The 57103-nt window shown below is 69.0% G+C and carries 51 protein-coding genes (2 of these 51 running past the window's edge); 35 read left to right on the forward strand and 16 right to left on the reverse strand.

Annotated features, from left to right (window positions below):
- A protein-coding gene (locus ACMW4R_RS04620; protein ID WP_058595205.1) for a carbohydrate ABC transporter permease crosses the window boundary here: on the forward strand, positions 1-619 show its 3' portion. 296 nt of this gene lie to the left of the window's left edge; the window shows 619 of its 915 coding nt (coding positions 297-915); its start codon lies off the left edge, out of view; it ends in the stop codon at positions 617-619.
- Between the two features lie 29 nt (positions 620-648).
- The gene (locus ACMW4R_RS04625) at positions 649-2112 is read left to right on the forward strand and encodes a GH1 family beta-glucosidase (protein WP_058595206.1); all 1464 of its coding nucleotides are present in this window, start codon (positions 649-651) and stop codon (positions 2110-2112) included.
- Positions 2113-2276: 164 nt separating this feature from the next.
- Here ACMW4R_RS04625 and ACMW4R_RS04630 read toward each other — a convergent pair whose 3' ends face one another.
- The gene (locus ACMW4R_RS04630) at positions 2277-3188 is read right to left on the reverse strand and encodes a hypothetical protein (RefSeq protein ID WP_418299291.1); all 912 of its coding nucleotides are present in this window, start codon (positions 3186-3188) and stop codon (positions 2277-2279) included.
- Between the two features lie 229 nt (positions 3189-3417).
- On the opposite strand from ACMW4R_RS04630, the gene ACMW4R_RS04635 reads away from it, so the two are divergent.
- The 3 genes from ACMW4R_RS04635 (at position 3418) to ACMW4R_RS04645 (ending at position 5499) form a co-directional block, all read left to right on the forward strand.
- Positions 3418-4005: a hypothetical protein gene (locus ACMW4R_RS04635; protein ID WP_418299292.1), complete on the forward strand. Its 588-nt coding sequence runs from the start codon at positions 3418-3420 to the stop codon at positions 4003-4005.
- Positions 4006-4105: 100 nt separating this feature from the next.
- Positions 4106-4339 carry a helix-turn-helix domain-containing protein gene (locus tag ACMW4R_RS04640; RefSeq protein WP_418299293.1) on the forward strand — a complete coding sequence of 78 codons (234 nt, stop codon included), beginning with the start codon at positions 4106-4108 and terminating at the stop codon, positions 4337-4339.
- 146 nt (positions 4340-4485) lie between these two features.
- Positions 4486-5499: a LacI family DNA-binding transcriptional regulator gene (locus ACMW4R_RS04645; protein WP_058627795.1), complete on the forward strand. Its 1014-nt coding sequence runs from the start codon at positions 4486-4488 to the stop codon at positions 5497-5499.
- Here ACMW4R_RS04645 and ACMW4R_RS04650 read toward each other — a convergent pair whose 3' ends face one another.
- Complete coding sequence (locus tag ACMW4R_RS04650; RefSeq protein ID WP_418299294.1) at positions 5500-6291, reverse strand: MerR family transcriptional regulator; 792 nt, start codon at positions 6289-6291, stop codon at positions 5500-5502. It lies immediately after the preceding gene.
- On the reverse strand, positions 6284-6796 hold the full coding sequence (locus ACMW4R_RS04655; protein ID WP_418299295.1) for a VOC family protein: 513 nt from the start codon (positions 6794-6796) through the stop codon (positions 6284-6286). The genes ACMW4R_RS04650 and ACMW4R_RS04655 overlap by 8 nt, the downstream gene beginning before the upstream one ends.
- A 127-nt stretch (positions 6797-6923) precedes the next feature.
- Between ACMW4R_RS04655 and ACMW4R_RS04660 the strand changes: the two genes are divergently transcribed.
- From ACMW4R_RS04660 to ACMW4R_RS04705, 10 genes are all read left to right on the forward strand, one after another.
- Positions 6924-7508 (forward strand): hypothetical protein, encoded by a 585-nt coding sequence (locus ACMW4R_RS04660; protein ID WP_058597549.1) that lies wholly within the window; start codon positions 6924-6926, stop codon positions 7506-7508.
- Between the two features lie 46 nt (positions 7509-7554).
- The gene (locus tag ACMW4R_RS04665; RefSeq protein WP_153003380.1) at positions 7555-8187 is read left to right on the forward strand and encodes a hypothetical protein; all 633 of its coding nucleotides are present in this window, start codon (positions 7555-7557) and stop codon (positions 8185-8187) included.
- Positions 8184-8486, forward strand: coding sequence for a hypothetical protein (locus ACMW4R_RS04670; RefSeq protein ID WP_058597547.1), 303 nt, complete (start codon positions 8184-8186; stop codon positions 8484-8486). The genes ACMW4R_RS04665 and ACMW4R_RS04670 overlap by 4 nt, the downstream gene beginning before the upstream one ends.
- A 58-nt stretch (positions 8487-8544) precedes the next feature.
- A complete protein-coding gene (locus tag ACMW4R_RS04675) occupies positions 8545-9099 on the forward strand; it encodes an NUDIX domain-containing protein (RefSeq protein WP_058597546.1) in 555 nt (184 codons plus the stop codon).
- A gap of 176 nt (positions 9100-9275) precedes the next feature.
- Entirely contained in the window at positions 9276-10307 is a 1032-nt protein-coding gene (locus ACMW4R_RS04680) for a LacI family DNA-binding transcriptional regulator (RefSeq protein WP_418299296.1), read from the forward strand.
- A gap of 93 nt (positions 10308-10400) precedes the next feature.
- Positions 10401-11693 (forward strand): ABC transporter substrate-binding protein, encoded by a 1293-nt coding sequence (locus tag ACMW4R_RS04685; protein ID WP_241492260.1) that lies wholly within the window; start codon positions 10401-10403, stop codon positions 11691-11693.
- A 68-nt stretch (positions 11694-11761) separates the two neighbouring features.
- The gene (locus ACMW4R_RS04690; RefSeq protein ID WP_058597544.1) at positions 11762-12646 is read left to right on the forward strand and encodes a carbohydrate ABC transporter permease; all 885 of its coding nucleotides are present in this window, start codon (positions 11762-11764) and stop codon (positions 12644-12646) included.
- Between the two features lie 4 nt (positions 12647-12650).
- On the forward strand, positions 12651-13547 hold the full coding sequence (locus tag ACMW4R_RS04695) for a carbohydrate ABC transporter permease (RefSeq protein ID WP_058597543.1): 897 nt from the start codon (positions 12651-12653) through the stop codon (positions 13545-13547).
- A gap of 68 nt (positions 13548-13615) precedes the next feature.
- Positions 13616-14584 carry an NAD(P)-dependent alcohol dehydrogenase gene (locus tag ACMW4R_RS04700; RefSeq protein ID WP_241492259.1) on the forward strand — a complete coding sequence of 323 codons (969 nt, stop codon included), beginning with the start codon at positions 13616-13618 and terminating at the stop codon, positions 14582-14584.
- 326 nt (positions 14585-14910) lie between these two features.
- Entirely contained in the window at positions 14911-17163 is a 2253-nt protein-coding gene (locus ACMW4R_RS04705) for a family 78 glycoside hydrolase catalytic domain (RefSeq protein WP_418299297.1), read from the forward strand.
- A gap of 4 nt (positions 17164-17167) precedes the next feature.
- On the opposite strand, the gene nhaA is transcribed toward ACMW4R_RS04705, so the two are convergent.
- The gene (gene nhaA / locus ACMW4R_RS04710) at positions 17168-18496 is read right to left on the reverse strand and encodes a Na+/H+ antiporter NhaA (RefSeq protein WP_418299298.1); all 1329 of its coding nucleotides are present in this window, start codon (positions 18494-18496) and stop codon (positions 17168-17170) included.
- A 1223-nt stretch (positions 18497-19719) separates the two neighbouring features.
- Between nhaA and ACMW4R_RS04715 the strand changes: the two genes are divergently transcribed.
- The 4 genes from ACMW4R_RS04715 to ACMW4R_RS04730 all read left to right on the forward strand — a co-directional run bounded on the left by ACMW4R_RS04715 (position 19720) and on the right by ACMW4R_RS04730 (position 25995).
- A complete protein-coding gene (locus ACMW4R_RS04715; protein ID WP_058597539.1) occupies positions 19720-20658 on the forward strand; it encodes a helix-turn-helix transcriptional regulator in 939 nt (312 codons plus the stop codon).
- A gap of 432 nt (positions 20659-21090) precedes the next feature.
- The gene (locus ACMW4R_RS04720; protein ID WP_418299299.1) at positions 21091-23481 is read left to right on the forward strand and encodes a SpaA isopeptide-forming pilin-related protein; all 2391 of its coding nucleotides are present in this window, start codon (positions 21091-21093) and stop codon (positions 23479-23481) included.
- A gap of 80 nt (positions 23482-23561) precedes the next feature.
- Positions 23562-24968, forward strand: coding sequence for a SpaH/EbpB family LPXTG-anchored major pilin (locus ACMW4R_RS04725; RefSeq protein WP_418299300.1), 1407 nt, complete (start codon positions 23562-23564; stop codon positions 24966-24968).
- A 4-nt stretch (positions 24969-24972) separates the two neighbouring features.
- Positions 24973-25995, forward strand: coding sequence for a class C sortase (locus tag ACMW4R_RS04730; protein ID WP_241492257.1), 1023 nt, complete (start codon positions 24973-24975; stop codon positions 25993-25995).
- On the opposite strand, the gene ACMW4R_RS04735 is transcribed toward ACMW4R_RS04730, so the two are convergent.
- The 9 genes from ACMW4R_RS04735 to ACMW4R_RS04775 all read right to left on the reverse strand — a co-directional run bounded on the left by ACMW4R_RS04735 (position 25970) and on the right by ACMW4R_RS04775 (position 36068).
- Positions 25970-26896, reverse strand: coding sequence for a PfkB family carbohydrate kinase (locus ACMW4R_RS04735; protein ID WP_418299301.1), 927 nt, complete (start codon positions 26894-26896; stop codon positions 25970-25972). The genes ACMW4R_RS04730 and ACMW4R_RS04735 overlap by 26 nt on opposite strands.
- Positions 26897-27148: 252 nt before the next feature.
- Complete coding sequence (locus ACMW4R_RS04740; protein ID WP_418299302.1) at positions 27149-28120, reverse strand: glycosyl hydrolase family 32; 972 nt, start codon at positions 28118-28120, stop codon at positions 27149-27151.
- Positions 28121-28308: 188 nt separating this feature from the next.
- Positions 28309-29262 carry a carbohydrate ABC transporter permease gene (locus ACMW4R_RS04745; RefSeq protein ID WP_058597534.1) on the reverse strand — a complete coding sequence of 318 codons (954 nt, stop codon included), beginning with the start codon at positions 29260-29262 and terminating at the stop codon, positions 28309-28311.
- 1 nt (position 29263) lies between these two features.
- A complete protein-coding gene (locus ACMW4R_RS04750; protein ID WP_153001385.1) occupies positions 29264-30205 on the reverse strand; it encodes a carbohydrate ABC transporter permease in 942 nt (313 codons plus the stop codon).
- 61 nt (positions 30206-30266) lie between these two features.
- Complete coding sequence (locus tag ACMW4R_RS04755; RefSeq protein WP_363338579.1) at positions 30267-31559, reverse strand: sugar ABC transporter substrate-binding protein; 1293 nt, start codon at positions 31557-31559, stop codon at positions 30267-30269.
- Between the two features lie 61 nt (positions 31560-31620).
- A complete protein-coding gene (locus ACMW4R_RS04760) occupies positions 31621-32673 on the reverse strand; it encodes a LacI family DNA-binding transcriptional regulator (RefSeq protein WP_418299303.1) in 1053 nt (350 codons plus the stop codon).
- Between the two features lie 718 nt (positions 32674-33391).
- A complete protein-coding gene (locus tag ACMW4R_RS04765; RefSeq protein ID WP_058597532.1) occupies positions 33392-33586 on the reverse strand; it encodes a hypothetical protein in 195 nt (64 codons plus the stop codon).
- A gap of 35 nt (positions 33587-33621) precedes the next feature.
- On the reverse strand, positions 33622-34959 hold the full coding sequence (locus tag ACMW4R_RS04770; RefSeq protein WP_058630325.1) for a uracil-xanthine permease family protein: 1338 nt from the start codon (positions 34957-34959) through the stop codon (positions 33622-33624).
- A 176-nt stretch (positions 34960-35135) separates the two neighbouring features.
- On the reverse strand, positions 35136-36068 hold the full coding sequence (locus tag ACMW4R_RS04775) for a phosphoribosylaminoimidazolesuccinocarboxamide synthase (RefSeq protein ID WP_418299304.1): 933 nt from the start codon (positions 36066-36068) through the stop codon (positions 35136-35138).
- 111 nt (positions 36069-36179) lie between these two features.
- On the opposite strand from ACMW4R_RS04775, the gene ACMW4R_RS04780 reads away from it, so the two are divergent.
- The 7 genes from ACMW4R_RS04780 (at position 36180) to ACMW4R_RS04810 (ending at position 45048) form a co-directional block, all read left to right on the forward strand.
- Positions 36180-37928 carry a BCCT family transporter gene (locus ACMW4R_RS04780; protein WP_058630275.1) on the forward strand — a complete coding sequence of 583 codons (1749 nt, stop codon included), beginning with the start codon at positions 36180-36182 and terminating at the stop codon, positions 37926-37928.
- Between the two features lie 241 nt (positions 37929-38169).
- The gene (locus ACMW4R_RS04785) at positions 38170-38793 is read left to right on the forward strand and encodes a PadR family transcriptional regulator (RefSeq protein ID WP_418299305.1); all 624 of its coding nucleotides are present in this window, start codon (positions 38170-38172) and stop codon (positions 38791-38793) included.
- On the forward strand, positions 38790-40343 hold the full coding sequence (locus ACMW4R_RS04790; RefSeq protein WP_418299306.1) for a DHA2 family efflux MFS transporter permease subunit: 1554 nt from the start codon (positions 38790-38792) through the stop codon (positions 40341-40343). Before ACMW4R_RS04785 ends, ACMW4R_RS04790 begins: the two co-directional genes overlap by 4 nt.
- Before the next feature lie 169 nt (positions 40344-40512).
- Positions 40513-42156: a sensor histidine kinase gene (locus ACMW4R_RS04795; RefSeq protein ID WP_418299307.1), complete on the forward strand. Its 1644-nt coding sequence runs from the start codon at positions 40513-40515 to the stop codon at positions 42154-42156.
- A gap of 293 nt (positions 42157-42449) precedes the next feature.
- The gene (locus ACMW4R_RS04800) at positions 42450-43088 is read left to right on the forward strand and encodes a hypothetical protein (RefSeq protein WP_418299308.1); all 639 of its coding nucleotides are present in this window, start codon (positions 42450-42452) and stop codon (positions 43086-43088) included.
- Positions 43089-43098: 10 nt separating this feature from the next.
- Positions 43099-43728 carry a TetR/AcrR family transcriptional regulator gene (locus ACMW4R_RS04805; RefSeq protein WP_193752691.1) on the forward strand — a complete coding sequence of 210 codons (630 nt, stop codon included), beginning with the start codon at positions 43099-43101 and terminating at the stop codon, positions 43726-43728.
- A gap of 33 nt (positions 43729-43761) precedes the next feature.
- On the forward strand, positions 43762-45048 hold the full coding sequence (locus ACMW4R_RS04810; protein ID WP_418299309.1) for a glycosyltransferase: 1287 nt from the start codon (positions 43762-43764) through the stop codon (positions 45046-45048).
- Positions 45049-45398: 350 nt separating this feature from the next.
- On the opposite strand, the gene ACMW4R_RS04815 is transcribed toward ACMW4R_RS04810, so the two are convergent.
- A complete protein-coding gene (locus tag ACMW4R_RS04815) occupies positions 45399-46361 on the reverse strand; it encodes a LacI family DNA-binding transcriptional regulator (RefSeq protein ID WP_058626434.1) in 963 nt (320 codons plus the stop codon).
- 88 nt (positions 46362-46449) lie between these two features.
- Between ACMW4R_RS04815 and ACMW4R_RS04820 the strand changes: the two genes are divergently transcribed.
- The 6 genes from ACMW4R_RS04820 to ACMW4R_RS04845 all read left to right on the forward strand — a co-directional run bounded on the left by ACMW4R_RS04820 (position 46450) and on the right by ACMW4R_RS04845 (position 53384).
- Positions 46450-47973, forward strand: coding sequence for a mannitol dehydrogenase family protein (locus tag ACMW4R_RS04820; protein WP_418299310.1), 1524 nt, complete (start codon positions 46450-46452; stop codon positions 47971-47973).
- A gap of 42 nt (positions 47974-48015) precedes the next feature.
- Complete coding sequence (locus ACMW4R_RS04825) at positions 48016-49020, forward strand: zinc-binding dehydrogenase (protein WP_418299311.1); 1005 nt, start codon at positions 48016-48018, stop codon at positions 49018-49020.
- A 48-nt stretch (positions 49021-49068) separates the two neighbouring features.
- Positions 49069-50469, forward strand: a complete 1401-nt coding sequence (locus ACMW4R_RS04830) for an MFS transporter (protein ID WP_058597519.1) — start codon at positions 49069-49071, stop codon at positions 50467-50469.
- Between the two features lie 146 nt (positions 50470-50615).
- Entirely contained in the window at positions 50616-51842 is a 1227-nt protein-coding gene (manD, locus tag ACMW4R_RS04835) for a D-mannonate dehydratase ManD (RefSeq protein WP_058614335.1), read from the forward strand.
- A complete protein-coding gene (locus tag ACMW4R_RS04840) occupies positions 51832-52455 on the forward strand; it encodes a bifunctional 4-hydroxy-2-oxoglutarate aldolase/2-dehydro-3-deoxy-phosphogluconate aldolase (RefSeq protein ID WP_058626438.1) in 624 nt (207 codons plus the stop codon). Before manD ends, ACMW4R_RS04840 begins: the two co-directional genes overlap by 11 nt.
- Positions 52452-53384 carry a sugar kinase gene (locus tag ACMW4R_RS04845; RefSeq protein WP_418299312.1) on the forward strand — a complete coding sequence of 311 codons (933 nt, stop codon included), beginning with the start codon at positions 52452-52454 and terminating at the stop codon, positions 53382-53384. The genes ACMW4R_RS04840 and ACMW4R_RS04845 overlap by 4 nt, the downstream gene beginning before the upstream one ends.
- Before the next feature lie 13 nt (positions 53385-53397).
- On the opposite strand, the gene ACMW4R_RS04850 is transcribed toward ACMW4R_RS04845, so the two are convergent.
- A complete protein-coding gene (locus ACMW4R_RS04850) occupies positions 53398-53739 on the reverse strand; it encodes a TfoX/Sxy family protein (RefSeq protein WP_418299313.1) in 342 nt (113 codons plus the stop codon).
- A gap of 22 nt (positions 53740-53761) precedes the next feature.
- Positions 53762-55033, reverse strand: a complete 1272-nt coding sequence (gene purD / locus ACMW4R_RS04855) for a phosphoribosylamine--glycine ligase (RefSeq protein ID WP_363338546.1) — start codon at positions 55031-55033, stop codon at positions 53762-53764.
- 180 nt (positions 55034-55213) lie between these two features.
- Here purD and ACMW4R_RS04860 point away from each other — a divergent pair, with 180 nt between their 5' ends.
- The 3 genes from ACMW4R_RS04860 to ACMW4R_RS04870 form a co-directional block, all read left to right on the forward strand.
- Positions 55214-55570, forward strand: a complete 357-nt coding sequence (locus ACMW4R_RS04860) for a sterol carrier family protein (RefSeq protein ID WP_058597514.1) — start codon at positions 55214-55216, stop codon at positions 55568-55570.
- Between the two features lie 344 nt (positions 55571-55914).
- Positions 55915-56889: a 3-oxoacyl-ACP synthase III family protein gene (locus ACMW4R_RS04865; RefSeq protein WP_058614331.1), complete on the forward strand. Its 975-nt coding sequence runs from the start codon at positions 55915-55917 to the stop codon at positions 56887-56889.
- A 12-nt stretch (positions 56890-56901) separates the two neighbouring features.
- Positions 56902-57103, forward strand: the beginning of a protein-coding gene (locus tag ACMW4R_RS04870; protein ID WP_058628378.1) for an ABC transporter ATP-binding protein. 497 nt of this gene lie beyond the right edge of the window; the window shows 202 of its 699 coding nt (coding positions 1-202); the start codon lies at positions 56902-56904; its stop codon lies beyond the right edge, outside the window.

Here is a 57103-nt window from a genome sequence, read left to right on the forward strand (position 1 = left end):
CCTGTGGAACTCCATCTTCAGCTCGGCCTTGATCGCGGCATCCGTCGTCTTCTTCTCGACCCTCGCGGGTTGGGCCTTCGCGAAGCTGCGCTTCCGCGGCGGTCCGTGGCTGCTGGTGTTCGTCGTCGCGACGATGGCCGTGCCCACGCAGCTCGGCGTCGTTCCGCTCTACATCCTGTTCAGCGAGATCGGGTGGACGGGGCAGATCGGCGCGATCATCGTGCCGGCGCTCACCAGCGCCTTCGGTGTCTTCTGGATGACGCAGTACCTGCGCCAGGCCGTGCCCGACGAGCTGATCGAGGCTGCCCGCGTCGACGGAGCGAGCTCGTTCCGCACGTTCCTCACCGTGGGCGTCCCGGCCGCTCGCCCCGCCGCGGCGATGCTGGGTCTGTTCACGTTCGTCACCGCGTGGAACAACTTCTTCTGGCCGTTCATCGTGCTCGACCGCCAGAACCCGACGCTGCCGGTGGCCCTGTCGCTGCTGCAGTCGAACTACTTCGTCGACTACTCGGTCGTGCTCGCGGGTGTGCTGCTTTCGACGGTTCCGCTCCTGCTGCTGTTCGTGTTCGCGGGCAAGCAACTGGTCAGTGGCATCATGCAAGGGGCGGTGAAGGGATGACCCTCGCGCCCACGGAAGGAACCCGAACCATGTCCGCAACCCGAGCCTTTCCCGAGGGCTTCCTCTTCGGAGCCGCGACCGCGGCCTACCAGATCGAAGGAGCCGCCTTCGAAGACGGTCGTACCGCCTCGATCTGGGACGCGTTCAGCCGCGTCCCGAACGCGGTGATCAACGCCGACAACGGCGACGTCGCGTGCGACCACTACCACCGCTACGCGGGCGACGTGCAGCTCATGAAGAGCCTCGGCCTGCAGACGTACCGCTTCTCGACGTCCTGGTCGCGCGTGCGCCCCGACGGCGGCGCGCTGAACCCGAAGGGCGTCGACTTCTACAAGCGCCTCGTCGACGAGCTCCTGGATGCCGGCATCCTCCCGTGGCTGACCCTGTACCACTGGGATCTTCCCCAGGCCCTGCAGGACCGCGGCGGCTGGACGGTCCGCGAGACGAGCGATCTCTTCACCGAGTACGCGCTCGACATGCACGACGCCCTGGGCGACCGGGTCAACGTGTGGACGACGCTCAACGAGCCCTGGTGCTCGTCGTTCCTCAGCTACACCGCGGGCGCGCACGCCCCCGGGCACTATTCGCAGGCCGAGGGCATGCTCGCCGCCCACCACCTGCTGCTCGGTCACGGTCAGACCGTCCGCGAGCTCCGCGCGCGCGACTCGTCGTTGAACCTCGGACTCACGCTGAACCTCACGGTGGCGGATGCCGTCGACCCGACGAACCCGAGCGACGTCGACGCCGCGCGCCGCATCGACGGTCAGTTCAACCGCTGGTTCCTCGAGCCGGTGTTCCGCGCCGAGTACCCCGCCGACATCATCAAGGACTTCCGCGACACCGACGCCGAGGCTGTGTCTCGGTGGCAGGCAGCGGTGCAGCCGGGCGACCTCGACGTCATCTCGACGCCGATCGACACCCTCGGCGTGAACTACTACCACGGCGAGTTCGTCGGGGGCACTCCTCCCGTCGTCAATCCGCCCGCGGGCGATGCTCCGACCGAGCGGCCGATCTCGTCGCCGTTCCCCGCGCACCAGAACCTCTTCTGGCACGACCGTGGACTTCCGCGCACGAACATGGGCTGGGAGGTGCAGCCCGAGGGGCTCACTCGCCTGCTGGTGCACGTCAGCGAGGAGTACAGCGCGCAGGCGGGTGTCGCCCTCTACGTCACCGAGAACGGTGCGGCCTACGACGACGAGCTCGTCGTCGAGGACGGCGAGGCGCACGTCCACGACACCGACCGCGTCGAGTTCGTCGAGGCGCACCTCGGAGCGGTTCTGGATGCCGTCGACCAGGGCGTCGACGTACGCGGCTACTTCTACTGGTCGCTGATGGACAACTTCGAGTGGGCGTGGGGCTACGAGAAGCGGTTCGGCATCATCTTCGTCGATTACGCGACGCAGGAGCGGACCGTGAAGGATTCGGGTCTGGCGTACGCGCGGGTTATTGCGGAGCGGGCGTTGGTTGCGGAGGGGGCCGTCGGGGTCGGCTGATCCACCTCGTGTTGGCGGTACTGAGCCGATGACGCACGGACCCACGCCTTCTCCTTCAGCGTGCGTCCGTGCGTCATCCTCAGGATGAGCGATCCTCGTGGTGGTTCGAGTTCATGATGTATCGATGACCACGTTGCAGGAGAGTGCCTCGTGATTGAGGTGACTTACGAGCACGAGGCCGACTTGATGAATGCGAAGCCGCTGCTGGAGGCGCAGGCGTAGAGGGATCCGTCTTTGGCGTTGCTGGCGAGGGGTGTGAGGGTGCCGCCGCTGATGCTGTAGTAGATCTTGCCGTCGCTGCCGCGGACGTAGAGGTGGGAGTTGTTCGAGGTTTCCTGGCGGGTGATCTGCGTGGCGGTGACGCCGGTGGGTAGGCCTTGGATGGGTGTGGTGATGTTCATCGGTACCCCACTGGTGGTGATGAATGCGAAGCCGCTGCTGGAGGCGCAGGCGTAGAGGGATCCGTCTTTGGCGTTGCTGGCGAGGGGTGTGAGGGTGCCGCCGCTGATGCTGTAGTAGATCTTGCCGTCGCTGCCGCGGACGTAGAGGTGGGAGTTGTTCGAGGTTTCCTGGCGGGTGATCTGCGTGGCGGTGACGCCGGTGGGTAGGCCTTGGATGGGTGTGGTGACGTTGTAAGGGATGCCATCGGGGACCGTAGACGCGCTGAGAGTCGCGGTCCCGGTCGACGATCCCGAGGTCGCCGTAGAGGTAGCTGTTCCGCCTGCCGCCGGTACGTTGATGTCCGGCACCATGTACCGCCCGTTCGTCCCCGATAGCCCCGTCGCCGAGGTCGAACCGCCCGAGAACGTGTAGCCGTTCGACAGGCTCACCGTGATCGACGCCCCGGTCGTCGCCGCCCCGTTCGTGGTCACCGTCACATAGGCGCCGGTGATCGTTGAGCACGCGGTGCCGTTGTACGTGGTCTTGTCGAACGCCAGCTGCAGCGTGCCGGAGGCGGATGCCGTAGGTGTGATCGTCGCGGCGGCGATGACCGGAATGGTCCAGGCGGCGCCGGCGAGTACCGTGCGGCGGGGCAGGCCGCCGTCGACGGCGGTGGTTTCGGGGGTGTTCTCCACGGGGAAGTCCTCTCGGGGTCGGGCGATGTGCCGTGTCACATCAAGCCGTGCATCCCTGCCGGCTATGTAAGTGGTGTCGCAAGGTGGGGCGCGCTGTCGGGATGGCGCACCGGCGGGTGGATGCCGGGTGACCCCCGGAGGCGGTGGCCGAAGGACGGGGGTGAAGCGGCTTCGGCGGCGACGCCCCGCCGCCTAGAGTCGGTCGCCACGCATCGTGGAGGGAGAGCACGTGAGCGCGCCCGGTTCGCCGAGTTCTGGCCATCGCGATCCCGCATGGAACATCGCCCGCGTCCCTCTGACCGGATCAGCGATCGCCGAGTGGTTCGCGGCGCGGGGGATGGACGTGCGCGGCGGCACCGCCCCCAGCCACGCCTTCATCGACGAGGCTCAGGTCGCCGAGGTCTCGGTGCGACGCATCTGGCACACGGCTTTGAGTGTCAGCCGCGCGGCGACGAACACGGGCAGTCCGCGTGACACGCTCATTGTGCAGGTCGCCGGTGAGGCGCGTCTCTCGCTCGGCGACGACGCGGCGGTCGCCCTCGGTCCCCACGCCGTCGTCTTCCTGCCGGGCGGCCAGGCGTTCTCACTTGTGTCCGACGAGCCGACCGCGCGCATCGAGATCGACTACCGCGCACACGACCGCGCCGCCGCCTGGGTGCACGGTGCCGGCGAGCTGGTGTCGGCGAGCATGATCCTGTCGGCCGTCAACGCCCTCTTCCACACCCCCGTTTCGGGGGGGGGGGGGGGGGGGGGTAATCAGCGTCGCGACCGCGGTCGCGGCATCCGTCGAGGCGCTGATCGCCGCGGCGCGCGCTGAAGCCGGAGCGCTGCGCGCCTCACCCCGGGCGAGGCCGCCCGAGGCCGTCGGCTACGCCGACCTGTATCACCGGGCCTCGGTCGTCATCACCTCGGGTGCGATGCACGTCGATCTCACGGTCGATCGTGTCGCTGAGCGCACGGGCGTGACGCGTCGTCAGCTGGAGCGGGCGTTCGCCGCCCACGGCCGGTCGCCCGGCCAGATGCTCCGCGAGGAGCGGCTCCGCCTCGCCCGCATGTTCCTCGCCGCGGATCCCGACTTCTCCCTGGCGAGCGTCGCGAAACTGTCGGGCTTCCCCTCGGAACGCTCGCTCGCGCACGCCCTCGCCCCGTGACCTCTGGGACGGTTTCTCTAGCGCATTTTCGGCTCGATTCGACCGCGGCAGCGTCGAGCAGCATCCGGACCGGTCCGGGGAGTACGCTCACAACGTCGCCGCTGGTGTAACGGCGCGGTCGCATCGCAGAGCCCGGGAGAAGATCGATGTCACTCACCCCCGTGCGCGGTGCTGCCACCATCGAAGAGGTCGCCGCGCGAGCGGGTGTCTCGCGCTCCACGGTCTCGCGCGTCGTGAACGGCTCGACCGCGGTGTCGCCGGCCGCTCTCGACGCCGTCCAGCGGGCGATCGACGAGCTGCAGTACGTCCCGAACCGGGCCGCCCGCTCCCTCGCCAGCCGTCAGACCCGCGCGATCGCCCTCGTCATCCCCGAAGACACCGACCGCTTCTTCGGCGATCCATTCTTCGGTTCCATCGTCGCCGGCATCTCGCAGGTGATCGGTGAGTCCGACTACGTCATGAACATGCTCATCGCGAGCGACGACGCCAGCGCGAAGGCGCTCGGTTACCTCCGTAGCGGCAGCGTCGACGGCGCGATCGTCGCTTCGCACCACACGAGCGACACGTTCATCGACCGTCTCGCCGACACCGTGCCCGTCGTCTACGGCGGGCGTCCCGCGCGTGTGCGCCCCACCGACCACTACGTCGACGTCGACAACGTGCAGGGCGGGAGGGATGCCACGCAGTACCTGCTCGACCGTGGACACCGTCGCATCGCCACCGTCGCCGGTCCCGCCGACATGCCCGCCGGCATCGACCGGTTGCAGGGGTTCCGCGACGCCCTCGCCGCCGCTGGACTCGAACCGTTCGCCGTGGAGGACGGCGGGTTCACCGAGACCGAGGGTGCCGACGCGATGCGGCGGATTCTGGCATCCGGAGACGTCCCCGACGCGGTGTTCGTGGCCAGCGACCTCATGGCCCGCGGCGCGTACACGGCCCTGCGTGAGCGGGGGCTTGAGCCCGGGCGCGACGTCGCCGTCATCGGGTTCGACGACTCGTCGGTCGCGACCTCCCTGCTCCCCGCCCTGACCACGATCCGTCAGCCGTCCCACGACCAGGGGCGACAGATGGCGCGGATGCTGCTCGACCTGCTCGCCGGGCGCGCGCCGGCGAGCACCGCGATCCTGCCGACCGAGATCATCGAGCGCGGCTCGGCCTGATCACTCCCAGGTGGCGGTGTCGGGGTCGATGCCGTGCGCGCGGGCGCTCGCCTCGATCGCGTCGCGCAGCCACACGGCGAGCCCGGGTCGCACCGCGTCGTAGTGGGCTGCGAAGCGCGGGTCGGCGGCGTACATCCGGCCGAGGTGCACCTGCATCTGGCGTGTGATCGGGAAGTACTGCGAGAACACCGCGCGATGCCGTTCGACGAGCGCGTCGGCCGTGGCGTCGCCGGGGCGGGCGCCGGCGTCGATGGCCGCGCCGAGTTCCTCGTCGAATGCTGCGACCGTTCGCGTGACGGCTTTCCAGTCGTCGGCCGAGCGAGACGCCGCCCGCTCGGCGTACTGCTGCCACTGCGGCGACCCGCCGTAGGCCTCTCGAGCTTCGGCGGGCCAGCTGGTGTCCCACCCCGGCCCGAAAGTCGCGCGCTGCTCGTCTTCGGAGAGCAGGATGCCACGCTCCTGCGCCGCGATCATGCGCTCGAGATCCTTGTCGAGGTGCTGCAGCTGCGCGATGCGGCGCGCGAGTTGCGCCCGCTGGACGCGCAGCTGCTCGGCCACGTCTCCGCCCGGCTCGTCGAGCACCGCGCGGATGGCGTCGAGATCGAGACCGAGCTCGCGGTAGACGACGATGCGATGGAGCCGCTCGAGGTCGTCATCGGTGTAAAGCCGGTATCCGGCGGCCGAGCGGGCCGCGGGGCTCGCGAGCCCGATCTCGTCCCAGTGGTGCAGCGTGCGCACGGTCAGCCAGAGCTGCGCGGCCGTCTCACCCACCGGCATCCCCTGCTCACCCATGGGAGTCATTCTCGTCGCGTCCGATGCCGACCGACTGGAGGTTTTGGCCTTCGACGGTCGTGGGATCGAACACCTTGGCCGCCGTGAAGACGACGCGCGCATTCTCGGGCGTGACGACCTCGACCTCGCGCGTGTTCCAGGGGGTATCGCGCGCCTCGGCGGCTGCCCCCACGGCGGCGAGCGACGCCAGCAGAGGGTCGATCTGGTCGAGGAGGCACGCAAAGCTCACGTGCCCCGCCGAGACCGACGCCGGCGTCTCGCCCGACACGAGAAGGACGTCTTGGAACGCCCACCGCCGCAGGTGCACCATCTGCCCCGGGATGCCGAAGAGCTCGAAGAACCCGAGACCGCGCGTCCAGAAGTCGACGGATGCCGCCAGGTCGGACGTCGGGAAGGTGACGAACTGGGGCATGCCGTAGATCCCCCGGTACAGCGGGGGTGCGATGGCATCCGGTCCCGGAGGCGGCACGGGACTGATGTCGAAAGCGTCGAAGTTCTCGTTCATGCCCCCAGGCTCGGCCCTCACGTTGCGTGAGGGTCAAGTGGGTGAAGCGGCGGGCGAACCGAGCTATGTTGAGCGAAGGACAAGCGGACGGCGTGGGGAGATCGCTGCCGCGCGAAGGGGGACCGTCATGCGTCGTGCACCAATCGCCTTCACGGGGGCGCTGCTGATCGGGGCCGCCGCCCTGCTGACCGGATGCGCCTCGGGAGCCGGCGCGCCGGCCGCGAGCGACACCCCGGTCGCGTCGCCGACGGCGTCGGTTGCCTCACCGACGGCCTCGACCCCCGCGGTCCCGTCGTCATCGCCCGCTGCTCTGCCGGCATCCTGTGACGATCTCGGCACCGCCGAGACCCGCCAGCAGACCGTCGGCGACCTGACCGCGCAGCACGCCGACGGATTCGTGCGCCCGTCGCCCGTGAACGCGACGACCGTGCTGTCGTGCAACTGGATCCAGGAGGAGGCGGCGGCCGTGCTGCTCATCGTGAGCACCGCGCCGGCGGCGGACATCACGGCCGGTCTCGAGGGCTTGGGTGCACAGGGCTTCGAGTGCCAGCCGTCGCAGGACTTCGGCGCGCAGTACTGCGCGAAGCCCTCCGACACCCCCGAGACCGAGGACGTGGTGGTCGCGGGCGACGGGAAGTGGCTCTACCTCGAGACCGTCAACATCAACGCTCGGCCGTGGCTGTCGGAGATCACGTCGCAGATCTTCGGCTGACCGCACGGCCCGCCGGAGGGAGCGTACGAGGGGGAGGCGCGCGAGGGTGAGAAGAGTGATCCGCGGAGCGCTGGCCGCCGCTCTCGCCGGGCTGGTCGCGGTGACCCTGTCGGGTTGCTTCATGATCCCGCTGATCGACGGACGATCTCCGTTCGACGACCCCTTCGGCTCGAGCAAGAGCGACATCGAGAAGGCGATCCCGCCGATCCAGGCCGCGATCGACGAGAGCGGCGTCGCCGACGGCGGGGTCTGGCGCATCGTCGCCGAGCGGGGGAGCGACAACTGTGAAGGCTCCTGCCAGTTGCGCGTCGATGTGAGCATCGAGCCCGCCGACGTCGCCGACCTCGACACCACCGATCGTCCCGACCTGAACAGCTGGTACCCGAACTACGCCGTGTCGGAGGAGATGCTCCGTGCGGTGCTGGTCGCGGTGATCCCCGTCGCGGAGCGGAACCGTGTCGATGTGTCCATCGTCCCCGGGTACGGTGAGCTGTCGCCGGGCGGGTCCACGATCTCCGCCGATCTCTCCGGCGCGGTGGAGGCGCTGTTCGCGTCCCGGCCGCGCGGTGACGGCTACTCGACCCGATTCGGTGAGGGCGAGGACGGCGAGGTCGAGGCATTCACCCGCACGAAGTCCGGCGTGCTGCAGGAGATGGGTCTGGCGGAGTCGCAGGGATGAAGGACGTATGGGGATGGGCGACGATCGCGATCGTCCTCAGCGTGCCCGTCGTCTTCGCGGCGGTCGCGTATGCGGTGGGTCGTCGTCAGCGGCGGTCCGGTGCCTCCGCGATGTCGTCCGGAGGTCTGCTGGGCTTCGATGAGTTATTCCATCCCACGGCGCACGACGCGCGGATTGTATGGGAAGCGGAGCAAGAGATCCCCGTCCCCGCGCCGACGCCCGACCGCGGCCCGGGCGTGATCGAAGCGGGCGGTCGCATCACGATCGAAATCGCCCGAGACCCCACAGATTCGCGCTGACGTTCGTTCCGGCGTCACCAGTACCGTCGACAGTCCCGACCCGCGGAGAGAGCCGCCGATGCCGCACCTGCACACCCGCCCCGGCGATCACGACGCCACCGTGAGCCTCTTCATCGTCCGCGTCGACGGCCCCGAGCCGCGCTTGAGCTACCACCTGCACCGGCGCGCCCGGAAGCTCATGATGTTCGGCGGCCACGTCGAGCACGACGAGACCCCCTGGGCGGCGGTGCGGCGCGAGCTCGTCGAGGAGTCGGGATATCAGCCCGAGCAGGTGCGGCTGCTCCAGCCCGTGGTGCGCATCCGCCACCTCACCGACGCGGCCGCGCACCCCGTGCCGGTGCTGTCCTCGACCGCCTGCACCTCGGCCGACCCGGCGCACTTCCACACCGACCTGCTCTACGCCCTCGTCACCGCCGAAGAACCCGCGGGAGCCCCCGACACGGGAGAGTCGACCGACATCCGCCTGCTCACCCGCGCCGAGCTCGACGTCGTTCCCGACGACGAGATCGTCGAGATGTGGCGCGAGGCGGGGCGCTTCATCCTCGACGAGATCCTGCCCGCGTGGGAGCCGGTCGCGATGGACGAGCACCTGAGCGTCGCGCCGCTTGTATAAGCGGGGCAATCGCTCACGCGCGTCTCATACGCGCACGGCCGGTTCGCACGCGGTCACGGGGATGCTGCCTCTGGCGCGATGGGTGTTGAAGCGCATCAACAGGCGCCTCGATCGGTTAGCATCCAACTGATCGACACCGTTGGCGAAGGGGACCTCGAGTGCAGCAAGGCGACCGGATGCCGAGTATCTCCGACGTTGCTCGGCACGCCGGGGTCGCGCTCGGAACGGTCTCGAACGTCTTGAACCATCCCGCCAAGGTCGCTCCGGCCACGCTAGAGAAGGTTCAGAAGGCAATCGCCGAACTCGGCTTCGTCCGCAACTCCAACGCGCAGCAACTCGCGGCGGGGCGCTCGCGCAGCGTCGGACTCGTGGTCATCGACATCAGTAACTCGCTCTTCGTCGACATCGCCCGGGGGGCGCAGCGTCACGCCGCCGAGCTGGGGATGAATGTGCTGGTCGCCAATAGCGACAACAGAATCGATCAACAGCGCGCCGACCTCGACTTCTTCGACGAGGCCAGGGTCAGCGGGATCCTGCTCGCTCCCATGGAGGACGCGAGCGAGGACGTTGCACGTATTCGCCGACACGGTCGTCCGACGGTGATGCTGAACTACGACACCGGGCGCGGGGACTGCTGCCAAGTGCTGGTCGACAATGAGGAGGTCGGCTATCTGGCGGCGCGTCATCTCATCGACATCGGCCGTACCAGCCTGGCGTTCGTCGGGGGGCGAGACTACCTGCAGCCTGTCGCGTTGCGGCGACGAGGTGTCCGCCGCGCGGTCGCGGAGGCGGGCGGGCGCGTCACGCTGGAAGAGGTTCCCACCGAGAATCTCGATCCCCCCGGCGGGCTCCGCGCAGCTGAGGGGCTCGTGGCGAAGGTGCGCGGCGGTCGTCTCGACGGGGTGATCGCCGTGACCGATCTTCTTGCGATGGCGATCATCCAGGTGTTCGGTGCGCAGGGCGTCGACGTCCCCGGCGATGTCGCGGTGATGGGCTGCGACCATAACTCCGCGGCGTGGGGTGGGATGATCCCGCTGACGTCGGTGCAGATGCAGGGGCTCAACATGGGTCGTGAGGGACTACGTCTGCTGCTGGCCGAGATCGCGGCCGGCCCAGTCGGGCATGAGCACGTGACGACCGTGCTGCGCCCCGAGCTCGTCGTGCGCGAAAGCACGGTCGGGCGAGCTGCCGCGCTGACGCAGCTCTGAAGCGCTTCAAAAAGTTCTTGACGCGCCCGATGGTGCCCTGCATAATCCTCTTGAAGCGCTTCAATGAACGAGGCGCGTTTTCGAGGAGGAAAAGTGTCCACAGCATTCACGCGCTCGCGCCGCACAGCCGCGCTCATCGCTACCGGTGCCGCCGGTCTGCTCGCGTTGACCGCGTGCGCCGGCGGAGGAGGCGCGGCATCCGGTTCGTCGTTCTCGTTTCTGGTGAATCAGGAGAACACCACGATTCCCGAGGTTCTGAAGACTCTGAGCACCGACCAGTGCAAGGCGGAGAACGATGCCCAGGCGTTGCAGGTCGAGACGGTGCCCCAGACGCAACTCGACCAGAAGCTCCAGCTGCTGGCGGGGCAGAATGCTCTGCCCACCCAATACGCCGCGGGCAACGCTCCCGCGCTGACGAAGGAACTGGCCAAGGGCGGTCAGGTGCTCGACCTGGAGAAGACGCTGACCGACCTCGGGGTGATCGACCAGATCGAGCCCGCTGCGATCTCGACGATCGAGCAGCTCTACGGCGGCTTCAACGTCTTGCCTTACCAGTACAACATCGAGGGCATCTGGTACAACAAGAAGCTCCTCGCCGACAATGGCATCGATGTCCCCTCCACGTGGAGCGAGCTCACCGCTGACGCGGCGAAGCTCGAGGGCGCGGGCGTCCAACCGTTCTCCGCGTCGGGCGAGCAGGGGTGGCCGATCACCCGATTGATCAGCGGCTATATCTTCCGCGACCTCGGTCCCGACGCTCTGCAAAAGGTCGCCGACGGACAGGCGAAGCTCACAGATCCCGAGTACGTCGCCGCGGCTCAGGCCGTGGCCGATCTCGGCACCGCCGGCTACTTCGGTCAGGGCGTCGGGTCGATCGACTACGACACCGCCTTCAACACCTTCCTCACGGGCAAGTCGGCGTTCTTCTACATGGGCAGCTGGGCGCTCGCGAACTTCGCGGACGACGCGGCCAACCAGATCGGGTCGGAGAACATCGGATTCATGCCGTTCCCGAACGTGCAGGGTGGCGCCGGTGATTCCAGCCAAACTCCGGCGAACGTCGGTCTGCCCATGGCTCTGTCGGCCAAGGCGTACAACGACAACACCGGCTCATGGCTCACCTGCATTGCGAAGAACTACGGTGCTCAGTCGCTGTCGGAGGCGAACACGATCTCGGGGTTCAAGGTCAACGGTGATGTCAAAGCCGATGAGCTGACCACCCTCGTCCAAGACCGCATCGCATCCACCAAGGAATCGGTGCTGTGGTTCGAGGCCCTGTTCAATGCCAAGGCCACCGAGACCAGCCAGAAGAACGCCGCGCAGCTGGTTACGGGTGCCATCTCGCCGCAGGACTTCATGAGTCTGGTCCAGGCCGACTTGGGCTGACGCCGTCCCGAGGTGGGGGCCGTCTCTGCGGCGGCTCCCACCCTCCACTCCCGCTCGAAGGAACACCCATGCACAAAGTCCTCGGCGACAAGCGGGCGATTGCGCTCCTGCTCGGACCCGCTCTGCTCGTCTACACGCTCGTGATGCTCATCCCGGTGGTGTGGTCGCTCGGCTACACCCTGTTCGAGGGCAATGCGATCTCGGGATTCGAGTTCGTCGGGATCGAGAATCTCGCGCGACTGTTCAGCGACCCGCGCGTCGCTGAAGCGCTGCGCTTCACGCTGTTGTACGCGGTGATCATCACCGCCGGCCAGGTGCTGCTGGGCTATTTGCTGGCGTTGTTCTACGTGTTCGTCCTCCGCAACCGGGGGAGTGTGGTGCGAACACTCGTCTTCTTCCCGGTCATCATTCCCACGGTCGCCGTCGCTCTGATGTTCCAGAAGCTGTTCGAGGTGGCTCCGCAGACGGGTCCCGTCAACGCTCTTCTGAATGTCTTAGGGATCAGCTCGATCGACTGGTTCGGAAGTCCGGTGAGCGCGATCGTGGTCCTCGTCATCATGGATCTCTGGCGGTCCATGGGCTTCTACGCGGTTTTGCTCTACACCGGTCTGTTGGACATCCCCGACGACATCATGGAGTCCGCCCGCCTCGACGGCGCGAACGGATGGCGGATGGTGCGCAGCATTGTGCTGCCGCTGTCGCTCCCTGTGCTGCTGTCGTCGATCATCTTCTCGATCAACGGAACTCTGAAGGTCTTCGACTCCATCGTGGCGCTGACCAACGGCGGCCCGGGAACCGCTACCACTCCGCTGACGCTCTACATGTTCCAGACGTCGTTCAGCTACGGCGAGTACGGCTATGGCGCCTCGATCGCGCTGCTGCTGACTGTTCTGTGTCTGATCGTGACCGTGTTCATCTTCCGGTCGTCCCGCCGCGACGTCACGAAGGGCTGATCCCATGTCCACCACTACGCTGCCCAAGAATCCCGACGCCGTCCGCCCCGGCGGCCGCCGCCGTACCGTGCGCGGAACAACGATGCGCCGTCTTCCCGGCTCGGTCCTGATCGCGCTGCTCGTCGCCATCGAGGTCCTGCCGCTTCTCTGGCTGCTCATGAACTCGTTCAAGAGTCAGGACGAGTTCCTCAACGCGCCCACGTGGGCTCTGCCGCGCTCCCTCAACCTCCAGAACTACGCGGACGCGTGGGTCACGGGGAACATCGGTCAGTACCTCGGGAACAGCGTCCTGGCAGTGTTCCCCGCCCTGTTCCTCATGCTGTTGCTCGGAGTAGCCGCCGGATTCGTGCTCGAGGTGATGGTCTTCCGCGGAAGGGCTGGCATTCTGCTGCTGTTCCTCGCGGGCATCATGGTGCCGGGGCAGATGATCCTCCTGCCCCTGTTCTCGGTGTATTTCCAAGCCGGCATCACCGGATCGCTGTTGCCGCTGATCATCACGTACACCGCCACCGGGCTGCCGCTGACCGTCTTCATGATGGCCACCTATTTCCGCGCCATTCCCCGTGAGGTGTTCGAAGCCTCAACTTTGGACGGCGCGTCGATCTTCCGGTCATTCTTTTCGGTCGCACTGCCGATGGCACGCAACTCCATCGTCACCGTCGGCCTCGTGCAGTTCTTCTTCTTCTGGAACGACCTGCTCATCGCTCTGACCTTCACCAACTCGTCGCAATTGCGCACCGTGCAGGTCGGGCTGCTGAACTTCACCGGTCAATTCGGCGCGACGCAGTACGGCCCGCTCTTCGCCGCGATCTGCATCAACGTCTTCGGCATCCTCGCCATCTACCTGGTATTGAACCAGCGCATCATGGCAGGCCTTGCGAGCGGGGCGGTCAAGGGGTGAGCGCGCCGCGACATCTTCGTGCCGCGGTCATGACGGGAGTGGATGCCACACATGTCGAGCAGCGTCCAATGCCGGTGCCAGGCCCTCTCGACGTGCTCGTCGAAGTGCGTGCCGTCGGTGTCTGCGGGTCCGACGTGCACTGGTATCGCGACGGGCACATCGGCTCGACGTGGGTCACCGAACCTCTGGTACTCGGGCACGAGGCCTCCGGGGTCATCGTCGAGGTCGGTGCCGACGTCTCACCTGAGCGTGTCGGTTCGCGGGTGGCCATCGAACCGGGAGTCCCGTGTGGACGGTGCGGCGACTGTCGCGCGGGCCGGTACAACCTGTGCTCGCACGTGCGGTTCCTCGCGACGCCGCCCGTCGACGGGGCCTTTGCGAGCCACCTCGTCATCCCCTCGGACTTCGCGCATGACGTGCCGGACGCGCTCGACGACGATGAGGCGGCGCTCATCGAGCCTCTTGCCGTCGCACTGTGGGCCGTGCGCAAGGCCGGCGTCGGACTCGGTGATCGCGTCCTTGTGAGCGGCGCGGGTCCCGTGGGCCTGCTCGTGCTTCAGGTTGCTCGCGCTGCAGGCGCAGACGTCACTGTCTGCGACCTGTCTGACCAGAGGCTCTCCATCGCGCTCGACCTCGGTGCGCAGAGAACGATCGATGTCGCGAACGAAGCCTTGTCTGGTGAGTTCACCGCGTTGGTGGAGTGCTCGGGAGCACCTTCGGCGGTGATGGCCGGCGTCACCGCCCTCGGCCGCGCCGGCCGAGCGGTCTTCGTCGGCGTGGCGCGCGATGGGCACGTGACACTGCCGCTCGACATCGTCCAATCACGAGAGATCACCGTGACGGGGACGTTCCGCTATGCCCACCAGTACCCGGATGCCATCGCGCTGGCGTGCAGTGGGCGGCTCGACCTTCGCCGCCTCGTGACGAGCACTCATCCGTTGAGTGGCGTCCACGAGGCCCTCCTTCTTCCCGGACACGACCGTTCCGCGCTCAAGCCCATGATTCACCCCCAGCAGGATGAGACGACCTCCGCATGACCATCGACGTATCCCCCCCCACCTTCGAGCACCTGCCGGGTGCGCTCGGAATCGGTGTGCCCGAACCGAGGCTGTCGTGGAAGACCACGGCGCCTGCGCGGTGGCGGCAGAGCGCCTATGAGCTCGAGGCGGTCTCTGATGGAGGGCCACCTCAAAGGGTGCGGGTCGAGAGCCGCGAGTCCGTCCTGGTGGACTGGCCGTTCGAGCCCCTCCGCTCGCGACAGCGCGCGTCGGTTCGTGTGCGGGTATGCGGTGACGACGGGGTGATCTCCGATTGGTCACCGTCCGCGCCCGTCGAGACCGGGTTGCTTCACGCTGATGACTGGGTGGCCTCGGTGGTGGGTCCCGCGTGGCAGGAAGACGCCGAAGAGCTGCGCCGACCGCCACGCGTGCGCACGTCGTTCTCCGTGGCGTCGACCGTGTCGCGAGCCAGACTGTACGTCAGCGCTCACGGTCTGTACGAAGTCGAGATCAACGGCCAGCGCGTCGGAGACGACGCCCTCTCGCCCGGATGGACGGTGTACGGGCAGCGTCTGCGCTACTACACCTACGACGTGACCGAGCACCTCGCCGTCGGGGAGAATGCCATCGGTTCGTGGCTCTCCGATGGGTGGTACCGCGGTCGACTCGGCTTCCACGGCGGGTATCCGAATCTCTACGGCAGCGACATCGGTCTCATTGCACAACTCGAGATCGAGCATGCCGACGGCACGCGCACCGTGGTGGCCACCGATGAATCCTGGGAAGCGGCGCCGAGCCCCATCATCAGCACGGGTCTCTACGAGGGCGAGCGTTACGACGCGCGTCTCCAGCGCGACGATTGGGCGACGGCCCCTGGGCGTGAGTGGTCCGGGGTTCGAGCACTGCCCGTCGACCACGCCACGCTGATCGCGCCGGAGGGCCCTCCCGTGCGTTGCACCGAGGAGCTGTTGCCTGTCTCGGTGACCACGTCGGCGTCGGGTGCGTGGATCCTCGACTTCGGTCAGAACATCTCGGGCAGGCTCCGCCTCGAAGTGAAGGCCGACGAAGGCCGCGTCCTCACTCTCCGTCACGCAGAAGTGCTGCAGGACGGGGAGCTGTACACCCGCCCCCTGCGCGGCGCGGCGGCGACCGACGTGCTGATCGCAGACGGCTCGCGCATCTCGTGGGAGCCCCGCTTCACAATCCACGGCTTCCGCTACGCCGAGATCACAGGGTGGTCCGGCGAGATCGCCCCCGGGGACGTCGTCGCCCGGGTTTACCACACAGACATGGAGCGGACGGGATGGTTCGAGTCATCAGACCCCCTGCTCAACCGACTCCACGAGAACATCCGGTGGTCGATGCGCGACAACTTCGTCGACATCCCGACCGACTGCCCCCAACGCGACGAACGGCTCGGCTGGACAGGTGACCTGCAGGTCTTCGCCCCGGCTGCGTCCTACCTCTACGACTGCTCGGGGATGCTGCGCTCATGGCTCCGTGATGTCGCTGCCGAGCAGCTCCCCGACGGCACGGTCCCCTGGTACGTCCCAGTCATCCCCGGCGGCGACGAGTGGACGCCGATCCGCCCGGGCGCGGCCTGGGGCGACGTGGCCGCACTCACCCCCTGGACGCTGTACCGGCAGTTCGGTGACGAGCAGATCCTGCGCGATCAGTACGACTCGGCGAAGCGCTGGGTTGACCTCGTCGCCCGGCTAGCCGGTCCCTCGCGGCTGTGGAACACGGGCTTCCAGCTGGGCGATTGGCTCGATCCCGCCGCGCCTCCGCACGACCCCGCGGATGCCACGACCGACCGATATCTGGTCGCCACCGCCTACTTCGCCTGGTCGAGCCTGCACCTCGCGAAGGCCGCGGGCGTGCTTGGCAAGGCCGACGATCAAACGACGTATGCGCGACTCTCTGCAGAGGTGAAGGCCGCCTTCCGTGCGGAGTACGTCGCGGACTCGGGTCTTCTCACCAGCGATGCTCAGACCGCTTATGCCCTGGCGATCGAGTTCGAGCTCGCTGCCGATCAGGAGGAACTCGCGCGCTGGGGGAGCCGGCTGGCCGATCTCGTGCGCGCGGGCGGCAACCGTATCGCCACCGGATTCGCGGGTACTCCGCTCATCACAGATGCCCTCACCCACTCCGGTCACGTCGACGTCGCGTATGACCTGCTTCTCGAACGCGAGTGCCCGTCGTGGATGTACACGGTGCTGTCGGGCGGGACGACGACGTGGGAGCGGTGGGACAGCCTGCTGCCCGACGGCACGGTGAACCCGGGAGGGATGACCTCGTTCAATCACTTTGCACTGGGGGCGGTGGCGGACTGGATCCACCGCACAGTAGGGGGCCTCGCCCCGCTCGAGCCGGGCTACCGGAGGATCGCGTTCGCGCCCCACCCGGGTGGGGGCCTGGAGTTCGCGCGGACCGCGCACGAAACGCCCTATGGCCGGGCGGCGATCGAGTGGCGCCTCGACGAAGGGGTGATGCGGGTCGCCCTGACAGTGCCCACCGGAGCGTCGGGTGTGGTCAGCCTCCCCGACGGCGAGGTGGTCGAGGTCGGTTCCGGTGTTCACGAACTGCGATGCCGGATGCCGAGGTACGCGCCGGTCTGACCTCTCAGCGCCCCGGCGGCAGCGGCTGCTGGTACACGTCCGGAACGTCGTCGCCGTCGGCATCCACCTCTTCGTCGTGCGCCAACTGCTTGTAGCGACGGTTGCGGACGAGGAGCACGCAGGATGCCAGGACGGATGCCAGGAGCGAGGCGACCATGATCGCGATCTTCGCGTCGTCGGTGTGCGGCGAGCCGTCGCCGAAGCTCAGCTCGGCGATCAGCAGCGACACCGTGAAGCCGATACCCGCCAGCAGACCGACGCCCGCGAGGTCGATCCACTTCAGCGCGGGGTCGAGACGCACCTTCGTCACCAGGGTGAGCAGGCGCACGCCCAGCAGGATGCCGATGGGCTTGCCGAGAACGAGACCGGCGACGACGCCGATGGTTACCGGGTCGGTCACCGCTCGCTGCAGGCCCTCGCCGCCCCCGACCGAGACGCCCGCCGCGAAGAACGCGAACAGCGGGACGGCGACGCCGGCCGAGATGGGGCGGAAGCGGTGCTCGAACTGCTCCGCGAGGTCCATCGCGTTCGCCTCGCGACGGCGCGACGCGGCGACCGGGATCGTGAAGGCGAGAGCCACACCGGCGATGGTGGCGTGCACGCCCGACGCGTGCAGGAAGGCCCACGCGGCGAATCCGATCGGGAGCAGAACGACCCATGCGGCCCACGGTGTGCGGGCGAACCACGCGCGGGCGCGGTGGGCGATCACGCCGTAGACGACGACGAGCACGGCGAAGACGCCGAGCGGGAGCAGCGCGATGTCACTGGTGTAGAAGATCGCGATGATCGCGATCGCGATGAGGTCGTCGACCACGGCGAGGGTCAGCAGGAAGATGCGCAGGGGGCCGGGCAGGTGCGAGCCGACGAGGGCGAGCACGGCGACGGCGAAGGCGATGTCGGTCGCCGTGGGGATCGCCCAGCCCGCGAGCAGGCTCGGCTGGGTGTGCACGATCGCGACGTAGATGAGCGCGGGCACGGCGACGCCGGCGAAAGCGGCCGTGACGGGGACGATCGCGGTATTCAGCCGGCGGAGGCTCCCGACGACGATCTCGCGCTTGAGCTCGAGACCGACCAGGAAGAAGAAGATCGCGAGGAGGCCGTCCGCGGCCCACGCTCCGACGCTGAGCTCGAGGTGCCAGGGCTCGTAGCCGAAGCGGAAGTCGCGCAGCGCGAAGTACGCCTCGGACGCCGGGGAGTTCGCCCAGATGATCGCCGCGATCGCGGCGACGACGAGGAGCATCCCGCCGACGGACTCGCGGCGGAGCAGCGTGGTGACGCGGTGGACTTCGGCGTACCCGGGCCAGCTCGGCGCGCGGACGGTGTCATGGCTCATGAGGCCTCCAGAGGGGTCGATCGACGAAATGTCGACCAGACTTCCCGACGCACCACCGTCTAGTTTACGGGCAGCCAGCGCGGCCCTCACTCGGGCCTGTCGCGGGGCTCGGCGCATCGAGCATTACTCGATAAGAACGGGGACGATCGGTGATGCGCCTATTGCGTTCTCTGGCTAATCGCATCTCGATTTCGCCATCGTGATGGAGAACCCATTGAATGCGCGCCGAGAATGCGGCAGAGCACCGCGTGCGCGCGACGCCGAGACCGCAAGGCGCCCATCGAAGTGCGGCGGAGTGCCTCGTCGCGATCGGTCGGGTGAGCGCGACACGCCGTGGCTGACCCCGCGCGAAGGGTCGTTCGACAAGAGAATGGGAGCGCTCTCAAAGCATACGGAATGATCGTGCGATCGGCTGCCGGGGTGGCTGCGACCGTCTCGGAACTCATCGCGAATTCGGCTCGCCGCGGGCGGATCGTCGTCGTGGCACCGATCTTCCGGGCGCGTGTTCGGAACCCCGACAGAGGGGATCCCTGTGCGCACTTTCGCGCTGGATAAGGGCCGAAACCCACGTGCCACGTCCCTGTACAGTTGCACGCCGTATTGGGCCGCGCCTGTTGCATAAAGGCGTAAGTGGCAGTTCTTGGCCTTTCGCGGATTGGGTCTCGAGCGATGACAGGGGGAGAGTCGTGAGCCTTTTGGAGTCATATGACCCGGTGGTTGAGTCGGCGCGTCGAGTGAATGCGAGCACGCTGCCGACGGGAGGAACTGCTGAGATTCATGATCTGAATTATGTGAGATCTTCGCGAATTCATGCAGAGCCGCATAAAATTTCCGATGATGATGTATCGATATTGAGCGCAGCGCTGGTGGCTCACGCGCGTTTAGATGATGTCGAGAGCTGCGCTCATCTTTTAGAGAGCTATTGGCGGAATTATCACCTTCGCTCTCGCGTCTCGCTGGATCGCCAGGCGAGCTTTTTCCTCGAGGCGAATGCGGCGGAGGCGTATTGCGCTCTCGGGAACATTCCCGCGGCCGCTCTCCATTCACGCCGAGCGCTGAGTATGAGTGCGAATGCGGCTGAATCATTCCGCGCGAAAAGCGTCCTCGCTCTCTGCCTGGGGCTCCGCGGGGATATGGCGGCGGCATCCGTTGAGGTATCGAAATGTGACGGCCTCGCACAGCGAAACGACCCTTCTTGGTCGCAAGATTCTTACATTCTGAACATGGCGCGATTCCTTGTCCTCGCGAACGATCAGGACGCCGACGGTCTCCTGCGCACGGCGGCGAACCTGCGCCAGTCGGACGGGAGCGATGACTGCGTGCACTACGCGGCCGACGTGGTGACGGTGCAGGCCCAGGTGCTCTCCGGTGACATCGACGAAGCCGTCTGCCTCGCCAGCGACCTGCTTGCCAGCGGTTCGTCGCGCGGTCACTGGACGGTGCGGGCGATCCTGCTGAGCCTGCACTTTGACATCCTGCTGCTGCGCGGGGAACCGCGACGCGCGCTGGCCGTTCTGAGCGCCTGCGACCCGCCGGTCCCGCCCCTCGTCTGCGTAGAGGTCCACCGCGCCATGGCGTTGCAGATGATGGGGGACTACCGGTCCGTCCTCCGGGTGACACAACCCTGTCTCGGGCGCATCGCTGAACACGGCCTGCGCGCAGCCGTGGCGATCATGCTCGTGCGAGGCGTGGCCCAGCACCGCCTCGGCGAGAACGTCAGAGCGCGCCGGTCGCTGACGGACGGCTTGCGGATGGCGGCTCGTGGGTCCCTTTCGTCGGCTGCCTTCGTCGGCTTGGCCGGCGTCGATCTGAGCGAGGTCGTCCGGTGGCTCGGTGACGTGACGCCGGAGGCGACGGTCCTCCTGTCCCAGCTCGAGCGATACCGCCGCAGCCTGTCGAATCCTCCTCTGCCATTCGTCGTTCCGGTCTTGACGTCGCGCGAAGAGTCTCTCGCCTGGAGCATTTATCACGGCGCGTCGAACAAAGACATCGCCGAAAAGGATGGCGTCAGCGTGAATACGGTCAAGGTGCAGTTGAGTACGCTCTACCGAAAACTCGGAGTGGCGAGTCGAGAGCAAGCGCTGGCGTTTCTGGATGAGCGCGACTTTTTCATGTCCTCGGTCAATGAGCAGCTCTTCTGTGAACGATTGAAAAGGGAGTGACATTGATTCGGCGGTGTCTTCCCTCTTGAGGGGAGATGCTGCCCGACTCCTGGTCGCGGCCATTTCGGGTCGATGCTGTGGCATCGGACGCGCGCTGCTCCGAGTGACCGGCTCGGCGCACGGAGCCGGCTCCTCGTCTTCCCCCGCGTCGTCGCCGACGGCGCCCGGCGCTGGCCACGCCCGCTGCCGTGCGGTGCGCGCGGAAGCCGCCATGAAGGCATGGTATTAAGCGCGGGGATTAGGTCGGGTATTAAAGATTTCGCACTCTCGGATGTGATCAATACGGTCGGACCCGGTATCCGTCGGACGTCATCCGAAGACGCGACGGATTTCGTGGCGCGCACGGTCTCTACCCGAACGAGACCGATCGTCGGATCGCGAGTATCACCGCCGGAATCGGCGCTATTCGCCGAGCGGAAGAAATGCCTGCATATGAATGAGAAGATTGCGCGCATCGCGCTGGTCGTCGCCGTGTCTCTGGGGTTGATCTGCTCGGGTACGTCAGCGAGCGCGACCGAGTTGCGCCCCGCGGTCGGCGCCGCCGTCTCATCGACGACGGCCGTCCCGCTCGAGCGGAGTCTCTCGCCGGTGCGGCCGGCCTCGATCCCGTCCGGAGTGGCGGCGTCGTTGACCTGCGCCCCGCAGACCCTCTACTCGGTCTCCTCGTCCGGTCAGCTGAGACGGATCGCCAACGGCACGGTCTCGTCGGTGGGCACCGCGGCGCAGGGGGTGTCGTCGTTCAACGGTCTGGGTATCGGTGCCAACGGCACCGCCGCATTGGCCTATGAGCGCACCAACTCGGCGAGAACGGCGACGATGTACTACTTCGACGGAACGAAGTGGGTCCGGACGACCGACACCTACACCGATAACTCGGTGACCTCGTTCGTCGCCGGAGCGCTCGATCTGAGCACGGGGAACTACTACCTCGGGGGCTACAACGCTCAAGGGCGGTTCCTCCTGACCCGGTACGTGCCCGCGACCGGAGCCTTCACGTTCGTCGGCTCGGTCGACACCTCTTCCGCCGGCGGCGGAACACTCAACGGCGACATGGCGTTCGACGCGAGCGGCAACCTCTATATCGTCGGCAGCGACACCAGCACGACGATCTTCTCCGTGACGGGGGCCTCCCTCGCCGCGGCGAGTGGCGGAGTCATTCCCTCGTCGCCGTCGTTCAGCTTCAGCACGGGGGGCTTCACCGGTATCAACGGGATCGCGTTCAACACCAGCGGCAGCATGTTCCTCGGCAACGGCACGACCGTGCGCGAGTACGACACCTCCACGGGCACGCTGATTTCGGTCGTCACGACGGGACTGAACAGCAGCACGGATCTGGCCAGCTGCAACTCGCCGGCCAACCTCACCCTCCGCAAGGACGTGGCGGCGCGCGTCGCGAACTCCGACCAGTTCACCCTCTCCGTCGCGCGCGGCTCGACCGTCTCCGGCAGTGCGACGACGTCCGGTTCGGCGACGGGAGTTCAGGCGGCCCACGTCGGCCCGCTCGCCGTTCTGCAGGGCGCCACCTACACGTTGACGGAACAGATGGCGCCCGGATCGAGCAGTTCGATCGCGAACTACGCGAGCAGTTTGAGCTGCGTCGATGAGACCGGCGCCGCCATCGCCGTGGGCGCGGGATCGACGGTGACGATTCCCAACCGCTCGGGCGCGAGTGTGGACTGCACCTTCACCAACCGGCCACTGACAGCGAGCGTCACGGTGCACAAGGTGGTTCAGGACATCCGCGGAGAGAACCCGCTTCCCGGGAGCGGATGGACACTCGGCGCGGCGACGACCTTCACGACCGGTTCCGGCACTGCCTCGCCGTCCGCGACCACCCAGGTCACCTCGGCATCCGGAAGCGTGTCCTGGCAGCTTGCCTTCGGTGGCACCTCGGCGCTGGCCCAGGTGACGGTCTCGGAGCAGCAGCAGAGCGGGTGGCGGTTCGTGAGCGGCGTCTGCACCATCGCCCGGGCCGGGGGCGGCAGCCAGACGGTGCCCCTGGCCAACGCGGCCGGTGCCGCTCTGTCGAACATCGCGCCCGGCGATGCAGTCGATTGCACCCTCACCAACAAGCCCGTCTCGGGCCTGTTGACATTGAAGAAGCAGGTCGACAACACGTACGGCGGCAGCTCGACACCGGCCGACTGGACGCTGACCGGAACGGGACCGCAGACGATCACGGGCAAGACCGGCGAGAGCGCGATCACCTCCGCGGTGGTCGCCCCCGGCTCCTACGTGCTGTCCGAATCGGGCGCGCCCGCCGGCTATCAGGCCGGAACCTGGGCCTGTACAGGTGGCACCGTGACCGGTGCGTCCGTCGCCGTGGCCGCTGAGGCCGACGTGGTGTGCACCATGACGAACGCGAGCAGGCCCGGAAGCGTCGCCTGGACCAAAACGTCGAAGACGACCGGCGACTTGCTGTCCGGATCGGAGTGGACGGTCTCGGGTCCCTCGTTCGCCGCGCCCAACAACGTTGTCGTGGACTGTGTCACGAGCCCGTGCACCGGGCTGGACAAGGATCCCACTCCGGGGGCGTTCCGCCTCGAGGCGCTGGCCTGGGGGTCGTACACCGCCACCGAGACCCGGGCGCCGGTGGGCTACATCGCCGCGGGCTCGCTGGCCTTCACGGTGACCGCCGCCAACGCCGGCACGTCGCAGGACCTCGGTCCGCAGACGAACGAGCAGCAGCCGGCGGCCCGCCTGCCCCTGACGGGCGGCATCGGATCGGATGCGTTCGTCATCGTCGGCCTCGGCACCCTCGTCGGCGCGACCGCCATCGGACTCATCCTGAAGCTCAGGCGCCGGCTGCGGTCCTCGCGCTGACCGTCCGCCTTCCCCGAACATCCCCTCTTCACGCCGGTTGCCGCCGACCACGGCCGCCATGGAAAGAAAGTGAGAACCACATGTCCACCAGATCGATGCGGCTGCGAAAGCTGGCCGCCGGCATCGGAATCGCGGCCCTCGCCGCCCTCGGGACGATAGCGGCGAGCGGGGCGGCACATGCCGCCGATCCGGCGAGCCCGTCGAATATCACGGGTACCACTGGAACGCTGACCATCCACAAGCACGCGGGTGAGCCGGGCGCCGCCGGAAACGGCACCGAGATCACCGATCCGAGCGCCGTCCAGCAGCTCGGGCAGGCCCTGTCGGGCGTGCAGTTCTCGGTGCAGCGCGTCGCCTACAACGGCACGGCGATCGATCTCACCACCGCCGCCGGCTGGGACCAGGCCGCGACCGCCACGCCCGCGACCGTCACCTCGGCGCCTTTCTCGTTCTCGAATTCGACCACGGTCACGACGGGGGCGGACGGACAGGCGGTTGTGGCGGACCTCCCGTACGGTCTGTACTACGTCAGCGAGATCGATCCGGGCCCCAACCCCATCGTCTCGCCCGTGCAGCCCTTCCTCGTCTCGGTGCCGTACCCGAACCAGGGCACCTGGCTGTACGACGTGCACGTCTACCCCAAGAACAAGCTGAACGACACGACCCCGACCAAGTCGGTCTCCGCCCCGGACGCGCCGGTGCTCGGTTCGACGGTGGTGTGGACGGTGGATGCTCCCCTTCCGGCGCTGGCCGCGGGCGACACCTACCGCAGCTTCTCGATCACCGACGACCTCGACGCCCGCCTGTCCTACACCGGCGCCACGGTTTCGGTCGACGGGACGACGCTGGTGGAGAACACCGATTTTACGGTGTCGGGCAACGTCAAGATCACCTTCACCACGACCGGTCTGTCGAAGCTCGCTGGCAAGACCGCCGTTCAGGCGAGGATCTCCACGAAGGTCACGAGCCTCGGCCCCGACGGCCAGATCACCAACACCGCCGTGGTCAACACGAACGGGTCCGACCGTGAGACCAACACGCCGCAGACGAACTGGGGCGCGGTGGTGATCCAGAAGACGGATGCCGCGACCTCCAACGCCCTCGCCGGAGCGATCTTCGAGGTGTACGACGCGAAGAGCGGCACCCTCGTCACCGGTCCGCTCACCACCGACTCGACCGGAAAGATCTCGATCGACGGCTTGTGGGTCGGTAACGACTCCGTGACGTCGCGCACGTACTGGGTGAAGGAGACGCAGGCGCCGGCCGGATACGTCCTCCCCGCCGACCCGTGGACCCAGGTCACCGTCAACGCCGGTGGAGCGACTGCGCCGACGACGGTCACCCTCGAGAACACCCAGCAGACGGGCCCGAACCTCCCGCTGACCGGTGGTGCGGGAAGCACCCTGTTCTCGATCCTCGGCGGCGGCCTCGTCGTCGCCGGCGTCGGAACCATCGTCGCTCGCCGCGTGCGGGCGAAGCGGTCCTGACCACATGAAGCCGGGAGGGGCGGGCTCCCCCTACGCCACCTCTCCCGCAGCCGGGACCGACGTCGCGCCGCACCCGCGTCGACGTCGGTCCTGGCGTCCCCTCGGCGACGATCTCCGGCACCCGGCATCCCGCCGACGGGCCCGTCGTCGCCGGTGGCACCTGCCGTGGGGAACGGTGGTGTTCGCGCTCGTCGCGTTCGTGGGCGTTCTGCTGCTCATGTACCCGACGGTGGCGAGCTGGTGGACGCAGTACAACCAGTCGCGGCTCATCGTGAGCGTGGAGACCGACCTCGGCGCGACGACCCGCTCGACTCGTAGCGAGGCGCTGTCCGAAGCGCACTCCTACAACGCCGCCCTCGTGGGCGGGGCATTGATCGAGGCGGGGGCGCGCGTACCGACGGGCTCTGGTGCGCACGCACCGGGATTCGTCTACGACGATCTGCTGCGCGCGAGCGCCGACGGGGTGATGGCCCGGCTGCGCATCCCCGCGATCGATGTGGATCTGCCGATCTATCACGGCACGAGCGACGCCATCTTGGACAAGGGGGTCGGTCACCTCGAGGGCACGTCGCTGCCCGTGGGCGGCGCCGACCAGCACTCCGTGCTCACCGCGCACCGGGGGCTCGCCGGGGCCACGCTCTTCGACGACCTCGATCAGGTCGTCGTCGGCGACACGTTCACCCTCGAGGTCTTCGGCGAGGTGCTCACCTATCGTGTGCGCGATACGCGGGTGGTGCTGCCGGAGGAGACCGAGGCTCTTCTCCCGCAGGCCGGTGAAGACCTCGTGACCCTCGTCACGTGCACGCCCTTGGGGATCAACACCCATCGCATCCTGGTGACGGGAGAGCGCGTGACTCCGACGCCGCAGGCCGACGTCGACGCCGCGGGGCAGGTGCCGGACATCCCTGGTTTCCCCTGGTGGGCCGTCGTCATCCCGGCATCCTTCGGCGCGCTGTGCGTGCTGGTCTATGCCGCCGGACGCCCACCGAGCACTCGCCGGGTCAACCGGCCAGATCGTCGCGCGTAGGCGGGTCCATTCCCTCGCGCCCGACGGTGATCGCGGCGGCACGCGCCGCGCGATTCAACAAAGCCAGCACGGCCTCGTGGTCGAGGGACCGGACTCGCGCGCGCAGCTCGTCGATGTCGCCGGGGATGTTCAGGATGCCGTCGAGCAGCGTCCCCATGAACGTGTCGCCCGCGCCGACGGTGTCGACGACCGTCGTGGAGACGGCGGGGATGTCGACGGTGGTGTGGGCGGTGACGGCGAGGGATCCCGCTTCGCCGTCGGTGATGACGGCGAGTCCGGCGCCGAGCTCGACCCATCGCCGCGCGACGTCGACGGGCGCGACGCCCGGGTAGAGCCACTCGGCGTCCTCGGCGCTTGCCTTCACGACGTCGGCGAGGGCGACGAGAGCCTCGACGCGCGCGGTGGCGTCATCGTGGCCGCCGGTGAGGGCGGGGCGGATGTTGGGGTCGTAGCTGATGAGTGCCGTCGCGCGGGCGCGCTCGGCCGCGGCGCGGACCTCGTCGGCACCCGGTGCGAGTGTCGCGGCGACGGATCCGGTGTGGAAGATCCGCGCGGCGGGGATCTCGACGGGGGAGGGCAGCACCCAGTCGATGTCGAAGTCGTAGGTCGCGTTGCCGTTCTCACCGATGGTGGCGCGGGCGGTGGCGGTGCGCTCCGGTGTTCCGGCCGTGACCAGGTCGACTCCGGATGCCGAGAGCCACGCGTTCAACGCGGCCCCGCGCTCGTCGTCGGCGACGCGTGCCACGAGCGTGGCGTCGCGGCCGAGCCGGCCGAGAGCGACGGACACGTTCGCGGGGCTGCCTCCGGGCCGCTCGGACGCTCCCGCCGCGGTGGTCACGATGTCGACGAGGGCCTCGCCGAGCACGGCGACGTCGTGGATGTGGGCTTCGGTGGTCGTCATCCTGGTCCTTCCGGTGGGCGATCGCCTCGCCGTCATCATGGTGCATCGAGCGTGCCGGCGCGAACGCGGCCGGGTCGGGGCTGTGCCCTCAGGCGGAGTTCAGGCGCGACGCGCCGGTGCGCGGCGGGCGGGGGCGGCGTGTCGCGGCCGGACTCCGCCGGACGGTACGGATGCCGGGGCCCGAACTCCGCGGGACGGATCGGGCTCCGGCCCGTCCCGGGAGACGGGACCGGAGCCCGGGCGCACGCGACGTCAGGCCGACAGAGCGGCGGGCTGGGTGATGACCAGGCGGTCACCCTGCCAGCCGACGGGCATCGGGTCGGTGATCCCGCCCACGAAGCGACCGTCGACGCCGACATTGCGGAACGCCAGCAACTGCCAGCGGCCGGCGCGATCCCGGATCAGACGGCCGACGTAGAGGTCGTCGTCGGTGAGCGGCGTCGCGGTCGAGATGTCGAACGGGCCGAGCACGCTGTCGGCGGCGACCGCCCACACCGCCCCTCGCGGGTGGCGTGCGCGCACGGCATCCATCGCCTGGGCGGGCATGCACGAGAACAGCAGCACGGCGCGGCCGTCGACCTCTTCGACCTGGGTCACCTCGAGCTGGCCGAAGCCCTGGTCAGTGGGCTCGCTGACGGGCGCCTGCAGCGTCCACGTCTCGAGGTCGCGCGAGGTCGCGTGAGCCACGACGCCGCTGCCGTTCAACGGTCCCCGGGGTGCGCGGGCGGTGACGTACATGTGCCAGCCGTTCCCCGCGGGATCGGCGAACACCCACGGGTCCCGGAAGGCCTCGTCGTGCCAGTCGGTGGTCGCGAGACGCTCGTAGATCTCGCCGTCGGCCTCGAGCACCGGGTTGGCGGGGTTCTTGTGCCACGTGTACAGGTCGTCGCTGGTGGCGTAGCCGATGCGCTGCACGTTGCGGCCGTCCTCGCCCAGGCGAGAGCCCGTGTAGAAGAGGAACCAGGTGCCGTCGTCGCGGCGCACGGTGGAGCCTGTCCAGGTGGCGAGGGCGTCGAAGTCGTCGGCACCGCCCCGGACGAGCGCATCGGCGACGCGTTCCCACGAGACGAGATCGGTCGAGACGGCGTGGCCCACCGAGGCACGGTAGTGGCGGTCCTCCGGATCGTGCAGCGCGCGCGAGGCGTACAGGAAGAACAGGTGGTAGCGGTCGCCGTCGTCGGCGAACCAGAAATCCCACACGTAGGAATCGGCGAGGTCGAACACGTCAGGCACTCTCTTTCAGCGCAGCGCTGTGCTGCGGGGCTCAAGGGGTCGGGGGTCTCAGGTCGCCACGCGTGGTCACCGCGTGCGGCGCCGGGCGAGGCTTCCGCCGGGGCGCTCGGCCGCCCCGGCGGAAGGATGCGCGATGGCGACCGCTGCTGCATCGAGCACGGCGCCATCGAGTCGGTGGGTCACCCCTTCACCCCGCTCGCGGCGATGCTGCTCACGAACGCGCGCTGGAACACCAGGAACACGATCAGCACGGGGAGGGTGATGAGCGAGGTGTAGGCCATGACCTCACCCCACGCGGTGTTGAGCTGGAAGAAGTACTGCATGCCGACCATGACCGGCCGCAGGTTCTCTTTCTGCACGACCATGAGCGGCCACAGGTACTGGTTCCACGCGGGAAGGAACGTGAGGATCGCGACCGTCGCGAACGCCGGGCCCGACAGGGGCACGATGATCCGGCGGTAGATCGTGAACCAGCTCGCCCCGTCGATGCGGGCCGCCTCGTCGAGCGACTGCGGGATCGTCGAGAAGTACTGCGCGAACAGGAAGATCGAGAACGCGTTCGCGATGAAAGGCACGATCTGCACCTGGTAGGTGTTCAACCAGCCGAAGTCGTACTTCAGCACGCCGCCCTCCATGACGAGGGTGGGCAGCTGGTTGACCCAGTAGACCATCGGCACCGCGATCGTCTCGAAGGGCACGATGAGCGTCGCGATGACGAGGGCCATCACGACGACCCGCCCCTTCCACCGCAGTCGCGACAGGGCGAAGCCCGCGAGCGAGTTCACGATCAGTCCCAGTCCGACGGTCAGCACGGTCACGAGGATCGAGTTGAAGAGGAACTGCCCGACGGGAACGCGGTCGAAGACCCCGAAGTAGTTGTCGAGGCTGATGTCGCCCGTGGGCAGGAACGCCGCGGGCGAGTTGATGTCGCGGAGGATCTGCGCGTCGGGCTTCAGGCTCGAGACGAACATGAAGACCAACGGGAACAGGAAGAAGACGGCGAGGATCGACATCGACACGTAGGTGAGGATGCGACCGGTACGCCCCTCCGACGAGCGGGTGCGCTGCCGGGTGGACGTGGTCTGACGCGCTGTGCGTGCGGTGCGCTCGGGGCGCTCCAGGATGCCGGTCATATCAGTTCTTCTCTCGGGTCAACCAGCGTTGGATGAGCGCGATGATCAGCACGGCGACGAAGAAGAGGAGGGAGATCGACGCGGCGTAGCCGATCTCCTGCTGCTCGTAGCCCTTGCGCACCGCGTGGTACACGACGGTCGACGTCGAGTTGAGGGGTCCGCCCTGGGTCATCACGTCGACCTGGACGAAGAGGCCGAGGGCGGCGATCGTGATCGTCACGAGAACGAACACCATGGTCGGACGCAGGCCCGGCCAAGTCACGTTCGTGAACTGGCGCCACCGTCCCGCGCCGTCCATGCGCGCGGCCTCGTAGAGCTCTTCGGGGATCGTCTGCAATCCCGCGAGCCAGATGATCATGTGGAAGCCGACCGCCTGCCAGATCGACAGCACGATGATCGCGCCGAGTGCCGTGCTCGGGTCGTTCAGCCAGTCGGCGCCCTTCAACGCACCGAAGGTGAGCGTGTCGATCATCGAGTTGATCAGGCCGTCGCTCTGGTACATGAAGCGCCACAGGATCGACACCACGACGATCGAGGTGACGACGGGGACGAAGAACACGACGCGGAAGAACGTCGTGCCGCGCAGGCGCTGGTTGACCAGGACAGCGAGCAGTAGACCGAGGCCCGCCTGCACCGGCACCACGACGAGGGCGAACAGGAAGGTGTTCAGCGCCGACTGCAGGAACACCGGGTCGGCGGTGAAGGCCCGGAAGAAGTTGTCGAGGCCGACGAACCGCGGGGGGTTGGGCGAGATCAAGCGTGCGTTGGTGAATGACAGCGTGAACGCCAGCAGCACGGGGATGATGAGGAAGAGCAGGAGCAGGAGCGCGGCCGGGGCCATCATCGCCAGGCCCGCCCACGTCTCGCGTCCGCGTGCGGAGCGGAAGCGGCTGAGGGATCGGCGCGGCTGCTTCGCCGCGGCGATCGGGGGTGACACGGTCATCAGAGTTCTTCTTTCCCGGGTGCGGTGGGGGCCCGAGCGGGCCCCCACCGCGGGCTCGGCGTTACTTCGCGCCGTAGCCGTCGTTGGACGAGATGTTGGTGTCGATCTCGGTGACGGCGGCATCGAGGGCCGACTTCACGTCGGCGCCGTTCATGATGTCTTTCGCCGCCGTCTCGAACGTGGTCGAGATCACCGCGTACGCGGGGGTCTCGGGGCGCAGTACGGCGTACTCCTTCGAGAACTCCGCGAACGGGCGCAGAGCACCGTCGGTCGAGTTGAAGTACTTCGACGCTTCGGTCGCCGCCTCGGTGGCAGGGATCACGAGCTGCTCGTCGGCGAACTGGGTGATGTACTTGTCGTTGAAGCTGAACTCGAGGTACTGACGGGCGCCTTCCGCGTCGTTGCAGGACGACGAGATCCCCCACTGCCACGAGCCGCCACCGATCTTGGGGCCGTTGCCGAGGTTCGGCGGCGGGAGGATCAGCAGGTCGTCACCGACCGCGTCCACCGCGGCGAGACCGTTCCAGACGCCCGTGTAGCTGAGCGCGACCTTGCCGTCGACGAACTCCTGGTTGCCGACGGTTCCGCCGCTGTTGGCGTACCCGTTCTTGAACAGCGACTGGAACCACTCGCCCCACTTCACGGCATCCGCACCGTTGAGTGCCCCGTCCGCGGTGAGCATGGTGTCGCGGTTGATCAGGTCGCCGCCGAAGCTCTGCAGGAACGGCGAGTAGGCGTAGGGCCACCATTCACCCTTGTCCTCGGCGCCGATGTCGATCGGGGTGTCGTAGCCGGCGGCCTTGAGCGTCGCCAGGGCCGCGTCGAACTCGCTCGCCGTCCACGGCTGGTCCATGGTGGGGATGCGGATGCCATTGGCATCCAGGACCGACTTGCGGGCGAAGATGCCGAGCGCGGCATCCCAGTAGCCGGCGGAGTAGATCTCGCCGTTGTACTTTCCGACGGCGGTCGGGAGCAGCTTGTCGGTGATGTCGCTGGAGATGTTCAGCGGCTGCAGGTAGTTGGCCCACGCCCAGTTGGGCATGATCGGGCCGTCGAGGTCGAGCAGGCAGGGCAGGTCGCCCGAGGCCGCCGCAGCGACGATCGCGTCGTTGTACGCGCCCTGCGGGAACGACTCGGTCTTGACCTCGTACTTGTCCTGCGAGGCGTTGAAGTCGCTGATGATCTGTTCGTAGACCGCGAGTTCAGCGGGGTTACCGGCCGAGTGCGTCCACATGGTCAGCACGGTGCGACCGTCTTCGGTCGTCGTGCTGCCCTGGCCGGCCTGACCGCAGCCCGTGAGCACCAGCGCGGCAGCAACGCCTGTCGCGGCGAGCGGGATGAAGGACTTCTTCATCGTGTTCCTTTCGGTGTGCGGCGACATCGCTGTCGCCATCGTGAGGGGACGCCGGGAGGCGTCAGTCCGTGACCCGGGGGTCCCGCGCGCTGCCGAGGTGCGCGGGAGGGCCGACGGAAGCCCGACGAACGATCGGGCAGTCCATGAGGTGGGGGGAATCGGTGTCCGCCGCGCGGAGGCCGAGGGCGACCTCCATGGCCCAGCGGCCCATGGCCGCGTGGGGGAGCGAGACGGTCGTCAGCGGCGGATCGAGCTCCGCCGCGACCAGCTGCTGGTCGTCGTAACCGACGATCGACAGATCTTCGGGGATCCGGATGCCGTGCCGGGGCGCCCACATGACGACGCCCGCCGCGATCCGGTCGTTGAAGGCGAAGATCCCGGTGGGGCGTCGATCCTCGGGGAGGGCGAACAGCTCGGCGATCGCCTGCTGGCCGCCCGCGGCAGAGGTCGGGGCGAAGACGTGCAGGGCCGGGTCGGGGTCGATGCCGGCCTCCGCCAGGACGTCGAGGTACCCCTGGAGGCGCAGCTCGGCGGCGATGGGACGATCGGCGTCACCGTCGTCGATGTAGGCGATGCGTCGGTGGCCGGCGTCGACGAGCTCTCGGGTGGCGGCGCGGCCTCCGGCGTAGTCGTCGGGGACGACCGCCGGGTAGCCGCCGTTCTCGGGGCGGCAGTCGAGGAAGACCGTGCCGTCGGGAAGGCCCGCCGGAGCCGGGAGCACGCGGTGGTACATCGAGGCGTAGACCATGCCGTCGACGCGGTGGTTGACCAGGGTCGAGATCGCGTCGGACTCGATCTCGGGGTGGCCGTCGGTGTCGACGAGGATCACGAGGCGACCGTTCTCGCGGGCGACTTCTTGAGCGCCGGCGAGCATGCGACCGGCGAAGGGGGTCGTGGCGATGCGGTCGGAGACGAGGCCGATCGTTCCGGTGACGCGGGTGCGCAGGCTCCGCGCGATCGGGTTGGGCGAGTAGCCGACCTCTGCGGCCACGCGGCGGACTCGCTCCTTGGTCTCGTCGGAGATGCGCGATTCGGCCCCGTTGAGCACGAGCGAGACGGTCGCAGGAGAGACGCCCGCCGCTTTCGCGACGTCGGCGAGACGCACTCGAGTCATCGCTCCACCCTCCGTTGGATAATCGATTTATCTTGCTGATAAACCGATTTATCAGCGACCGAGATCAGTGTGCGGTCTGGGGCCCGCCGGTGTCAAGTAACGGTCCGGCAACGGTGGCGGCGGCGCCGGGTTATCGGCATCCGTGGGTTCTGGCGCCCGGGGTGCGCGGGCGTGCCGTCAGGCGGAGTTCAGGCGTGACGCGCCGGTGGGCGGTGCGTGGGGGCGGCGTGTCGTGGCCGGACTCCGCGGGACGGTCCGGGTGCCGTGGCCCGGACTCCGCGCGACGGTCCGGGTGCCGCGGCCCCGGCTCCGCGCGACGGTGCGGATGCCGTGGCGCCGACTCCGCCGGACGGGCCGGGACTCGGTGCGCAGGGCGTGCCGTCAGGCGGAGTTCAGGCGCGACGCGCCGGTGGGTGGTGCGTGCGGGCGGCGTGTCGTGGCCGGACTCCGCGGGACGGACCGGATGCCGTGGCGCCGACTCCGCCGGACGGGCCGGGACCCAGTGCGCAGGGCGTGCCGTCAGGCGGAGTTCAGGCGCGACGCGCCGGTGGGTGGTGCGTGCGGGCGGCGTGTCGCGGCCGGACTCCGCGGGACGGTCCGGATGCCGCGGCCCGGACTCCGCGCGACGGCCCGGGCGCCGCAGCCCGCACTCCGCCTAACGGTCCGGGTGCCGTGGCCCGGACCCCGCGCGACGGACCGGATGCCGCGGCCTCGGCCGTCAGCGCGGGCGGCGCCGCGCGGCGTAGAACGTCACGATGCCCTGGCCGATCAGGTACCCGAAGGACGCCGTGAGGAAGTGGGCCACGGTGGGGGCGCCGTTGGCATCCCACCACAGCATGACGGCGAGGCCCACGGTGCCGATGGCGACGAGGATCATGCCGGTGCGGGCGGTGGGGCGAGTGGTGGCGGTCATGGATGCTCCGGGGGTGGTGGGGGCGGACGACCGGCTCAGGCCGGGTCGCCGCCCAGCGGGCCGACGGCGGGGATCGGGCCGCCGTCGTCGGCGCCGGTTTTGCGGGCGCGGGCGATCGCGTTGCCGAGGTGGTAGATCACGAGGGCCGCGATCGAGCCGAGCACGATCGCGCCGAGCTGGAACTGGCCGATGTCCATCGTGAAGCCCGCGATCGCGAGCACCAGGGCCACGGCGCCCGTGTACTGGTTCACGGGGCGTGAGAAGTCGACGCGGTTGTCGACCCAGATCTTGATGCCGATGATCCCGATGAGGCCGTAGAGCGCGGTCGTGACACCACCGAGGACGCCGGGCGGGATGGTGTTGAACACGGCGCCGACCTTCGGCGAGAGGCTCAGCAGGATCGCGGCGAGACCGGCGACCCAGTACACCGCGGTCGAGTACACGCGGGTGGCGGCCATGACGCCGATGTTCTCGCCGTACGTCGTCGTGCCGGAGCCGCCGAACGAGCCCGCGAGGGTCGTGGCGACACCGTCGGCGATCAGGGCGCGTCCGGTGGAGCGGTTGGCCGTGGCATCCGTCATCGCCGCGACTCCGCGGACGTGGCCGACGTTCTCGGCGACGAGCACCAGGACGACGGGCAGGAACATCGCGATCACCGACCACGTGCCGGGCGAGGCGAAGTCGGGGAAGTGGAACTCCGGCAGTCCGACCCATGGGGCCGCTTCGACGGCGGCGAAGTCGATGAGGGCCTCGCCGGTCGTCACCTGGATCAGCACCGTGGCGACGTAGCCGACGATCACGCCGAGGAAGATCGACACGCGGCCGAGGAAGCCGCGGAAGAGCACGCTGAAGAGGATGACGGCGACCAGCGTGATCGTGCCGGTGAGCGGCTGCTTCTGGAAGCTGCCCCACGCCACCGGTGCGAGGTTGAAGCCGATGAGCGCCACGATCGCTCCCGCGACGACCGGCGGCATGACCTTGTCGACCCAGCCGAGTCCGGCGAACTGCACGACGAACCCGATCGCCGCGAGAAGCACGCCCACGGCGACGATGCCGGCGAGGGCCGAGCCGGTGCCGGCCGCCGTGGTCGCGGCGGTGATCGGGGCGATGAAGGCGAACGACGAGCCCAGGTAGCTGGGGAGCCGGTTCTTCGTGACGAGGAGGAACAGCAGCGTCCCGACGCCCGAGAACAGCAGCGTGGTCGAGACCGGGAAGCCGGTGAGCACCGGTACGAGGAACGTCGCTCCGAACATCGCGATGACGTGCTGAAGGCCGATCGCGACCGTCGCACCCCAGTTCAGGCGTTCGCCCGGGGCGACGACCGCGCCGGGCTCGACGGTGCGCCCGTTGCCGTGCAGCTTCCAGCGGAACATGTGTCTCCTTGGGTGGGGGGGGTCGGGGGTCCCTTCGACAAGCTCAGGGACGGTGCTCGGCTTAGGGACTGGTCCTCAGCTCAGGGGCCGGTGCTCGGGCTCGGCGCGCGGTGCTCGGGGGCGCATGCGGCGAGGAGGGAGCGGTGGCTGAGCTTGTCGAAGCCTCCGCGGGCGGGTCAGGATGCCGTCAGCAGACGCAGGAGTTCGGCGTAACGCTCGCGCGTCCGCTCGACGATCTCGGACGGGAGCACGGGCGGCTCGCCCTGCTTGTCCCAGTTCGCCGCGAGCCAGTCGCGGACGATCTGCTTGTCGAAGCTCGCCATCCGCTCGGCCGGAGTGGTCCCCGTGCGCCAGGACTCGGCATCCCAGTATCGAGAAGAGTCCGACGTCAGCACCTCGTCGGCCAGGGTCAGCACGCCCTGGGCGTCGAAGCCGAACTCGAACTTCGTGTCGGCGAGGATCAGCCCACGCGCCTCGGCGGTCGCCGCCGCGCGGCGGTAGATCTCGAGCGACAGGTCGCGCAGCGCCGCGGCGGTCTCGGCGCCGACGATCTCGACCGACCGCTCGAACGTGATGTTCTCGTCATGCTCGCCCATCGGCGCCTTGAACGCCGGAGTGTAGAGCGGCTCCGGCAGGCGGTCGCCGTCGTTCAGGCCCTCGGGGAGAAGGATGCCACAGACCGTGCGCGTCGCCCGATACTCCGCCCAGCCCGAGCCGGTGAGATACCCGCGAACGACGCACTCGATCGGCTGCATGTCGAGCGAGCGGACCAGCATGGCGCGTCCGCGCACGGCATCCGGGATCAGCTCCACCGCGTCGTCGTCCGCGAGCACGTGGTCGGCAGCGAGGTGATTCGGGATGCCACGCCCTCCGTCGCCGCCGGCGAGCTGGTCGAACCACCACAGGCTCAGAGTCGTCAGCAGCACGCCCTTGTCGGGGATGCCGGGGGAGAGCACGTGGTCGAATGCGCTCACGCGGTCGCTCGCGACCACGAGGAGGTGGGCGGGCGCGGCGTCGTCGGCGGTGTCGGCGGGAACGTAGAGGTCGCGCACCTTGCCGGAGTAGACGTGGCGCCAGCCGGCGAGATCGGCGGGGGGAGCGGAGGTCACCCGCTCATTATTGCGGGTGTCGACGCCCCGCACCGGCGCGGATTGTGCCACACCGCGCTTCGCGGCGCCTGCCCCCCGGCCCGCGGGACGCCGCTGACTACCGTTGATGGAATGACCGAGGCAGCCCCCGATACCGCGGTGAACATCGATCCCCATCTCGGTAGTCGCCACAAGACCATTCGCGGATGGGTGTTCTGGCCCGCCGCGGCCATCGCCCTGGCGTTCATCGCGTTCGCGCTGTTCTTCCCCGCCGCGGCCGAGGCCACGTTCGACACCGTGCAGACGACGATCGTCTCGACCTTCAACTGGTACTACGTGCTGATCGCGGCGTTCTTCGTCGTCTTCGCCCTCGCGATGGGCTTCAGCCGCTTCGGCAACATCAAGCTCGGTCAGGACGACGACGAGCCCGAGTTCTCGACGATGTCGTGGTTCTCGCTGCTGTTCGCCGCGGGCATGGGCATCGGCCTGGTGTTCTACGGCGTGAGCGAGCCGCTCAGCCACTTCGTCTCGCCCCGCCCCGGCGTCACGGGCACCCCCGCCGAGCTCGCGCAGCAGGCCATGTCGCAGACCTTCCTGCACTGGGGCGTGCACGCGTGGTCGATCTACGTCGTGCTGGGACTCGCGCTCGCCTACGCCTTCCACCGTCGCAAGCGTCCGCGCACCATCCGGTGGGCGCTGGAGCCGATCCTCGGTGCCCGCCTCGTGCAGGGCGGCTGGGGCAACGCGGTCGATGTCGCCGCCCTCGTCGGAACGCTCTTCGGCGTCGCGACGTCCCTCGGTCTCGGCGTCCTTCAGATCAGCGCGGGCCTGGACTTCCTCGGGGTCGTGTCGCCCAACATCGTCAGCCAGGCGATCATCATCGGCGTCATCACCGGCTTGGTGCTCTTCTCCCTGTTGTCGGGCGTCGGCAAGGGCATGAAGTGGCTGTCGAACATCAACCTCGTCCTCGCCGGGGTCCTGATGCTCTTCCTGCTCTTCGTCGGTCCCACCGAGTTCCTGCTCCGCGACGTCGTGCAGTCGATCGGCAACTACATCCAGAGCTTCGTCGGCCTGTCCTTCACGGTCAGCGCCTACGCGGGTGACGACGGCGTGGCGTGGCAGGGCGCCTGGACGGCCTTCTACTGGGGTTGGTGGATCTCGTGGGCCCCCTTCGTCGGGATCTTCATCGCGCGCATCTCGCGCGGTCGCACCGTTCGCGAGTTCGTCGTCGGGGTCATCCTGGTGCCCACGCTCGTCGGCATCCTGTGGTTCACCGTCCTCGGCGGCACCGCGATCTACGGTGAGCTGACCGGCACGGCGTCGTACACCGGTGCCGATGGGTCGGTCGACGTCTCGACGGCACTGTTCCAGATGCTCGAGGGTGTTCCGGGTTCCGTCGTGCTGATCGTCGGCTTCCTCATCCTCATCGCCGTGTTCTTCGTGACCTCCGCCGACTCCGGCGCGCTCGTGATGAGCATGATCGCGACGGGCGGCGAGGAGGAGCCGAAGAACTGGGTCCGTGTGTTCTTCGCCCTCGCCACCGCCGTCATCGCGTTCGCCCTGCTCATCGCGGGCGGGCTCACCGCCCTGCAGACCGCGGCGATCAGCATCGCCCTTCCCTTCAGCATCGTGCTGCTCGCGATCTGCTGGGCGACGGTGACGGCCTTCCGTCGCGAGATGCGCGCGTACGACAAGGCCGAGCGCGCGCAGCTGCGCGACGCGATCGGCGAGCACTACGGTCTCGAGGTCGAGGAGCCCAATCAACGCGGCATCTTCGGCATCCCGGTGCGCTGGGTGCGCCGCGCGGTACCGACCGCCGCGGCGCGGTCTTCCGCGCCTTCGGCCGAGACGCCTCCGTCGGCCCCGCCGGCCGACTCGTAGCGCGCTCGCGCGACGTCCGCGCTCACCCCTCCGTGGTCCCGCGCCTTGTCGGGCCGTTGAGTGTCCAAAACACGCGGACGCTTCGAAAATCCGTCCGGGTGTTCTGGACACTCAGCGCTGCCCGCGGGTGCGGGTGCGGGCGTGGGCGCGGGCGCGCGGCGCTGGGGCGTGGGCTCGCGCGGCGGCGCGAATGAGCGTATAGTCCACGTGGACTAGTCAGCACGGACCATGAGGAGGACGGATGCCGGACGCCAGCCGCCTCACCCCGATCGCCGTCATGATCCTCGCCACCCTGCGCGAGGCCGACATGCACACCTACGAGCTCGTGCGCCTGTTGAAAGAGCGCCGCGACGACCGGCTCGTCCCCCTGCAGAAGGGGACGATCTACCACACGGTCGCCCGTCTCGAACGGGACGGCCTGCTCGCCGAGGTGGGCGTCGACCGCGAGGGGAACCGTCCCGAGCGCACCACGTACACGCTTCTGGATGCCGGTCGCCAGGCCGTCGAGAACTGGGTCCGCGCCGAGCTGCCACAGATCGACCGTCAGAGCGACTTCCGCGTCGCCCTCTCCGAAGCGCACAACCTCGAGCGCGACGAGGTCGTCGCCCTGCTCGACCAGCGCCGCACGATGCTCGAAGCCTCCATCGCAGAGCATCGCGCCGGTCTCGAGTCCGCCGCCGATCGCGACACTCCCGAGCAATTCCTGGTCGAGCTGCAGCGCCAGGCTGCTCTGCTCGACGCCGAACTCGCGTGGCAGGACTCGCTGCGCGCGCGTCTCGTCGATCGCACCCTGCCCTGGGGCGTCGCCGAGATCCCCGAACACATCAAGAACAAGCACCGCGTCTCGAGGGAGACATTCGCATGACCGACGCCCGCGCCGCCTCGACGGCATCCACCCGAACCGGGTCGCACAAGACCCACGAACGCAGCCCCTGGCCCGCCCTCTGGGCGCTCGTCATCGGCTTCTTCATGATCCTCGTCGACACCACGATCGTCTCGGTCGCGAACCCCGCGATCAAGGCGGCTCTCGACCCGGACACCAACAACCTCGACAACGTCGTGTGGGTCACCAGCGCCTACCTGCTGACCTACGCCGTGCCGCTGCTCATCACCGGGCGCCTCGGCGACCGCTTCGGTCCGAAGAACATCTACCTGACGGGCCTCGCGATCTTCACGCTCGCCTCGCTGGCGTGCGGTCTCGCTCCCTCGCTCGAGGTGCTGATCGTCGCTCGTGCGGTTCAGGGCCTGGGGGCCGCGCTCATGACGCCGCAGACGATGGCCGTGATCACGCGTACCTTCCCGCCGCAGAACCGCGGTGCGGCCATGGGGCTGTGGGGCGCCACCGCCGGGGTCGCGACCCTCGTCGGGCCGCTCGCGGGCGGTCTGCTCGTCGACGGCCTCGGATGGGAATGGATCTTCTTCATCAACATCCCCGTCGGCATCATCGGTTTCGTCGCCGCGATGATCCTCGTCCCGCAGCTTCCGCGGACGGCGCACAAGTTCGACATCCTCGGCGTCGTGCTCAGCGCGATCGGTCTGTTCCTCATCGTCTTCGGTCTGCAGGAGGGGGAGCACTACTCGTGGGCGGCGTGGATCTGGGGGATGGTCGCCGCGGGTGTCGTCGTCATGGCGCTGTTCGTCTGGACGCAGGCGCGCAGCAAGGGGGAGCCCCTCGTGCCGCTCGACCTCTTCCGCGACCGCAACTTCTCGGTCGCGAACCTCGCCATCGCCGCGGTCGGTTTCACCGTGACGAGCATGGCTCTGCCGCAGATGTTCTACCTGCAGCTCGCGCGCGGCCTCACCCCGACCGAGTCGGCCCTGCTGCTCGTGCCGCTCGCGATCCTCTCGGGCGTGCTCGCTCCGTTCGCCGGCAAGCTCCTCGACCGCACCGACCCGCGCTTCCTGCTCGTGCCGGGGCTGCTGCTCGTCGGCGGATCGCTCGGCATCTACGTCGCGCTCATTCTGAACGATGCCCCGATCTGGGCTTTCCTCATCCCGTCCGCGCTGATGGGGGTCGGGAACGCCGGAATGTGGGGTCCGCTCGCGACCACCGCGACGCGCAACCTGCCGCCGCGCCAGGCGGGCGCCGGCGCCGGCATCTACAACACAACCCGGACCGTCGGATCGGTCATCGGCTCGGCATCCATCGCCGCCTTCATGCAGGCGCGCCTCGAGGCGAACCTGCCCGGGGCGGCGGATGCCTCGGCCTCTTTCGGCGGCGGAGCGTTGCCGCCCCAGGTGGTCGGCGGCTTCTCGCAGGCAATGGGGCAGTCGCTCGTCCTGCCGATCATCGTGATCGGTGTGGGTCTCGTCGCCGTGTTGTTCATGCGTCGCCCCTCGGTCATCCGCCCTCACGGTGCGCCGCGTGACGCGGCTCCCGCCGCGAAACCCGCGAACGCAGCGGCGAGCCAGTAGCGCTCGCTCCGGAACGCCGCCGTCTCCCCTGGGGATGGCGGCGTTCCGTGTCTGTCGGGCCCTACGCGCCCGCGTTGGCTGTGGGGGGAGATGCGCGTCCGATATCATACGTTTCGTTTCCCGGCTGTCCCACACGTTCCACCGGCCCGAGAGCAGGTGCAAGCGATCCGTGCCCACCGTCGATCTGCGGAGTTCCCCGAGAGGCCGTCGCGTCGTCTTCGCGCGGACGCAGCTTCCCTTCGCGCTCGGGCTCGTCTACGTCGCCGTCGTCGTCGCGATCGTCGATCTGCCCACCCTCGTCGAGACGATCTCGATCGCCGGGTTCTCCGTCGGCATCGTCGCGACCGTCCTCGCCAGGCTGGTCCCGTGGGAACGATTCCCGCCGGCATGGTTGCTGGCGGTGGCGGTGCTCGACATCGTCGCCGTGGCCTTCGTGCGCGCCGAGGTCGTCGAGGTGCTCCCCGGCGTCACTCTGTTGGCGATCTTCCCCATGGCCTGGGCCGCGTACTCGTTCGACTGGGTCGGGGTCGCCCTCGCGATCCTCGGTTCCGTGTTCATCGTCGCGTTCCGTTTCTTCTACGAGGGCGCGCCGCCGCAGTCCACCGCGGAGTGGGCGAACACCGTCACTCTGCCTCTGGGAATCGTCGCGTTCGCGGTGACCGCGTTCCTCGCGGCACGGAGGCTGAAGCGTCGTGAGGGCCAGCTTGCGCAAGCGACTCGTGCACAGTTGCGGGCCTTGTCGGAAGCTCAGGATGCCGAAGCTCTCGTGACCGGGATCCTCGACACCGTGGAGGCGGGCGTGGCGTTCTTCGACGCGGACGGTCGTCTCGGAGTCGCCAACGCGGCCGCTCGGACGATGGCGACTGCGGCCGGCTTCCGTCTCGACGAGCCCCCCTACGCGGGAGAGAACGTGCTCGCCGCGGACCGCCTCACGCGGATTCCTCCCGAGGAGCAGTTCATCCCGCGCGCACTCCAAGGGGAGATCTTCCGCGGACACCTCGCCTGGCTCGGGCCGCCCGATGCGCAGATGGCCGTTCTCGCCTCCTCGAACCAGCTCCGCAGGCGGGACGGATCCGTTCAGGGCACCGTCGTCGTCGCGCACGACGTCACCGACCTCGCCGACGCCATCGAGGTGCGCGAGCAGTTCCTCCGGACCGTCTCGCACGAGTTGCGCACGCCCCTCACCAGCGTGACCGGCTTCCTCGCCCTCATCGACGATGCCGTCGGCCACGAGGACCCGAAACTGCGGCAATACATCGACGTCGTCAACCGTCGCGCCGGCGACCTCCTCGACCGCATCACCGACCTCGTGTCGGCGACCGCCTGCGACCGTGACCTCCGCTTCGCCGACGTCGACATCGGGGAGATCGTGGATGCCGCAGCCCGGCGCATCGCGAAGCTCGCCGACGCGCGCTCGACACCCGTGCACGTCGCGCACGCCGCCCGCGTCCAGGTGCGCGCGGACCGCGATCGCCTGGAGGAGGCTGTCGCCGAGATCCTGACGAACGCCGTGAAGTTCGGCGAGCCGGAATCGCCTGTGTCCGTGTCCTGCTGCGCGCACGATGATCGCGTCCGGTTGACGGTGTCGAACGGGGGAGTCGGGCTCTCGCACGCTGAGCAGCGCCGAGTCTTCGACCGCTTCTACCGCACGGCCCACGCGCGCTCGCGCGCCGTCCAGGGGTATGGCCTGGGGCTGACGAGAGTGCGCGCGATCGTCAACGCGCATGCGGGGCGCGTGCACATCGAGAGCGATCCGGGCGAGCGGACGACGGTGACGCTGGAGCTTCCCGTCGTCGTTCCCGGGGCGCGCTGATCCGGCGGGATCTACCTCGGGCCTCACGGGGTCCCCGGCCGGCCACCCCCGCGCGCCCACAGGCGTGGTCCGCTGTGGCGTGCGGATCGAAAACCGCTTATACGACAGTATTGTGAAAGTGTACGTCAGCGCGTCGACTTGCAATCCTACGGGGTTTTACCCTCGTTGCACTCGTGCCTGACCGTGGTTCGCCTCAGGGTGGGCTTCCCGTATTGGGCTATATGGCTATATGGTGAATTACCAGAGCGGGACATCTCATACGTTCTCCGCCTTGCCTCTCGAAGGAGCCACCCATGACCGCTACTGTCACTGCCGTCCGTTCGTCTCCCGAGAGTGTTTCGGGCCGCGCGTGGCCCCGGGGCGCCGGCATCCTGATCCTCACCGGAGGTGTGCTGCTGACCGCTGCCACCGCCCTCGAGGTCGGAACCGACGTATCCTCCGAACCGGGGCCCGCCGCCGGATTCTGGGTGCTGTTCCTCGCGAGCACCCTCGCCCACGTCGCGGCGATGTTCCCGCTCGCTCTTGGCCGCGGCGACGGTCAGGGCGCGGTCGGCTCGTCGCTCGTGGGCAAGATCGCGCTGCTGGGCTTCGGTGCCTTCTTCCTCGCGAATCAGAGCATGTACCTCCTCGCGGCGTACCTCCTGCCGACGGCTGCACCCACCGACGGAGCGATGGTGTTCCTGTTCGCCATGAGCGCGGTCCAGGGCGTGCTGCTGCTGGTCGGGGGCATCGTCATCGTGCGGGCTCGTGTGCTGACAGGCGCTGCGCGGTGGGGGATCCTCGTGCTCTCGCTGGTCGGCTTCGCGCTCGGTGCCGTCATCAACGCGAGCTCGATCGAGGCCCTGACGAACACGATGTACTTCGTGTCCACGGGTGCGCAGATCGTCGCGGGGCTGCTCATCGCCCGGGCCGCCGTCGCCGCAGCGAAGTAGCGTGTGGGACGTGCCCCGCAGCTATCAGTCCCCCAAACGGCAGGCAGAGGCCGCCGCCACGCGCGCGAACATCGTCGACACGGCGGGCCGGCTCTTCGTCCGTGACGGCTACGTCGCCACCACCATCAAGGCGATCGCCGCCGAGGCGGGGGTGTCGATCCCGACGGTGCACCTGAACGGCCCCAAGCATGCTCTGCTGATCGCCGCCTTCGAGCGGACCTTCGCGGGTGACGAGGGGCGGCACTCGCTCACCGAGCGTCCCGCGCTCGTCGAGATCATGAGTGAGCCCGACACCGATACGGCGATCGGTCGGTACGTCGACTTCCTCATCGAGGCGAATCAGCGATCGGCGGCGATCGTCCGGGCCATGCTCGCTGCGGCTGACAGTGATGCGGAGGTGCGTTCCGCCTACCTCGAGCTGGAGATGCGGCGTCACCGCGACATGACGATCGGGGCCGGGTGGTTCCTGCAGCGCGAACGTATCCGCGTCGACCAGGTCGCCATCGCCGCCGACGTGCTCGGCCTCATCACGGGACCCGATCCCTGGACGCACTTCATCGTCGCCCGCGGATGGGACCTCGCCACCTATCGGTCGTGGCTCACGGCGCAACTCATCCACCTCGCCGACAATCTCGCGTGAACGCGCGGCGGGGACGTCCGGAAAGAACAGGAAATGACCTCCTCCGCCCTCATCTGCAGCATGCCCGCCGTCGGTCACGTCGGCCCGCTCCTCGTCGTCGCCACTGAACTGCAGCGTCGCGGGTGGGACGTACGCCTGCTCACCGGTGCCCGATACCGATCGATGGTCGAGGCGGCCGGCATCCGATTCCTCCCCCTTCCGCCCGAGGCCGACACGCTCGACGACATCGGAACGGGCGACGACGTGCGCGAGCGGGGACTCGCGACGATCAACCGCGGTGTCGAGCGGGCGTTCCTCGATCCCGCCGGCCCCGCGGCGGCCACCCTGGAGCACGTCCTCGCGGAAGAACCGGTCGATGTCGTGCTGCACGACATGCTCTTCCTGGGGGTGCAGACCCTCTTCGGGCGACCGCGCTCCGAGCGTCCCCTCACCGTCATGTGCGGAATCACCGCCGCGGGATTCTCGAGTCGCGATACCCCGCCTTACGGTCTCGGCATCACGCCCCTGCGTCAGCCGGTGCTGAACCGTCTGCGCAATCGGGTCCTCGGCGTGACGGCGAAGGCCGTGCTGCGGCCGGTCCATCGGTCGCTGGACCTCTTCCTCGCCGGTGTCGGGGCGCCACCCCTGAACGGCGCGTTCTTCATGGACGTGCTCTCGCGCAGCGACCTGCTCGCGCAGTTCACGGTCGAAGAGTTCGAGTACCCCCGCACGGACGCCCCCGACAACCTGCGTTTCTACGGCCCCATGGCGACGGCGGCCGCCCGACCGACGCCGGCACCGGCGTGGTTCGACGAGCTCGACCCGGCCCTCCCGCTCGTGCACGTCACGCAGGGCACCGTCGCCAACACCGACTACGGCGAGGTGATCGAGCCGACTCTCACAGCCCTGGCGGATCTGCCCGTCCAGGTCGCCGTGACCACCGGCGGGCGCGCCGTCGAGACGCTCCCGCCTCTGCCGGCGAACGCCTTCGCGGCGAGCTACCTGCCGTACGACGAACTGCTCGCCCGCACGAGCGTGCTCGTGACCAACGGCGGGTACGGCGGGCTCCACCACGCGATGCGCCACGGCGTGCCGATCGTCATCGCCGGCGACTCCGAAGACAAGGTCGAGACCTCGGCCCGTGTTCAGCACGCCGGAGTGGGCGTGAACCTGCGCACGGGTCGCCCGACTCCGGATGCCATCCGCTCGGCCGTCCAACGGATCCTCGGCGACCCGCGATACGCGGCCCGCGCGCGAGCGATCGGCGACGCGATCGACGCCGCTCCGGGCGCGGCGGGTCTCGTCGACGACGTGGAGGCGATGGTCGCCGCCCGCGGCTGATCCGCGCCGCGCGCGCCTCGTCGCCCGCCGCGGCGGTGGCACCGCCGGGCCGTCGTGCGGAGTTCGTGGTGAAACGCCGGGGTGGTGGCATCCTGGGGCGGCGTGTCGGGTGTGGAGTCCGCGTGACGGTCCGGGCTGCGGCATGATCGCCGCCGCGGTGTTTCGCGGGGTGGTCGCCGCGGGGCGGGGGCCTCGCGGTACCGTCGTGCGGAGTTCGTGGTGAAACGCCGGGGTGGTGGCATCCGGGGTCGGCGTGTCGTGTGTGAACTCCGCGTGACGGCCCACGGCCCACGGCCCACGGCCCACGGCGCCCGGGCTCGTGTCGCTCCGGTCGGGCGAAACTCCCGCCGCTAGCCGCGCGGGGGTGCCGTCGAGCCGCGCACGATCAGTTCCGACGGCAGGACCGCTGCCTCGTCCGGTGTCGTGCCGGCCATCGACTGCAGCAGGAGCTCGACGGCGAGGGCTCCGGAGCGCGCGATCGGCATGCGCACGGTGGTCAAGCTCGGGGTGACCGCGCCGGCGAGCTCGATGTCGTCGATGCCCACGATGCTCACGTCGTCGGGGCAGACGCGGCCGAGCTCGCTCATCCCCGCCTCGAGGCCCAGGGCCACGAGGTCGTTGTACGCGATCACGGCGGTCGCGCCGCTCGCGACGGCCGCCGCCGCGCTCGCCCGCCCGCCCTGGATCGACGCCGCGTGATTGCTGAGGCGCGTCAGGCGGATGCCGTGCCGTTCGCACGCGCGACCGACGGTGTGCGCGCGCTGGTCGTCGGCCCACGAGCCGTGCGGGCCGGAGGCGTACGCGATGTGCGTGTGACCGAGGGCGGCGAGGTGCTCGACGGCCTGGCTCGGACCCCGGTCGGCGTCCATGATGACGCACGCGACCCCGGGGATGAGGCGGTTGATGACGACGTGCGGGGTGTCGCCGATGAGCGCGAGCACGTCCGCCTCGGGCAAGCGCGGGGAGCAGAGCAGCAGGCCGTCGGCCTTGCCGGCGAGTTCGATGGATTCGCGCTCGCGGCGCAGGTCTTCGTCGGCGTCGTAGAGCACGATGCGGTGGCGGCCGTGCCACGCCTGCCCCTGGATGGCCTTGAGGAGGGTCGCGTAGACCGGGTTCGCGGCATCCGGAACGACGACCGCGATCGTCCGCGCTCCCGTCGCGACCTGCGAGGTGGTGTAGCCGAGCTCGGCGGCGGCGAGACGCACGCGTTCGAGCGTGGCGGCGGCGAGTCGTTCGGGCTCGCCGAAGGCGCGGGAAGCCGTGGCGATGGAGACCCCGGCGTGCCGGGCGACGTCGGTGAGGGTTGCCGCCATTCCTTCTCCTTCGAGCTGTCGTCCCATCATCGTGCATCACGCTGTGTAAACAGTTGACAAGTTTGTACAAACACTGCACACTCCTTGTATGCCGATCATCGACGATCCCTCCGGACCGACCGCGAGCCTTCGACGCGAAGCGCGGGCGTCCGTGGCCGTTCCCGCGGCACCGGGAGCCGCCGGCATCCTCCACCTCGGCCTCGGAAGTTTCCACCGCGCGCACCAGGCGGTCTACACCGCCGCCGCCCTTCGCGCCGAAGGCGGCGACTGGGGCATCATCGGCGTCGCTTCGCGCTCCCGCCGGGTCGTCGACGCCCTGCACGCCCAGGATCACCTCTACTCGGTCGCCACGATCTCGCCCGAGGGGACGACGCTCAGCATCCCCGGGGCCCACACCGACTCGTACGTCGCCGCCGACGATCCGGCCCGAGTGGTCGCCGACCTCGCCGACCCGTCCCTCCGCGTCGTGACGCTCACGGTGACCGAGAACGGATACAGCTTCTCGCCGTCGACGCAGCGCCTCGACGTCACCGATCCGCGGGTGCGCGCCGACCTGCGCGGGGGAGCGCCGAGTTCGACCATCGGTCAGCTCGCCCGCGGGCTCCAGGCGCGCGCCGCGGCCGGTGGCGCGCCGCTCTCGATCCTCAGCTGCGACAACCTGCTGTCCAACGGCTCGCACACCGAGAAGCTCGTCCGCGAGTTCCTGCAGGAGCTTCCGGATGCCGAGGGCGCCGACGTCCTGGCCTACCTCGACAGCGCCGTGACCTTCCCCTCGAGCATGGTGGACCGCATCGTCCCCTCGACCACCGGCGAGCTCACCGACCGTGTCGCTGCGCTGCTGGGCCTGCGGGACGACGCACCCGTTCCGGCCGAGCCGTTCACGATGTGGGCGATCGAAGACCGCTTCGCGGCGGGGCGCCCGGCGTGGGAGGCAGGCGGAGCGGTGTTCACCGATGAGGTCGGTGCGTACGAGCAGCTCAAGGTGCGCCTGCTCAACGGCACCCACTCGCTCATCGCCTATCTCGGCGCGCTGCGGGGCGTTCCGACGATCCCGGATGCCATCGCCTTGGATGATGTCGAAGCCGCGGCCGCGGCCGTGCTGCGTGGGGAGTACGAGCCCTCGGTCTCGGCCCCGGCCGGTGTCGACATCGAGCAGTACGAGCGCGAACTGTTCGCGCGGTGGGGCAACAGCGCCCTCGGACACCGGACGAGCCAGGTCGGTTCGGACGGATCGGTCAAGCTCGCCCAGCGCATCCCGGGCCCGCTTGCCCACGCCTTCGACCGCGGCGAGTTCCCGCACCTCATCGCGCTGACCGTCGCGGCCTATCTCGCCTGCATCGCCCCTCCGGCCGGGTTCGATCCGGGCGCGCACGCCGCGGCGATGACCGACCCCGCCCGCGAGCGCCTCACCGCGGTGCCCACGCGCGGCGGACGTGACGTCGCGCACCGCGCCATCGTCGATCTGCGGCTGTTCGGCGACGACGTCGCCCACCGCACCGCTTTCGTCGATCGGGTCGGTGACCTCGTCGACACGATCGTTCAGCGTGGCGTCGAGAGCGCCATCGCCGACAGCCTCGCCGCGGCGGGCAGCCTGGCGCGCCCCACCCTCTGACCACCGGGCGCCTTGCGGGGCGCGAGACACGAAGGAGACGCGATGAAGCTTCTCGCGATCCACGGCGCGGAAGACATCCGCTGGGAAGACCGTCCCACCCCCGAGCCGGGTGACGGCGAAGTGCGCCTGCGCGTGCGCTACGTCGGCATCTGCGGATCGGACCTGCACTACTACTTCCACGGCAAGAACGGCGAGTACGCGGTGCGCGAGCCGCTCGTCCCCGGTCACGAACTGTCGGCCGAGGTCGACCTCGACCCCTCCGGCCGCCTCGCGCCGGGGACGCCCGTCACGGTGCACCCCGCGCGCTTCGGTCCGTCCGTTCCGGGGTTGGAGGACCGCCCGCACCTCCGCGCGGGCGGCGACTACCTCGGCAGCGCGGCGGGCTTCCCCCACCGTCAGGGCGGTGCCGCCGAGATGCTCGTCGTCGAGGAGCACATGATCCGCGTCCTCCCCGAGGGGCTCTCCCTGGAGCGTGCCGCGCTCGCCGAGCCCTTGGCCGTCGCGGTCCACGCGGCGAGCCTCGCGGGCGACCTGACGGGAAAGCGCGCCCTCGTCATCGGCGCAGGGCCCATCGGTCTGCTCGTCATCGCCGCGGCCGTGAACGCGGGTGCCGCGGTCGTGGGCGCCAGCGACGTGCGCCCCGAGCCCCTCGACCGGGCGCGATCGCTCGGCGCGACCGAGACGTTCCTCGTCGGCACCGACGCGATCGACCCCGAGTCCTTCGACGTCGTGTTCGAGTGCTCGGGCGTGGGCGTCGCGCTGACGCAGGCCGTCCGCGCCGCCCGTCGAGCCGGCACCGTCGTGCAGGTCGGCATGCTCCCCGATTCCGAGATCGGCGTGAACCTCGCCTCGATGCTCGCCAAGGAGCTCACCGTACGCGGCGCGTTCCGCTTCTCGACCGAGATCGACGACGCGATCGCCCTGCTCGCCTCGACCGACGCCCTCGACGCGGTGGTCTCCCACGTCATCCCCGCCGCCGATGCGGTCGCCGCGTTCGCCACGGCGCGCGACTCGTCGGCATCCGCCAAGGTCCTTCTCTCGCTCTGACCCACCACTCGACTGCACCACCCGTCATCACTACGAAGGAGTAATCCGATGAGCAGTTCTTCCGCCCCCGGCGTCGACGCCTCGACGCCTCCGCCCGTCGCCAAACGGTCGGTCGGCGACCTCGCCCGCGCCGCCGTCTCGGGCTGGCTCGGCACCGCGCTGGAGTTCATGGACTTCCAGCTGTACTCGCTGGCCGCCGCCCTCGTCTTCAGCCAGATCTTCTTCGCGGGAGGCGACGCGGCCATGGCGGTCGTGCTCGCAATGGCCACGTACGGTGTGGGCTACGTCGCGCGCCCGGTGGGCGCGTTCGTCTTCGCCCGCATCGGCGACAAGATCGGCCGCAAGCAGGTGCTGTTCTACACGATCCTGCTCATGGGGGCGGCGACCACGCTGATCGGCGTGCTGCCCACATACGAGCAGGTCGGCATCCTGGCCCCGATCCTCCTCGTGATCCTGCGCCTGGCCCAGGGCTTCGGCGCGGGCGCCGAGATCTCGGGTGCGGGCGTCATGCTCGCCGAGTACGCCCCCGACAACCGCCGCGGCATCGTCGCCTCGCTCGTAGCCCTCGGCACGAACTGCGGAACGCTCTTCGCCTCCGGCATCTGGGCGATCCTGCTCGCCGTGATGATGGAGAGCGACGTCATCGCGTGGGGTTGGCGGATCCCCTTCATCGGCAGCGCCGTCATCATGCTCTTCGCGCTCTGGGTGCGCTTCAACCTCAAGGAGAGCCCGGTCTTCGAGGAGCGCACCGATGTCGTCGACGGCAAGGCGCTCTCGCGCGCCGAGCTGCACAAGGTCGCCACCGAGACCAACGACATCCGCACGCTCGAGTCGCTGCAGAAGAAGCCGCTCAAGGCCGTGCTCGTGTCGTTCTTCCTGCGCTTCGGCCAGGCGGGCAACTCCGGCATCGTGCAGACCTACCTCATCTCGTTCATCACGATCACGCTCGCCATCTCCAAGGAGGTCGGACCCGAGATCGTCATCGTCTCGTCGCTGATCGGCTTCGTCACGATCCCTGTCGTCGGCTTCCTCGGCGACAAGTTCGGCCGCCGTCGCATGTACATCGTCATGTCGGCGCTGTCTCTGCTGCTCATCGTGCCGACGCTGCTGCTGATCAACTCCCGCGAGGTGGGCTGGATCTTCGTCGGCTACGCGCTGATCCACAACATCTCGGTGCTGGGTCTGGCATCCATGGAGAACATCTCGATCCCCGAGATCTTCGGTGCCCGCAACCGTTACACCCTCACCGCGGTCGTCCGCGAGATCGCGGCGATCATCGCCACCGGTGTCGGCCCGGTCGTCGCCGCCGCGTGGGTGGCCGCCGCCACCGGCAGCATCGTCCCGATCATGGTGCTCATGGGCGTGTTCACCGCCTCGGCGCTGGTCGCCGCGATCGTCGCCCCCGAGTGGACCGGTCGCGACCTGACCGACCCGCGCGCCGCGATGTGAACCGCGGGGCCGCCATCGCGCGGCCCCGCACCCGGCCGCCCACGTTGCGGCCCCGGGCGGACTCGTGACGGCGAGTCCGCCCGGCATCCTCCCCCCTTCGACGAGCCCGGCTCCACCGGCGCGTCCCCTCGACCAGAAAGACCCTCATGAGCATCGCCTCCGTCGACGTCATCGTCACGAGCCCCGGCCGCAACTTCGTCACCCTCAAGGTCACCACCAGCGACGGCGTCGTCGGATGGGGGGATGCCACCCTCAACGGCCGCGAGCTGTCCGTCGCCTCGTACCTTTCCGACCACCTCGCCTCGATGCTGATCGGCCGTGACGAGGACCGCATCGAAGACACGTGGCAGTACCTCTACCGGGGCGCCTACTGGCGGCGGGGACCCGTGACGATGGCCGCGATCGCCGCGGTCGACATGGCGCTGTGGGACATCAAGGCGAAGAAAGCCGGGATGCCGCTGTACCAGCTGCTCGGAGGTGCCAGCCGCGACGGCGTGCGGGTCTACGCCCACGCCTCGGGAACCGACTTCGCCGCCCTGTCGAACGCGATCACCGGGTATCGCGAACTCGGGTTCACGGCCGTTCGCGTGCAGACCGGCGTCCCCGGCCTCGGACAGATCTATGGCGTTTCGTCGACCGGCCCGGGCGTGCGCTACGACTACGAGCCGGCCAAGCGCTCGGGCGACCGGCCGTCCGAGGAGACCTGGGACACGCGCCAGTACCTCAACCACATGCCCGGGGTGTTCGCGCAGATCCGCGAGGAGTTCGGGACCGACCTGCGGATCCTGCACGACGGCCATCACCGCATGACGCCGATCGAGGCCGCGCGTTTCGCGAAGGACATCGAGCCCTACGACCTCTTCTGGCTCGAGGACGCCACCCCCGGCGAGGACCAGACGGCGCTGCGCCTCATCCGTCAGCACTCCACCACGCCGCTCGCCATCGGCGAGGTCTTCAACACCGTGTACGACTACCAGACGCTCATCACCGAGCGCCTGATCGACTACGTCCGCTCGGCCGTCACCCACACGGGCGGCATCACCGCGATGAAGAAGCTCCTCGACTTCGCCGCGATCTACGGCATCCGCTCCGGCATCCACGGTCCCACCGACATCTCGCCCATCGGTATGGCCGCGGCCCTGCACCTCGACCTCGCGATCCACAACTTCGGCATCCAGGAGTACATGCCGCACAACGAGCAGACGCTGGAGGTCTTCCAGACCTCGTTCACCTTCGACAAGGGCTTCCTGCACCCGGGCGACCAGCCCGGTCTCGGCGTCGAGCTCGACGAGGAGGCTGCCGGCGCGTTCGAGTACGCCAAGGCCTACCTGCCGGTGAACCGCCTGCTGGATGGGACCGTCCATGACTGGTGAGCTGCCCGCCCGCACGCTCGCGTCGAAGCTCGTCGTCGTCGCCCGCGCCTCGGCGGCGTCGGACTACGCACCCGTCCTCAGCGCGCTCGCCGAGGCGGGGGTGCAGAGCGTCGAGCTGACGCTCACGACCCCGGGCACCTTCGACGCCTTCGCTGCCCTGCGCTCGTCGTTCGACGGCGACCTCGGCATCGGCACGGTCACCGACCTCGAGCAGCTCGAGCGCGCGATCGAGGTCGGCGCCGATTACGTCGTCACGCCGATCACCTCTCCCGCGCTCGTGGCGCGGGCGGTGGACGCCGGCATGCCGATCATCCCCGGCGGCCTCACCCCGACCGAGCTGTTCTCGTCGTGGTCGGCGGGCGCGTCGGCGGTGAAGGTGTTCCCGGCGGGCCAGGTCGGCCCCGGATACCTGAAAGACCTGCGCGGACCGTTCCCCGACATCGCCGTGGTCCCCTCGGGAGGAGTGGATGCCGATTCCGCGGCCGCCTGGCTCGCGGCGGGCGCCGTGGCCGTCAGCGTCGGCGGACCGCTCCTCGGTGACGCGTTCCGTGGCGGCGACCTCGGCGCGCTCCGCGACCGGGCACAGCGCTTCGTGGAGGTGTGCGCGTCGTGACGCGCGTCGTCACCCTCGGCGAGACCATGGCCCTCGCCCGCACGACCGAGATCGGCTCGTTGCGTCACGCGTCGACGCTCGCGCTCGGCATCGGCGGAGCCGAGAGCAACGTCGCGGTCGGGCTGCAACGCCTCGGCATCGACGCGGCGTGGCTCGGCCGTGTCGGAGACGACCCTCTCGGAGAGCGCATCGCCCGCGAGCTCCGGGGCGAGGGGCTCGACGTTCTCGCGCTCGTCGACGCCGGAGCCCCCACGGGCCTGATGATCAAGGAGCGCCCGTCCGCGGCATCCACTGCCGTGCACTACTACCGCCGCGGTTCGGCGGGTTCGCGGCTGGCTCCCGATGACCTGCCGGCCGGGTGGATCGAGGGTGCCGATCTTCTGCACGTCACCGGCATCACGCCCCTGCTGTCCGACACCGCGCGCTCCACCGTGCTCGCGGCCGTCGAACGGGCACGCGCCGCGCGGATCCCGGTGAGCTTCGACATCAACTACCGTTCGGCGCTCGCCGTCGCCGAGATCGCCGGTCCGGTGCTGCGCGAGATCGCGGAGCGCGCGACGCTCGTGTTCGGGGGCGTCGAGGAGCTCGACCTGCTGGGGCCGGATGCCGCGGCCTCGCTCCTCGCGGCGGGAGTCGCGCAGGTGGTCGTCAAGCGCGGACCCGAGGGTGCCGCCGTCTTCACGACCGACGGTCTGACGGAGGCGCTCGGCTTCGTGATCGAGCCGCTCGACACGGTCGGGGCGGGCGACGCGTTCGTCGCCGGGTACCTCAGCGCGTGGCTCGAAGACTCACCCACCGAGGACGCCCTCGTCCGGGGCAACGCGTGCGGAGCGATGGCCTGCCTCGTCCCCGGTGACTGGGAGGCGGCCGCGACGCGTCGCGACCTCGAGCGGTTCCTCGCGGGCGGTGGGGATCCGGTGCGGCGCTGACGCCGCTCGGCGCTCAGGGCGTGATCGCGTCGACGAAGACCCGCGCCTCGTCGATCAGGTCGGCCCACGTCGCCGCTCCGGCATCCATCGGCACCTCGACCCACTCGCGCAGGGGTCGACCGCGCATGACCATGGGGCCTGCGCGCCCTTCGGCGATGAGCTCGCCCGCGCGCTCCTCCGAGAGCTTCACGACCAGCGAGCCGTTGTGCACGACGAACGCGAACACCTTCGCGCGGACGCGCAGCCCCTGGGTGCCGAACATGCGACCGATGTCGATGTCGGGCAGCAGGCACTGCCGCTCCGCGATCGGGTCGAAGATCTCGTGCGCGCGGGCCATGGCATCCCTGTCGACCATGGCCAGAGGGTAGCGGCGCGGGTCAGTCCGCGGCGACCTTCGCGGCGATGTCGGTGCGGTACTGGCCACCCTCGAGGCCGATGCGCTCGAGTCCCGCGTAGGCGGCGGCGCGCGCCTCGCGGAACGTCGACCCCAGGGCGACGACGCTGAGCACGCGCCCACCTGTCGCCGTGAATCCGTTACCGGATGCCGCCGTCGCGGCGTGGGCGAGGTGGACGCCGTCGACCTCGTCGGCGTCGTCGATGCCGGTCAGGGGGCGACCGGTGACCGGTGCCTCGGGGTATCCCTCGCTCGCGAGCACGACCGTCACGGCGGCGGCTTCGGCGAAGGCCGGGCGCGGGCGGTCCTCGAGCGTTCCCGAGGCCGCGGCGAGCAGCAGCTCCGACAGCGGGTCGATCAGGCGGGGCAGCACGACCTGGGTCTCGGGGTCACCGAACCGAGCGTTGAACTCGATGACTTTGATGCCGTTGTCGGTCAAGATGAGGCCGGCGTAGAGGAGTCCGATGAACGGGGTGCCCTCGGCATCCATCTCCCGGATCACGGGCTCCGCGATCTCGCGGGTGACCTGGTCGACGAACTCGGCCTCGCTGCCGAACCGCTCGTCGAGCCAGGGCAGCGGCGAGTACGCCCCCATGCCGCCGGTGTTCGGGCCCTCGTCGCCGTCGCGCAGGCGTTTGAAGTCCTGCGCGGGGCTCAACGGGAGCACGTGGTCGCCGTCGCTGAGGAAGAACAGCGACACCTCGGGGCCGGAGAGGAACTCCTCGACCAGCACCGCGCCGGTGACGAGGTAGGTCGTAGCGTGCGCGATCGCGGCCTCGCGGTCGGAGGTGACGATCACTCCCTTGCCCGCGGCGAGTCCGTCGGCCTTGACGACGTAGGGCGCGCCGTACTCGTCGAGCGCGGCTTCGACGGTGGGGAGGTCGGCAGCGCGCACCGCGCGTCCGGTGGGCACCCCCGCGGCATCCATGATCCGCTTCGCGAAGGTCTTCGAGCCCTCGAGCTGCGCGGCGGCCTTGCCCGGACCGAAGACAGGGATGCCGTGCTCGCGCAGGGCGTCGGCGACTCCGGCGACCAGCGGTGCTTCGGGTCCGACGACGACGAGGTCGATCGCCTCGTCCTTCGCGAACGTGAGCACCTCGGCGGGGTCGTTCGCGTCGAGCGCCACGAGGTGTGCGTCGCGCGCGATGCCGGCGTTGCCCGGGGCGGCGAAGATCGCGTGCGATGCCTCTTCGGAGCGCAGGGCGAGGATGATGGCGTGCTCGCGCGCGCCCGAACCGAGGACCAGGATTCTCACGCGGCCAGCCTACCGAGCGGGCTCCGCGCGCGTGGCGCGCGCACGGCATGGACGGTGCGGCGGTGGCCCGTGCGGCGGCGGCCCGTGCGGTGCGGGCTGCGCGGTAGGTACGCGCGGTCGCGGTCGTGCGGCGGACGGGCACGCGGCCCGCGCGCGTGCCCCGCGAGTACCGTGGATGCCATGCCCCCACGTCGTATCGAGACCGGCGACGGCCGGGCCGCCCTCGAGGCGGTGGCCGCCGGCGACGCCCCGCGCCCGGCGACGGCGACCGCCGTGCGCTACCTGCTGCAGCTGCTCGCCGAGAAGGCCCCGGGCAACTCCGTCGAGATGCGGGTGCCGCCGTTCGGTGCCGTACAGGTGATCGAGGGCCCCCGACACACGCGCGGCACCCCGCCCAACGTCGTCGAGACCGACGCCGCCACCTGGATCGCCGTCGCCACGGGCCAGGAGCACTGGACGGATGCCGTCGCCGCCGGCCGCATCGTCGCCTCGGGCGTCCGCGCCGACCTGAGCGCGCTGTTGCCGTTGCGGCCGTAGGGCATGGCGTCGTCGCGCGCGATCGACCCTGACGGGTCCGCCGTTCTGATCTCGGTCCGTCCCGTGTGATCGGCAGAGAACGCTTCACGTCGGAGTGGATGGCCGAGCGCTTCGCGGGCTGTGGCGTCGGGCTAATCGGTGGGCGAAACTTCCGAGCAAGAACCTGAGGACCGAAGAGGCACTTCCCACCCGTGTGGCGCTGTGATCCCGTGCCCTCGATCCAGTGCGCGGTCAGGACTCACCCTCCACGTCGTGAGCTGCGCTCGTGAGGGGTGGGCGCGGCCCGCGCCAACCTCGGTGAATGCGTCGCGTACGTGGCGCTATCGACTACCGGGGGGCTGCCGATGTCTTTGCTTGCATGCCGTATTTCTGGGACGGGCGTGTCTTTGCCGTCGCGGGTGGTTCACACCGAGGAGGTCGCGCGACTGTGCGGTATCACGACCGAGGAAGCGATCAGACGTTCGGGCGTCGTCACTCGTCGCTGGCTCAGCGACGGAGAGGACCCGCTTGATCTCGGCATCGAAGCCGCGCACCGAGCGCTGAAGTCCGCGAACCTCTCGGTGGCGGACATCGATGTCGTCATCAACGCCTCAGGCACGCCCCTGCAGCCGATTCCCGATGGCGGTTCGATCATCGCGGCTGCGCTCGGTCTGCCGATGGGTGGGTACGCGTACTCGATGCACGGGACGTGTCTCTCCTTTCTCTTCGCGCTGCGCGAAGCGGCATTCCTGGTCAGTTCGGGCCGTGCTCGAAACGTCCTCGTGGTGTCGATGGAGGGCGGCAGTCGAGGGCTGAACTTCGATCAGCTCGAAAGCTCATTACTGATCGGGGACGCTGCGGGCGCGGTGGTCGTCAGCCGACCGGTGAACCCTCAGCAGGGCGTTGTCTCGTCGCAGTTCTTACTCGATACGAAGGGTGTCCGGTCGGCAGAGATTCGGGGAGGTGGCTCGCGTCTCCCGGCCGGATCTGTCCGGGGGAATGCAGCGGACTACCAATTCGATATGGACGGCATGAAACTCATGGGGGGTGCGCTGAGGGTCCTTCCCCGGTTCCTTGAGAGCATCGAACCGAAGTTGAGCAAGGGGGCGCCGAGCGTCGATAGGGTCGTGCCGCATCAGACCAGCCGCGCGGGCATCGAACTGATGGCGAAGCTGTGGTCGCCCGAGAAGGTCGTCGTCACGCTCCCCGAGCTCGGAAACACGATCGCGGCGAGTATTCCCGTCGCGCTCCACCGGGCGCAGATCGCCGAGGGCGAGCGTCTCCTCCTCGTCGGGACAGGGTCGGGCACGCTCTACGGCGGCGTGATCTACCAGCACTGAAGGACGCAGCAGATGGCATCCGGAACCGGGCTGCGCGCCACGGCGCTGTCGCGCGAGTACGGCACGGGACCGACAAGGGTCATGGCTCTCGATCAGGTCTCCGTGCACCTGCGACCGGGCGGGCTCGCGGCGATAGTCGGACGATCGGGGTCGGGCAAGAGCACGCTGCTGAACGTGCTCGGAGGGATGGACACACCCGACTCTGGTCATGCCG

It is taken from the genome of Microbacterium sp. S1037 (assembly GCF_048381605.1).
GTDB classification, from domain to species: Bacteria; Actinomycetota; Actinomycetes; order Actinomycetales; family Microbacteriaceae; genus Microbacterium; species Microbacterium testaceum_B.

Excerpts from the sequence above, each read along its gene's own strand:
- nhaA (WP_418299298.1), bottom strand. The coding sequence starts at position 18,496 with ATGAGCCATGACACCGTCCGCGCGCCGAGCTGGCCCGGGTACGCCGAA.
- ACMW4R_RS04840 (WP_058626438.1), top strand. The coding sequence starts at position 51,832 with ATGACTGGTGAGCTGCCCGCCCGCACGCTCGCGTCGAAGCTCGTCGTC.
- ACMW4R_RS04650 (WP_418299294.1), bottom strand. The coding sequence starts at position 6,291 with ATGGGTGAGCAGGGGATGCCGGTGGGTGAGACGGCCGCGCAGCTCTGG.
- ACMW4R_RS04655 (WP_418299295.1), bottom strand. The coding sequence starts at position 6,796 with ATGAACGAGAACTTCGACGCTTTCGACATCAGTCCCGTGCCGCCTCCG.
- ACMW4R_RS04675 (WP_058597546.1), top strand. The coding sequence starts at position 8,545 with ATGCCGCACCTGCACACCCGCCCCGGCGATCACGACGCCACCGTGAGC.
- manD (WP_058614335.1), top strand. The coding sequence starts at position 50,616 with ATGAGCATCGCCTCCGTCGACGTCATCGTCACGAGCCCCGGCCGCAAC.
- ACMW4R_RS04720 (WP_418299299.1), top strand. The coding sequence starts at position 21,091 with ATGAATGAGAAGATTGCGCGCATCGCGCTGGTCGTCGCCGTGTCTCTG.
- ACMW4R_RS04830 (WP_058597519.1), top strand. The coding sequence starts at position 49,069 with ATGAGCAGTTCTTCCGCCCCCGGCGTCGACGCCTCGACGCCTCCGCCC.
- ACMW4R_RS04825 (WP_418299311.1), top strand. The coding sequence starts at position 48,016 with ATGAAGCTTCTCGCGATCCACGGCGCGGAAGACATCCGCTGGGAAGAC.
- ACMW4R_RS04695 (WP_058597543.1), top strand. The coding sequence starts at position 12,651 with ATGTCCACCACTACGCTGCCCAAGAATCCCGACGCCGTCCGCCCCGGC.
- ACMW4R_RS04750 (WP_153001385.1), bottom strand. The coding sequence starts at position 30,205 with ATGACCGTGTCACCCCCGATCGCCGCGGCGAAGCAGCCGCGCCGATCC.
- ACMW4R_RS04865 (WP_058614331.1), top strand. The coding sequence starts at position 55,915 with ATGTCTTTGCTTGCATGCCGTATTTCTGGGACGGGCGTGTCTTTGCCG.
- ACMW4R_RS04810 (WP_418299309.1), top strand. The coding sequence starts at position 43,762 with ATGACCTCCTCCGCCCTCATCTGCAGCATGCCCGCCGTCGGTCACGTC.
- ACMW4R_RS04785 (WP_418299305.1), top strand. The coding sequence starts at position 38,170 with ATGCCGGACGCCAGCCGCCTCACCCCGATCGCCGTCATGATCCTCGCC.
- ACMW4R_RS04760 (WP_418299303.1), bottom strand. The coding sequence starts at position 32,673 with ATGACTCGAGTGCGTCTCGCCGACGTCGCGAAAGCGGCGGGCGTCTCT.
- ACMW4R_RS04725 (WP_418299300.1), top strand. The coding sequence starts at position 23,562 with ATGTCCACCAGATCGATGCGGCTGCGAAAGCTGGCCGCCGGCATCGGA.
- ACMW4R_RS04765 (WP_058597532.1), bottom strand. The coding sequence starts at position 33,586 with ATGACCGCCACCACTCGCCCCACCGCCCGCACCGGCATGATCCTCGTC.
- ACMW4R_RS04690 (WP_058597544.1), top strand. The coding sequence starts at position 11,762 with ATGCACAAAGTCCTCGGCGACAAGCGGGCGATTGCGCTCCTGCTCGGA.
- ACMW4R_RS04815 (WP_058626434.1), bottom strand. The coding sequence starts at position 46,361 with ATGGCGGCAACCCTCACCGACGTCGCCCGGCACGCCGGGGTCTCCATC.
- ACMW4R_RS04790 (WP_418299306.1), top strand. The coding sequence starts at position 38,790 with ATGACCGACGCCCGCGCCGCCTCGACGGCATCCACCCGAACCGGGTCG.
- ACMW4R_RS04730 (WP_241492257.1), top strand. The coding sequence starts at position 24,973 with ATGAAGCCGGGAGGGGCGGGCTCCCCCTACGCCACCTCTCCCGCAGCC.
- ACMW4R_RS04660 (WP_058597549.1), top strand. The coding sequence starts at position 6,924 with ATGCGTCGTGCACCAATCGCCTTCACGGGGGCGCTGCTGATCGGGGCC.
- ACMW4R_RS04780 (WP_058630275.1), top strand. The coding sequence starts at position 36,180 with ATGACCGAGGCAGCCCCCGATACCGCGGTGAACATCGATCCCCATCTC.
- ACMW4R_RS04670 (WP_058597547.1), top strand. The coding sequence starts at position 8,184 with ATGAAGGACGTATGGGGATGGGCGACGATCGCGATCGTCCTCAGCGTG.
- ACMW4R_RS04735 (WP_418299301.1), bottom strand. The coding sequence starts at position 26,896 with ATGACGACCACCGAAGCCCACATCCACGACGTCGCCGTGCTCGGCGAG.
- ACMW4R_RS04800 (WP_418299308.1), top strand. The coding sequence starts at position 42,450 with ATGACCGCTACTGTCACTGCCGTCCGTTCGTCTCCCGAGAGTGTTTCG.
- ACMW4R_RS04645 (WP_058627795.1), top strand. The coding sequence starts at position 4,486 with ATGTCACTCACCCCCGTGCGCGGTGCTGCCACCATCGAAGAGGTCGCC.
- ACMW4R_RS04770 (WP_058630325.1), bottom strand. The coding sequence starts at position 34,959 with ATGTTCCGCTGGAAGCTGCACGGCAACGGGCGCACCGTCGAGCCCGGC.
- ACMW4R_RS04820 (WP_418299310.1), top strand. The coding sequence starts at position 46,450 with ATGCCGATCATCGACGATCCCTCCGGACCGACCGCGAGCCTTCGACGC.
- ACMW4R_RS04850 (WP_418299313.1), bottom strand. The coding sequence starts at position 53,739 with ATGGTCGACAGGGATGCCATGGCCCGCGCGCACGAGATCTTCGACCCG.
- ACMW4R_RS04745 (WP_058597534.1), bottom strand. The coding sequence starts at position 29,262 with ATGACCGGCATCCTGGAGCGCCCCGAGCGCACCGCACGCACAGCGCGT.
- ACMW4R_RS04700 (WP_241492259.1), top strand. The coding sequence starts at position 13,616 with ATGCCGGTGCCAGGCCCTCTCGACGTGCTCGTCGAAGTGCGTGCCGTC.
- ACMW4R_RS04715 (WP_058597539.1), top strand. The coding sequence starts at position 19,720 with ATGGCGCGATTCCTTGTCCTCGCGAACGATCAGGACGCCGACGGTCTC.
- ACMW4R_RS04755 (WP_363338579.1), bottom strand. The coding sequence starts at position 31,559 with ATGAAGAAGTCCTTCATCCCGCTCGCCGCGACAGGCGTTGCTGCCGCG.
- ACMW4R_RS04680 (WP_418299296.1), top strand. The coding sequence starts at position 9,276 with ATGCCGAGTATCTCCGACGTTGCTCGGCACGCCGGGGTCGCGCTCGGA.
- ACMW4R_RS04640 (WP_418299293.1), top strand. The coding sequence starts at position 4,106 with ATGCACGTCGATCTCACGGTCGATCGTGTCGCTGAGCGCACGGGCGTG.
- ACMW4R_RS04860 (WP_058597514.1), top strand. The coding sequence starts at position 55,214 with ATGCCCCCACGTCGTATCGAGACCGGCGACGGCCGGGCCGCCCTCGAG.
- ACMW4R_RS04625 (WP_058595206.1), top strand. The coding sequence starts at position 649 with ATGTCCGCAACCCGAGCCTTTCCCGAGGGCTTCCTCTTCGGAGCCGCG.